This window comes from Thalassiella azotivora, assembly GCF_054781695.1.
Genome location: NZ_BAAGTX010000023.1, coordinates 1 through 57074, shown reverse-complemented (window position 1 = coordinate 57074; position 57074 = coordinate 1). Strand labels below are relative to the sequence as shown.

Here is a 57074-nt window from a genome sequence, read left to right as displayed (position 1 = left end):
GCCGCCGCACCCCCGCGTCAGTCCACGGCGTCGACCCAGGCCATGACGTCGACGAGCAGCCCGATGTCGCCGTTCTCGTTGTAGACGCGCACCGCCCCGCCGTCGCCCAGCGGGGTGGCGACCAGGTTCGCGACCGTGCCGGGACCGGCGTTGACGGCCGAGGCGTCCGGACGCGGCGACCCGGCGGGGTACACCGTGAGCCACGTCCGCACGTAGGTGTCGACGGCGGTGACGCTCAGCAGCGCCGCCGAGGCACCCACCGGCACGCCACCCTCGCCGGCGACGGCGACGTCGGCGGTCCCGAGCTCCTCGTCGACCCAGCCGGGCCACAGGTACCAACCCTCCTCGCGGCTGTCCACGAGCCGTCGCGGTTCCTGGGCCACGACCCGGCCGGCACCGGCCGGGTCGTCGCCGTACCAGCCCTGGACGTCGACCACGACGTGCGCGCCGACCGGGCTGAGGAGCCCGATGGTGCCGTCCTCGGCCAGCGGGACGACGACGTGGTTGGACCGGATCTCCCACTGGGGGTGGTTGAGCACCGACGCGTTCGGTGCCGGTCCGTCGCCCCACGCGGTCAGGTGCCCCGGCAGCGAGCGCCCGCCACCCGTCCTGGGGTCGACGGTGAGGTTGAGCGCCACGGCCGTGGCGCCCTCGGCCGGTACGCCGCCGAGTCCGGCGACCTGCACGCGCCGCGGCTCCCAGGCAGCCAACGCGCCACCGGAGCCGGGGCGTCGGGTGTCCAGCACGCGCGGCGTCACCGTGTCGGACGGCGTGACGGCGTGCAGGAACGCGCCGGGTGCGGTGCCGTCCGTGCCGTCGGTGTACCAGCCGCTGACGTCGGCCACGAGGTGCAGGGGACGCAGCGTGCCGTTGAACAGCCGGACCGTGCCGTCGTCGCCGACCTTCACGGTGACCGCGACGGCCCGCGTCTCGCCGGCGCCGACGTTGAGGTTCGACGTGGTGGGCCAACCGGTCGCGTCGCCGGGGCGCACGGCCACCCAGCCGTCGGTGGCCGCGACGACGGCGGTGACGTTGAGGACGACCGAGTCGACGCCGCTCGCCGGGACGCCCCCGCGGCCGGTCACCTGGAGCACGACGTCGCTGGTCGCCGGGACGGCCCCGGCCGCGGCGGCCCCCGTGCCGTCCCGGGTGTCGAGCAGACGCTCCGGCGCCAGCGGGTGCAGCTCGCCGAGCGCGCCGGTGGGGGCGGATGCCTGCTCCTGCGTCGTCGCGCCCGTCGGTGCGTGCTGGTCCGCCTGGACCGGTGCCGCGGACAGCGCGGCCAGCGCGACCGCGAGCGCGCCAGCGCTCGCCGTGGTGCGCCCGGCCGTGCGGCCCCTCCTCGTGCGGCCCCTTCTCGTGCCGCCCCTACTCATGCGGTGGTCCTGCTGCACGGTGTTCCCCCGTTCTCGTCCGGGACCGCCGGCGGCGATCCGTCGCGAGCACGCTAACGACGCGCGCGCCAGGGGGTCGACGGAGAATCACCCGTTCGCCGTGCGACCTTTCGCGACGTCAGCCGGTGACCCAGCCGAGGACGTCGACGAGCAGGTGGGTGGACCCCGCCTGGTTGTCGACCGTCACGGTCCCGTCGGCGCCCAGCGGTGCCACCACGAGGTTGGCCACGTCCCCACCGGGGTCGACGTTGACGGCCGAGGCCTCGGGCCGGGGACCGCCGCCCGGCCACACGGTGAGGTACGTGGGCTGGGTGGCGCCGACCGCCGCCACGGACAGCACCACCGCTGTGGCGCCCCGGGTCGGGACGCCACCGCGACCGGCCACGGGGACCGTCACCGCGGACGTGCCCGCCTGCAGCACCCGCGCGCCGAGCGGGTCGCCGACCCGGGTGTCCAGGACGCGCCGCGGCGTCTGGGTCACGACCCGGCCGCTGCGGGCGACCTCCGCGGCGTCCGGCGCGTACCAGCCCTGGACGTCGACGAGCACGTGCATCCCGACGGGGCTCAGGAGCCCGATGGTGCCGTCGGCGGCGACCGGGACGACGACGTGGTTGGCGACCGTCCGGCCGCGGTCGACGTTCAGCGCCGAGGTCGGCGGCGCGGCCCCGCCTCCCCAGACGGTGAGGTGGCCGGACGCCTCGGGCGAGACGGCGGTGACGTTGACCGAGACGGCGGTGACGCCGTCGGCGGGCACGCCGGCGCGGCCGGTGACCTGGACGCGGCGCGGGGACCACGGGTGCAGCGCCCCTCCGGAGCCACGGCGGCGGGTGTCGAGCACACGCGGGTCCTCGCCGTCGAGCGCCGCGACCGGGTGCAGCAGCGCGCCGCGCTGGAGGTCGTCGGTGCCGTCGGCGAACCAGCCGCTGACGTCGGCGACGAGGTGCAGGGGCGCGGCGGTGCCGTTCGTCAGCCGCACGCGGCCGTCGGCGTCGACGCGGGAGGTCACGGTGACGGACCGCGTCCGGCCCGCCGCGACGTTGAGGTTGGACGTCGTCGGGTGGCCGGTGGCGTCCCCGGGGCGCACGGACACGTACCCGTTCGTGCCGGCGCCGGTCGCGGTCACGACGAGGGCCACGGCGTCGACCCCCTGCGGGGGCAGGCCCGCGCGGCCGGCGAGGTCCAGGACGACGTCCGCACCGGCCGGCACGGCGCCGCGCGGTGCGCCGGTGCCGTCCCGGGTGTCCAGGGCACGGGCCGGGGGGACGGCGTGCAGCTCGCCCAGCGAGCAGCCGGACGCGCGGGTCACGGGCGCCGGCGAGACGGCGGCGCGGTGCACCGCGACCGCCCGGGCCGAGGGGTCGACGCGGGCGACGTCGCCCGCGGCGTTGACCGACAGGCCGAGCAGGAAGGAGGTCGCGACCCCGGACGGGGCGTCGCCCGGGACACCGTCGAGCCCGACCCGCGTGGCCGTCCCGTCGGCGCGCGCCAGGAGCAGGCCACCGTCCGGCAGCGGCCAGGCACCGACGACCGGCGGGCCGTCGAGCGCGGTGACGGTCCGGTCGAGGCCGCACGAGGTCAGGCGGACGACGGCGCGGCCGTCGCGGTCGGTGCCGACCAGCCACGCCTCGCCCGCGTCCGCGGGCACCGCGAAGGCCACAGTGCCCGCCTGCGCCGTCGGGGGCCGCTCGACGCCACTGTCGGTGACGGGCTCCCACGGCCACGTGCCGTCCGGCGGCGCGGCGGCGCTCTGCTGCGCGCCGCTGGCGGGGTCCACCCAGGTGACGCGTGAGGTGGTGGGGTCGTGGGGGCGCACGTGGTGCAGGAGCAGCCTGCCGTGGGCGACGGAGACCGACAGGACCAGCTCCGACGGCTCGGCCCAGACCCGGGTCAGTCGCTCGCCGGCCGGGTCGAGCCGCCACACCTGCGAGCCGGTGAGCTCGTGCAGGTCGACCAGTGCGAGGTAGAGGGCCCCGTCGGCGGCGGCCTCGACGGCGGTGACGACGGGCAGCACCGTCTCCGCGGCCGTGGCGCCGTCGGTGGGCGTGCGACCGGTCAGGGCCTGGCTGCGGACGAGCGTGCTGACCGTCCCGTCCGCCGCGACGCGCCGGACGCCGTTCCAGGTCAGGGCGACCAGGCTGCCGTCGGGCGCCCAGGCCACGTCGCGCGCGCCGGGCAGCGGGACGACCTCGGTGGCCCCGGCGAGCTCCACCGGTCCGCGGCCCGCACGGGTGCCATCACCTCGTGCTGCGGCCGGAGGTGCGGCCGCGGCCGGGCGCAGGGCGTCGTCGAGGCCCAGCCGCGCCCGCAGCTCGGCCGGGAGCGCCGCGACGTCCGGGTCGACGGCACGCGCGGCCAGGGCGTCGTCCGGGGGCGGCGCGTGGGAGGCGCCCAAGGCGGGGACCAGACCGCCGGTCACCAGGGACAGGGCCCCGAGGACGACGAGGGTCGGGCGCAGCGCGGCCCGGCGCGGGGGGCGAGCTCCTGCGGACACCGTGTTCCTCCAGCCGACGGGGCGCTCGACGCAGGCGCCGTCACCGCCCCATCGGCCGGACCACCGGCGGGTCGCAGGCTCGCCGACGCGGTTACCCCGGTCGGCGGCACCCGGTCGAGGGTGTCGTGATCAGCCGCCCAGGACGTGTGCGCAGTCCGCGGCGGCCCGGCGGGCCGCCTGACGCAGCGCGTCCACGTCGGGGCCCGCGGCGAGCACCTGCCGGCTGCTGGTCGGCAGGACGTCGCGCAGGGCGGAGCCGAAGACGGTGCGCAGGTCCTGCGCGGTGGCGCCCTGGGCACCGAACCCGGGTGCCAGCAACGGTCCGTGCACGGCGCCGAGGTCGATGCCGAGCCGGTGCACGGCGTCCCCGACGGTCGCGCCGACCACCAGGCCGACGGAGCCCGGCTCCGGCGGAGAGTCGGCGGGGCGGGCCGCGCGGTTCTCCGCGGCGACCGCTGCGACCACGTCGGCCGCGACGGAGCGTCCCGTGGCCGAGACCGCGTGCTGCACCGACGGCCCGTCCGGGTTGGAGGTGAGCGCGAGGACGAACACGCCGCGGCCGTGCTGCGCGGCGACGTCGAGCAGCGGGCGCAGCGACCCGAACCCGAGGTAGGGCGAGACGGTGACCGCGTCCCCGGCCAGCGGCGAGTCCGCTCCGCAGTACGCGTCGGCGTACGCGGCCATCGTGGAGCCGATGTCGCCTCGCTTGGCGTCGACGAGGCTGAGCGTGCCCGCGTCGTGGAGGTCGTCGAGGACGCGCTCGAGGACGGCGAGCCCGCGGGAGCCGTGACGCTCGAAGAAGGCCGCCTGCGGCTTGACGACGGCGACGTGGCCCGCGAACGCCTCGCACGCGGTCATCGCGAACCGGGTCAGGCCGGGGAGGTCGTCGTCCAGGCCCCAGTCCCGCAGCAGGGCGGGGTGGGGGTCGATCCCGACGCACAGCGGCCCGTGCTGCGCCGTCGCCGTCCGCAGCCGGGCGCCGAACGGTTCGCGAGGCGCCGGTGGACGGCCCTCGCCGGCCGTCACCGCGCTCCCCCGGTGACCTGGCGCAGCGACGTGGCCGCGCTGGCGCGCAGCCGCCGCGCCAGGCCGCGGTGCACGCGCCACGGCCACAGCGGCCCGCCGTACACGAACGCGGTGTACCCCTGCACGAGGGTGGCACCGGCCTCCAGCCGCTCCCACACGTCGTCCGCCGTCCAGACCCCACCGACGGACACCAGGACCGGCGCGGCGCCCAGCCGACCGCGCAGCAGCCGCAGCACCTCCAGCGACCGCTCGCGCAGCACCGGACCCGAGACGCCGCCCGCACCGACCGCGGCCACCTCGGCGGGGTCGCTGACCAGGCCGTCCCGGGACACCGTCGTGTTGGTGGCCACCACCCCGTCCAGCGCCTCCGCGGCGACGAGGTCGGCGACGGCGAGGACGTCGTCGTCCGCGAGGTCCGGCGCGATCTTGACGAGCAGCGGGACGTGCCGGCCCGCGGCCTCGTCGGCCTCGCGCCGCACCGCGCGCAGCAGCGGGCGCAGGCGGTCGACGGCCTGCAGGTCCCGCAGGCCCGGGGTGTTGGGTGAGCTGACGTTGACGACGAGGTAGTCCGCGAGCGGGGCGAGCAGGCGTGCGCTGCGGACGTAGTCGCGCACCGCCTCGTCCTCGGGCACCACCTTCGTCTTGCCGATGTTCACCCCGAGCAGCACGGGCAGGTGGCGGCGACGGCGCCGGGCGGCGAGCCGGTCGGCGACGGCCTGGGCACCGTCGTTGTTGAACCCCATCCGGTTGACCACGACCCGGTCCCGGACCAGCCGGAACAGGCGTGGCCGGGGGTTGCCCGGCTGCCCGTGCCCGGTGACGGTCCCGACCTCGACGAAGGCGAACCCCAGACCCGCCAGGGCGTCGACCCCCCGGGCGTCCTTGTCGAAGCCCGCCGCCAGCCCGAGCGGCCCGGGCAGGGTGCGCCCGAACACCTCGACCGCCAGTGCCGGGTCGCGCGGGCCCAGCAGCCGCGCGCCGAGGCGCGCCAGGCCGGGGACGGCGGCCGCGAACCGCATCAGCCCGAAGCCGGCGCGGTGCGCGGTCTCGGCGTCGACCCGCCGCAGGACGTGGTCGAACAGCAGCCGGTAGGTCACCGGCCCCACACCTCGTGCAGCGCGGCGGCGTGCTCCTGCAGCGACCGCACCCGCACCTCACCCGTGCGGCGCGACTCCACGGCCTGGACCGCCGCGGCGAGCTCCTGCACGGTCGTGACGATCGGCCGGTCGACCGAGGTCGTGGCGGCGCGGATCTCGTACCCGTCGGCCCGGGCGGCCGGGCCGGACGGCGTGTTCACCACGAGGTCGACCTCCCCGTCGCCGATCCGCTGGACGATCGTCGGCTCGCCGTCCGGCCCGGGGCCGCTGCTGTGCTTGCGCACGACGGTGCTCGCGATCCCGTTGCGCCGCAGGCACTCCGCGGTCCCCTCGGTGGCGAGCACCTCGAACCCGAGGTCCACCAGCCGCTTGACGGGCAGGACCATGGCCCGCTTGTCCCGGTCGGCGACGGAGACGAAGACCCGACCGGACGACGGCAGTCCGCCGTAGGCGGCCTCCTGCGCCTTGGCGAAGGCGGCCGGGAAGTCGGTGTCGATCCCCATCACCTCGCCGGTGGAGCGCATCTCGGGCCCGAGCAGGGTGTCGACGACCTTGCCCTCGGGGGTGCGGAAGCGCTTGAACGGCAGGACGGCCTCCTTGACGGAGACCGGTGCCTCCGCCGGCAGCGTGCCGCCGTCCCCGACCGCCGGCAGGAGGCCCTCCGCGCGCAGCTCGGCGATGCTGGCGCCGAGCATGACCCGCGCGCACGCCTTGGCGAGCGGGACCCCGGTGGCCTTGGAGACGAACGGGGCGGTGCGGCTGGCCCGGGGGTTGGCCTCCAGGACGTACAGGACGTCGGCGGCCAGGGCGAACTGCACGTTGAGCAGGCCGCGGACGCCGACGCCGCGCGCGATCGCCTCGGTGCACCGGCGGACCCGCTCGATGTCGGCGCGCCCGATCGTCACCGGCGGCAGCACGCACGCCGAGTCGCCGGAGTGGATGCCGGCCTCCTCGATGTGCTCCATCACGCCGCCGAGGTAGAGCTCCTCGCCGTCGAACAGCGCGTCGACGTCGATCTCGATGGCGTCGTCGAGGAACCGGTCGACGAGCACGGGGTGGTCCGGGCTGATGACGACGTGGGTGTCCGCCGCCCGGTCGAGGTAGTCGGCGAGCTGGTCGTGGTCGTAGACGATCTCCATGCCGCGCCCACCGAGGACGAACGACGGCCGCACCAGCACGGGGTAGCCGATCTCGTCGGCGACCGCCCGTGCACCGGCGAGGCTGTACGCCGTCCCGTGCTTGGGAGCGGCCAGCCCGGCCTCGGCGAGCACGCGGCCGAACGCGCCGCGGTCCTCGGCGAGGTGGATCGCCTGCGGGCTGGTGCCGACGACCGGCACCCCGGCGGCCTCGAGGCCGGAGGCCAGGCCGAGCGGGGTCTGGCCGCCGAGCTGGACGACGACGCCGACGACCTCGCCGCTGCGCTGCTCGGCGTGCACGACCTCCAGGACGTCCTCGAGGGTGAGCGGCTCGAAGTACAGCCGGTCGGAGGTGTCGTAGTCGGTGGAGACCGTCTCCGGGTTGCAGTTGACCATCACGGTCTCGTAGCCGGCGTCGCGCAGCGCGAAGGCCGCGTGCACGCAGGAGTAGTCGAACTCGACGCCCTGGCCGATCCGGTTCGGCCCGGACCCGAGGATGACGACCTTGCGCCGGTCGCTGGGCGCGACCTCGTCCTCCTCGTCGTAGCTGGAGTAGTGGTACGGCGTGGTGGCGGCGAACTCGGCGGCGCACGTGTCGACGGTCTTGTAGACCGGGCGGATGCCCAGCGCGTGCCGGACGCCGCGGACGACGGCCTCGGGCATGGACCTCAGCGCACCGACCTGGGCGTCGGAGAAGCCGTGCCGCTTGGCCTCGCGCAGGAGGTCCGCGGTGAGCTCGGGCGCCTGCCGCAGCCGGGCGGCGACCTCGTCGAGCAGCAGCACCTGGTCGACGAACCACGGGTCGATGCCGGTCGCCTCGTGCACCTGCTCGACGCTCGCGCCGGCGCGCAGGGCCTGCTGCACGGTGACGAGGCGGCCGTCGGTCGGCACCCGGGACTGCTCGAGCAGCGTCTCGACGTCGCCCGGCTCGCCGTCCCAGTGGAACTGCGCACCGGTGCGCTCCAGCGAGCGCAGCGCCTTCTGCAGGGCCTCGGTGAAGCAGCGCCCGATCGCCATCGCCTCGCCGACGCTCTTCATCGTCGTGGTCAGGGAGGCGTCGGCGGCGGGGAACTTCTCGAACGCGAACCGCGGGACCTTGACGACCACGTAGTCGAGCGTCGGCTCGAACGACGCGGGGGTCTTCGCCGTGATGTCGTTGGGGATCTCGTCGAGGGTGTACCCGACGGCGAGGCGAGCGGCGATCTTCGCGATCGGGAAGCCGGTGGCCTTGGACGCCAGGGCCGAGGAGCGCGACACCCTCGGGTTCATCTCGATGACGACGACCCGGCCGTCCCGCGGGTCGACGGCGAACTGGATGTTGCAGCCGCCGGTGTCGACGCCGACCTCGCGGATGACGGCGATGCCGACGTCCCGCAGCCGCTGGTACTCGCGGTCGGTCAGGGTCATCGCGGGGGCGACGGTGATCGAGTCACCGGTGTGCACGCCCATCGGGTCGAGGTTCTCGATGGAGCAGACGACCACGACGTTGTCGTTGCGGTCGCGCATCAGCTCGAGCTCGTACTCCTTCCAGCCGAGGATCGACTCCTCGAGGAGCACCTCGGTGGTGGGGCTGGCGTGCAGCCCCGCTGCGGCCATCCGGCGCAGCTCGGCCTCGTCGTGGGCGAAGCCGGAGCCGAGGCCGCCCATGGTGAACGAGGGGCGCAGCACGACCGGGTAGCCGAGCTCCTCGGCGGCCGCCACGCACTCCTCGACGGTGTGCGCGGTGGTGCTGCGGGCCGACTCGGCGCCGCAGCGCTCGACCACGCCCTTGAACGCCTCGCGGTCCTCGCCGAGCTGGATCGCCTCGACGTTCGCCCCGATGAGCTCGACGCCGTACCGGTCGAGGACCCCCGACTCGTGCAGGGCGATCGCGGTGTTCAGCGCGGTCTGCCCGCCGAGGGTGGGCAGCAGGGCGTCCGGGCGCTCCGTGGCGATGATGGCCTCGACGACGTCCGGGGTGATCGGCTCGACGTAGGTGGCGTCGGCGAACTCCGGGTCGGTCATGATCGTCGCCGGGTTGGAGTTGACCAGGACGACGCGCAGGCCCTCCTCGCGCAGCACGCGGCAGGCCTGGGTGCCGGAGTAGTCGAACTCGCAGGCCTGGCCGATGACGATCGGGCCGGACCCGATGACCAGGACGCTGCTGATGTCGGTGCGGCGCGGCATCAGGCGCCCCCCTCCTGGGTCCGGGACCGTTGCATGAGGTCGGCGAATCGGTCGAACAGGTAGCCGGCGTCGTGCGGACCGGCCGCCGCCTCCGGGTGGTACTGGACGGAGAACGCCGGGACGTCGAGGCACCGCAGGCCCTCGACCACGCCGTCGTTGAGGCACACGTGGCTGACCTCGGCGGCGCCGAAGTCGGTGTCGAAGGGCCCGACGGGCGGCGCCTGGCCCGGGTCCTGGCCCGGGGAGCGGACGGCGAACCCGTGGTTGTGCGCGGTCACCTCGACCTTGCCGGTGGTGCGGTCCAGCACCGGCTGGTTGATGCCGCGGTGCCCGTAGCCGAGCTTGTAGGTGCCCAGGCCGAGCGCGCGCCCGAGCAGCTGGTTGCCGAAGCAGATGCCGAAGAACGGCACCCGGCGCGCGAGCACCTCGCGCAGCAGGGTGATCGGGCCGTCGGTGGCGCCCGGGTCGCCCGGGCCGTTGGAGAAGAACACCCCGTCCGCCCCGGTGGCCAGGACGTCCTCGACGGTGGCCGTGGCGGGCAGCACGTGCACCTCGATGCCCCGCTGGGCCATCAGGGCCGGCGTCATGCCCTTGATGCCGAGGTCGACCGCGGCCACGGTCAGCCGCTTCTCCCCCCGGGCGGGGACGACGTACGCCTCGGCGGTGGTGACCTCGGCGGCGAGGTCGGCGCCCGCCATGCTCGGGGCCCGGCGGACCTCCTCGAGGAGCTCGACGGCGGGGCGCTCGGCGCCGGGGCCGGAGAACACCCCGACGCGCATGGCGCCGCGCTCGCGCAGGTGCCGGGTCAGCGCCCGGGTGTCGACACCGCTGATGCCGACGACGCCCTGCGCGGCGAGGTCGTCCTCCAGCGGGCGCCGGGCCCGCCAGGACGACGTGCGGCGGGCGGGGTCGCGCACCACGTACCCGGCGACCCAGATCCGTCCGGACTCGGGGTCCTCGTCGTTGACGCCGGTGTTGCCGATGTGCGGTGCGGTCATGACGACCACCTGCCGGTGGTAGGAGGGGTCGGTCAGGGTCTCCTGGTACCCGGTCATGGCGGTGCAGAACACGGCCTCGCCGACCGTGCTGCCGCGCGCCCCGTAGGCCCGGCCGGTGAAGGTCCGGCCGTCCTCGAGCACGAGGACCGCGCCGTCGGGTCGGCCGGCGGGGCCGACGGGTGCCGCGCCCCCGGTCGGCGCGGGGCCGGTGGTGCTCGTCGTAGTGCTCGTGGTCGTCACCGCGTTCCCTCCAGCAGGTCGCGCACCGCGTCGTGCAGCGCGTCGCGGTCGGCGGACCGGCGCGGCCGCAGACCCGTGTCGTACTCGGCGTCCGCGAGCCGCCAGGTCAGGACGACGACGCCCTCGGCGTCGACGACCTTGCCGGCGATCCCGCGCTGGCGGCGCACGCCGGTCAGCGCACCGACCGGCAGCCACAGGTCCGGCGCGCCCGTGCGGGCCACCAGGACCCCTTCGGGGTGGACCCCGACGAGCGCCTCCGAGCGCACCCCCAGCCCGCCCGCGGCGACGCGGTCGAGCCAGTCGCCCGCGGTGGTGGTGGACACGTAGACCGCGTCGACCGGGGCCAGCAGCGGCTCGCCGAGGACGTCGGGGGCGGCCGGCAGGGCGGCGGGCGGCGCCGTGCGCCGGACGCGGCCGCGCCACCCCCACCAGACGAGACCCCAGAGCACCGGGACGAGCAGCAGGACGAGCAGGCCGGCCTGCACGCGGGTCACGCGGTGGCTCCGACCTGCTCGGCGAGGACCCCGTCGAGGACGGTGGGCGTGCCGCGCAGGAAGGTGGCGACCACCGCCCCGGGCAGCTGGCGACCGGCGTACGGGCTGTTGCGGCCCATCGTCGCCATGGCGGCGGGGTCGACGGTCCGCCGGGCGGCGGGGTCGACGAGGGTGAGGTTCGCGGGTTCGCCTGCGGCCACGGGCCGGCCGTGGCCGGCGACCCGCCCGATCCGCGCGGGGGTCGCGGACAGGACCCTGGCCACGTCGGCCCAGTCGATCAGGCCGGTGGACACCATCGCCTCCTGGACCACCGACAGGGCCGTCTCGAGCCCCGTCATCCCCATCGCGGCCGCCGCCCACTCGCAGTCCTTGTCCTCCGTGGGGTGCGGGGCGTGGTCGGTGGCGACGACGTCGATGGTGCCGTCCGCCAGGGCACCGCGCAGCGCCTGCACGTCCTCGGCCGTGCGCAGCGGCGGGTTCACCTTGAACACCGGGTCGTAGCCGCGGACCTGCTCGTCGGTGAGCAGCAGGTGGTGCGGGGTCACCTCGGCGGTGACGTCGATCCCCCGGCCCTTGGCCCACCGGATGATCTCGACCGAGCCGGCCGTCGACACGTGGCAGACGTGCAGCCGCGAGCCGACGTGGCCGGCGAGCAGCACGTCGCGCGCCACGATCGCCTCCTCGGCGACCGCCGGCCAGCCCGGGAGCCCGAGGACGCCCGACAGCTCGCCCTCGTGCATCTGCGCGCCCTCGGTCAGGCGCGGTTCCTGGGCGTGCTGGGCGACGACGCCGTCGAACGCCTTGACGTACTCCAGGGCGCGGCGCATGAGCACCGCGTCGTGCACGCAGTGGCCGTCGTCGGAGAACACCCGGACGCCGGCGGCCGAGTCGGCCATCGCGCCGAGCTCCGCCAGCCGCTCGCCGGCCAGGCCGACGGTCACGGCGCCCACGGGGCGCACGTCGACCCACCCGGCCTCGCGGCCGAGCCGCCACACCTGCTCCACGACGCCCGCGGTGTCCGCGACCGGGTCGGTGTTGGCCATCGCGTGGACGGCGGTGAAGCCGCCGAGAGCGGCTGCCCGCGAACCGGTCTCGACGGTCTCGGCGTCCTCGCGGCCGGGCTCGCGCAGGTGGGTGTGCAGGTCGACCAGGCCGGGCAGGAGCACCAGGCCGTCGGCGTCCACGACGTGGGCGCCGGCGGCGTCGAGCCGCTGCCCCACCTCGGTGACGACGCCGTCGCGGACCAGCACGTCGGTGGGGGCGCCGCCGAGCAGCGCGGCTCCGCGGATCAGGTGGGTGCTCACGCGTTGACCTCCTCGTCGGTGACGACGAGCGGGTCCGTCGTCGTGCTGAGGCCGCCGTCGCGGTCGGTGCCGCCGTGGCTCGCGTCGGCCGGGCTCGCCGCCCGTGGGGTGCCCTCGCGCTCGGAGTCGCCGTGCGCGAGCAGCAGGTACAGGGCCGCCATCCGGACGGCGACGCCGTTGGACACCTGCTCGACCACGGTCGAACGGGCCCCGTCCGCGGCCTCGGCGGAGATCTCCAGGCCCCGGTTCATCGGCCCGGGGTGCATGACGATGGCGTGGTCCGGCAGCAGCCGCAGGCGACGGGCGTCCAGGCCGTACCGGCGCGAGTACTCCCGCGCGGAGGGGAAGAAGCCGCCGCCGCCCGTCGTCATCCGCTCGCGCTGGACGCGCAGCATCATCACGGCGTCGACCTCACCGTCGTCGCCGCGCAGCACCGCGTCCAGGTCGTAGGCCGTGCGGCACGGCCACGTGGCCACGCCCACCGGCAGCAGGGTGGGCGGTGCGACGAGCGTGACCTGCGCGCCCAGCGTGTGCAGCAGCAGGACGTTCGAGCGGGCGACCCGGCTGTGCAGGACGTCGCCGACGACGACCACGTGCCGGCCGGCCAGGTCCGCGCCCGGGGCCGGGCCGGCGCCGCCGACGAGGTGGCGGCGCATCGTGAACGCGTCGAGCAGCGCCTGGGTGGGGTGCTCGTGGGTGCCGTCGCCGGCGTTCAGGACGCTGCCCCGCACCCAGCCAGAGTGGGCGAGCCGGTGCGGGGCGCCGGAGGCCCCGTGACGGACGACGACGGCGTCGGCGCCCATCGCCTCGAGCGTCAGCGCGGTGTCCTTGAGGCTCTCGCCCTTGGAGACGCTGGACCCCTTGGCGGAGAAGTTGATGACGTCCGCGGACAGGCGCTTGGCCGCCGCCTCGAACGAGATCCGGGTGCGCGTCGAGTCCTCGAAGAAGAGGTTGACGACGGTCCGGCCGCGCAGCGTGGGCAGCTTCTTGATGGCCCGCTGCTGGGTGGCCGCCATCTGCTCGGCGACGTCGAGCAGCTCGACGGCGGCGGGACGGTCCAGGTCGGCGGCCGAGAGCAGGTGCCTCATCAGCGCACCTCCCCCGTCGGCTCAGCGGTGCTGGCGACCGAGGGGCCGATGAGGACGGCGTCCTGGCCGTCGACCTCCTGCAGCAGGACGCTCACCCGCTCTTCGGAGGCGGTGGGGAGGTTCTTGCCGACGTGGTCGGCGCGGATGGGCAGCTCGCGGTGGCCCCGGTCCACCAGGACGGCGAGCCGCACGACGCGTGGCCGTCCGAGGTCGGACAGGGCGTCCAGGGCGGCGCGCACCGTGCGTCCGGAGTACAGGACGTCGTCGACCAGGACGACGACCTTGTCGTCGACCCCGCCGGGGGGCAGCTCGGTCGGGCCGATCCCCCGGGTGGGGTGCTGGACCAGGTCGTCGCGGTGCATGGTGACGTCCAGGGACCCCCACAGCCCGCGGCCGTCGGGTCCGCCGCGCTCGGCGGCCGAGGGCTCGACGGCGGCGACGCGGGCGGCCAGCCTGGCGGCGAGGGGGACGCCGCGCGTCGGGATGCCGAGCAGGACGAGGTCGTCGGCGCCCTTGTTGCGCTCGAGGATCTCGTGGGCGATGCGGGTCAGGACCCTGCTGATCTCCGGTGCCTCGAGCACCGGGCGTGCGGACGCCATGACGGCGACCCCCTTCCCCGCCTCACGGGACGGTGGTTAAAGGACGGTCGTTCGAGGCGGAACCTACCAGCGTCCGGGTGGTCCGTTCGGGGGTGGTCCGTCAACCGGATGGGTCCAGACGCTTGACCGCAGGACTAACTCTCCGTAACCATCACTCTGTGTGATGGGCGCCGGGTCCGACCCGGCGCCTCGTCCGACCCACCCACCTGACGAAGGACGATGATGGCGAGCGAGTACGCGAAGGCGCTGGGCAGCCGGCTGAGGGCCATCCGCACCCAGCAGGGGCTCTCCCTGCAGGGCGTGGAGGCGAAGTCCAACGGCCACTGGAAGGCCGTCGTGGTCGGCTCCTACGAGCGCGGGGACCGTGCGGTGACGGTGCAGCGTCTCGCCGAGCTGGCCGAGTTCTACGGGGTGCCGGTGCAGGCGCTGCTGCCGGACGCCAGCGCCGCGCAGTCCGACGCCCCGCCGCCGCCGAAGCTGGTGCTGGACCTGGAGCAGCTGCAGGCGGTGCCCGAGGAGAAGGCCGGCCCGCTGGCCCGCTACGCGCGCACCATCCAGCACCAGCGCAACGACTACAACGGCAAGGTCCTGTCGATCCGGGCCGAGGACCTGCGAACGCTGGGTGTGATCTACGACATGCCGCCAGCCGCCCTCGCCGAGATGCTCATCGACTGGGGCGTCCTGGACGCGGAGGCCCGTCGGGCCGTCGCCCTGGAGGTCTGACGCCCGCGGCGGGCCGGGACGTCACGGTGGGGTGCGACCGACACGGCCGCACCCCACCGTCGTGTCCGGCCCGTCACGCCCCGTGGTCGCCGACCGGGCTCGGCGCGTCGTCGGGTGCCACGGTCAGGCCAGCAGCGTGGGCTTCAGGCTCAGCAGCCGGCCGAGGAGCCCGTTGACGAAGGACGGCGAGTCGTCCGTCGACAGCGTCTTGGCCATCTCGACCGCCTCGTCGATGACCACCGCGTCCGGGACGTCGTCCTCCCAGAGCAGCTCGTAGGTGCCCACCCGCAGGACCTGCCGGTCCACGGCGGGCATCCGGTCCACCGTCCAGCCCTGGGAGTACGTGGCCAGCAGCTCGTCGATCCGGGCCCGGTGCGCCTGCACGCCCTCGACCAGGCTCACGGCGTACTCCGGGACGGGTCGCTCGGCGGCACCGGCCCGCTCGGCGACCAGGGCGAGCGGGTCGAGCGAGCGCTGCTCGGCCTCGAAGAGGATGTCGACGGCGCGGCGACGCGCCTTGCTCCGGGCGGCCACTAGTCGTTGACGCGGCCCAGGTAGTCACCGCTGCGCGTGTCGACCTTCACCTTGGTGCCGGTCTCGAGGAACAGCGGCACCTGGATCTGGTAGCCGGTCTCGACCGTCGCCGGCTTGGTGCCCCCGGAGGAGCGGTCACCCTGCAGACCGGGCTCGGTGTAGGTGATCTCCAGGACGACGCTCGCGGGCAGCTCGATGTACAGCGGGGTCCCCTCGTGCAGGGCGACGACCGCCTCCTGGTTCTCCAGCAGGAAGCTGGCCGCGCCGCCGACGGTGGCCTCCGGCACGTGGACCTGGTCGTAGGTCGTCGTGTCCATGAACACGAAGTCCGTGCCGTCCTTGTACAGGTACTGCATGTCGCGCTTGTCGACGTTCGCGGTCTCGACCTTGGTGCCGGCGTTGAACGTCTTGTCGACGACCTTGCCGGACAGGACGTTCTTGAGCTTGGTCCGCACGAACGCGCCACCCTTGCCGGGCTTGACGTGCTGGAACTCGACGACGGCCCACAGCTGCCCGTCGAGGTTGAGCACGATGCCGTTCTTCAGGTCGTTCGTGGTCGCCACAGGAGGTCTCTCTCGTCGTCGGTCGGGGGGACCCGGCCGTGGGAGCCGCCGGGGGCGTCCACCGTCACGGGGGTCGAGTCGGCGCACATCGTAGCCGCGGCGCGCCGGCCGGCCCGAATCGGAGCACCGGTCCGACGGCCGCCGCCTCTTCCCCCACCCACAACTAACATGTTAGATGTCTGCCATGGCCCTGGAGACCGTGCGACGGACGCTGCTGCGCGACGAGGCCCACGCGCGCCTGCGTGCCGCGATCGTCCGGGGCGACCTCCCGCCCGGCGCCCCGCTGCGCGACGGCGACCTGGCCGACCACCTCGGCCTGTCCCGCGCACCGGTGCGCGACGCGCTGCGCCGGCTCGAGAGCGAGGGGCTGGTCCGCTCGCGCCCCCAGGGGTGGACCCGGGTGGCCCCCCTCGACGACGACGAGGCCGCCGGTGCCGCGCAGGTGCTGGCCGCCGTGCACGCCCTCGCCGCACGCACCGCCGCCGGACGCCTCGACGGACAGCAGCTCGAGCGCCTCGAGCGCTCCCAGCGGGACTTCGAGGACGCCGTGCGCGACGGCGACGTGGACGGTGCCCTGGACGCCGACGACCGACTCCACGGGGTGCTCGTCGACGCCAGCGGGAACAGCGCCCTGGCCGCCACCGTGGACCGGTGGACACCCCTGGTCCGGCGGATGGAACGCCGGCGCTTCGCGGGTCCAGCGGCGTCGTCGTCCGTGCTCGCGCACGCCGAGCTCGTCGGCGCCTGCCGGGCCGGCGCGGCGGAGACGGCCGCGCGGCTGAGCGAGCACCTGTTCCGCACCCTCGACGCCCACCTCGGCGTGGGCCCCGCACCGCAGGAGGACCAGTGACCGGCACCGCACCCGACCCGCTCGACGCCCTGGACGGGCTCCCCCGCCACCCGCTCCTGCTCGGCCCCTCCCCCGTGCACCCCCTCCCGCGGCTCACCGAGCACCTCGGTGGCGCGGCCCTGTGGGCCAAGCGTGAGGACCTGAACAGCGGCATCGGCTACGGCGGCAACAAGACCCGCAAGCTCGAGTACCTCGTCGCGGACGCCCTCGCGACGGGCTGCGACACCCTCGTCTCGATCGGCGGCGTCCAGTCCAACCACACCCGCCAGGTCGCGGCCGTCGCCGCCCACGTCGGGCTGCGGTGCGTCCTGGTGCAGGAGAGCTGGGTCGACTGGCCCGACCCGGTCTACGACAAGGTCGGCAACATCCTCGTCTCCCGGCTGGCCGGCGCCGAGGTGCACCTCGTGCGGGCCGGCTTCGACATCGGCCTGCGCGACAGCTGGCAGCAGGCGCTGCAGCAGGTGGAGGCGGACGGCGGACGGCCGTACGCGATCCCGGCCGGCGCCTCCGACCACCCGCTCGGGGGTCTGGGGTTCGCGGCCTGGGCCCGTGAGCTCGCCCGGCAGGAGGCCGAGCTCGGCGTCTTCTTCGACACCGTCGTCGTCTGCTCGGTGACCGGCAGCACGCAAGCCGGGATGGTGGCCGGGTTCGCGCGCCTCGAGGAGGAGGGCGCCCGTCCGCGCCGCGTCCTGGGCGTCGACGCCTCCGCGAAGCCGGCGCAGACGCGCGAGCAGGTGCTGCGGATCGCCCGGCGCACCGGTGAGCTCATCGGGCTGCGGCGCGAGCTCACCGCGGACGACGTCGAGCTGGACGAGCGGTACCACGCCGGCACCTACGGGATCCCCGACGAGGCGACCCTCGACGCGATGCGCCTGGCGGCGCGCACCGAGGGCGTGGTGACCGACCCGGTGTACGAGGGCAAGTCGATGGCCGCGCTGGTGGACCTCGTCGGCCGCGGGGAGATCGACCGCGGGGCCACGGTGCTGTACGCCCACCTCGGTGGGCAGCCGGCGCTGAACGGCTACAGCGCCCTCTTCTCCTGACGGCCCCGGCGCCGCGCTCAGTCGCGGGAGACCTCGGCGTACGCCGCCTGCAGCAGCGCGGGGTCGGGGCCCTCGAGCCGGGTGGGCCGCGCGACGTCGTCCAGCACGACGAACCGCAGCAGGTCACCGCGGGTCTTCTTGTCGCGGCGCATCGCGTCGAGCAGCTGCGGCCAGCGGTCCCCCCGGTACGTCAGCGGCAGTCCCAGCGAACCGAGCACCGTGCGGTGCCGGTCCACGACGGCCTCGTCGAGCCTCCCGGCGAGCCGGGCGAGCTCGGCGGCGAACACCATCCCGACGCTCACGGCCGCGCCGTGCCGCCACTGGTAGCGCTCGACGAGCTCGACCGCGTGCCCCAGCGTGTGCCCGTAGTTCAGCACCTCGCGCAGCCCTGACTCTCGCAGGTCCTGCCCGACGACGTCGGCCTTGACCCGGACCGCGCGCTCGACGAGCTCGCGGACGAGCCGCGAGTCGGGGTCGCCCGCAGCGTCCGGCTCCTGCTCGAGCCGGTCGAGGATGACCGGGTCGGCGATGAAGCCGCACTTGACGACCTCCGCCATGCCGGCGAGCAGGTCGTGCCGGGGCAGGGTGCTCAGCGTGGCCAGGTCGCACAGCACCCCGGCGGGTGGGTGGAACGCCCCGACGAGGTTCTTGCCCTCCGCCGTGTTGATGCCCGTCTTGCCGCCGACGGCGGCGTCCACCATCGCCAGCAGGGTGGTGGGGACCTGGACGACCTTCACCCCGCGCAGCCACGTCGCGGCGACGAAGCCGGCGAGGTCGGTCACCGCTCCCCCGCCGACGGCGACCACGGCGTCCGAGCGGGTGAACGACGCCTGGCCCAGGACCCCCCAGAGGAAGGCGGCGACCTGGGCGGTCTTGGCGCCCTCGTCGTCCGGCACCTCCGCGACGTAGGCCTCGAACCCCTGCGCCGCCAGGTCGTCGCGGACGGCCTCACCGGTGGTGCGCAGCGCCCGAGGGTGCACGACGAGGACGCGCTGGGACCCCTCCAGCAGGTCCGGCAGCTCGCCGAGCAGGCCCCGGCCCACCACCACGTCGTACGGGTGCTCGCCGTGCACCCGCACGCGCGTCGGGGCGTCCGGGACGTCGCCTGGCGCGGCGGCGTGGTCGGGGACGGGCTGCGTCGAGTCGGTCACCTGCGGGAGTCTAGGCAGCGGCACCGCGCCGCCCACGCCGCCGTGCCCTCACCGGGACGCAGGTCCGACCGGGCGATTCTGGTGACCAGGAGTGATGTCTTGCTGCGTGGAGTCACTGGGATCGCCGATGGTGTGGGGACCGGGCACGGTGCCCGGGCGGAAGGAGCACCATGCGCAAGACGATGTGCGCCCTGGGCCTGGCCGTGGCGGTCTCCGTCACCGGCGTCGCACCGGCGCTGGCCGCCAACGGCGTCCCCCAGCGGCCGGACGGGCCGGTCGTCCCGATCGAGCCGTCCGTGAACGGTGGCGACAACGGCTGGGGCAACTGCGGGCACAACTCCAGCGGCGGCAACCCCCCGGTGAAGACCGAGGAGCGGCGCGGCAACGGCGGGTACAAGAAGGGCGAGGCGTGCGGCACGGTCTCCACCGACCCGACCGACCCGACGGACCCGACCTACCCGACGGACCCGACCGAGCCCACCGACCCGACCGAGCCCACCGACCCGACCGGTCCCGGCGACCCGCTGGACCCGACCGACCCGGGCGACGCGGTCTGATCACGGCACCACGGGGCGGGGCAGGTCAGGAGGCGTCGGCGAGTCCGGTGAGGACGTCGTCGGCGACCTGCTCGGGGGACCTGCCGTCCGTGGCCACCGTGAGCGTCGCCACCGCCTCGTAGAGCGGGCGACGCGCCTCCATCAGGCGCAGCCACTGGGCCCTGGGGTTGCCGACGAGCAGCGGCCGGCTGGCGTTGAACCCGATGCGCCGGGAGGCGTCCGGCAGGCCCACGTCCAGGAAGACGACGCGCTGACCGGTGAGGACCTCCCGGGTGCGTTCGTCCAGAACAGCCCCGCCGCCCAGCGCCACGACCCCGTCGCACTCGACGAGGGCCCGGGCCACCGCCTGGCGCTCGAGCTCGCGGAACCGCGGCTCCCCGTCGTCGACGAACACGTCGGCGACCGTCTTTCCGGCGACCGCCTCGACGTCGGCGTCGGTGTCGCGCAGCGCCACCCCCCACCGCTCGGCGAGCAGCCGCCCGACGGTGCTCTTGCCCGCGCCGGGCGGGCCGACGAGCACCGCGCGCGGGCTCACGGCGCGGCCGGTCGGCCGGTCACTCACTGCGCCACCGTCCGCATGAGCTCTGGGACCTGGGCCAGGTAGCCCTCCACGTTGCGGCGGGTCTCCCGCACCGAGTCGCCCCCGAACTTCTCCAGCACCGCGTCGGCCAGGACGAGGGCCACCATCGCCTCGGCGACGACCCCCGCGGCCGGGACGGCGCACACGTCGGACCGCTGGTTGATGGCCTTGGCCGGCTCGCCGGTGCTCACGTCGACGGTCGACAGCGCCCGCGGGACGGTCGAGATGGGCTTCATCGCGGCGCGCACGCGGAGCACGTCGCCCGTGGACATGCCGCCCTCGGTCCCACCCGCCCGGCCGCTCAGCCGCCGGATCAGACCGTCGTCACCGCGCTCGATCTCGTCGTGCGCCTGGGACCCGCGCCGGCGCGCGGTGCGGAAGCCGTCCCCGACCTCCACGCCCTTGATCGCCTGGATGCCCATCAGCGCCCCGGCCAGACGCGCGTCGAGCCGCCGGTCCCAGTGCACGTGGCTCCCCAGCCCGGGGGGCAGCCCGTAGGCCAGCACCTCGACGACCCCACCCAGGGTGTCGCCGTCACGACGGGCGGCGTCGATCTCCTCGACCATCGCCGCCGACGTCTCGGGGTCGTGGCAGCGGCACGGGTCGTCGTCGAGCGGGGCGACGTCGTCCGGGCCCGGCAGCCGGGCGCCCTCGGGTGTCTCCACCGCCCCCACGGCGACGGTGTGGCTGACGAGCCGCACGCCGACGGCCTGCTCGAGGAACGCGGCGGCGACCGTGCCCAGGGCCACGCGCGCGGCCGTCTCGCGGGCGCTCGCGCGCTCCAGGATCGGGCGGGCGTCGTCGTGGTCGTACTTCTGCATCCCCACCAGGTCGGCGTGCCCGGGGCGCGGGCGACTGAGCGGCGCGTTGCGGGCCTGGCCGGCCAGGACGTCGGCGTCGACCGGGTCCGCGGCCATCACCGTCTCCCACTTGGGCCACTCGGTGTTCGCGACCTGCACCGCGACCGGACCGCCCTGGGAGACGCCGTGCCGGACACCACCGAGGAAGGTCACCTCGTCGGCCTCGAACTTCATCCGCGCACCACGGCCGTACCCCAGCCGGCGCCGGGCGAGCGCCCCGGCGACGTCGGAGGTGGTGACCCGCACACCCGCCGGGAGCCCCTCCAGGACGCCGACCAGCGCGGGGCCGTGGGACTCACCCGCGGTCAGCCAACGCAGCATGCGCCGATCCTCCCACGGTGGCCGGGGACGCCGGCGGGGGCGCCCAGTGCCTGGACGCCCCCGGTCGGGTCGTGCGGTGGATCGTGCGGAGCGTCAGAGCAGCGGGACGGCGGTCATCCACGCGAGCACGTGCCGCGTGTCGCCGAACTGGAGCTGGACGGTGTCCTCCCAGTTCGCCTGCTCCGCGGGCGTGTCGACGGTGTCGCCGTCCGCGGCCCCCAGCACCCGCGCCCAGGTGCCCGGCACGTCGGTGGCGTGCAGGGTCGGGGGCAGGGTGGCGGCCGGGTCCACGGTGACCGTGTAGAGCCGGAAGTCGTTGCCGACCCCCATCGCCACCGTGACGTCGAGGGTGTTCGGCGCCGCGCCCGGCGAGACCTCGGTCAGCACCGCGTACAGGGCCGAGGCGGCCTCGCCCTGCGGGCCCTGCCGGCCGTCGGCGCCCGCGGGGCCGCGCTCGCCGGCCGGACCGGCCGGCCCGGCGGGCCCGGGCTGACCGGAGCCCCCGGACCCCCCGGGCAGGCTGACGATGTTGCCGTCGTCGTCGGTGACGACCCCGCCTGAGGGCGTGCCGGCGTCCGGGACGGCGCCGGCAGGTGCACCCGCGCCACCCCCTGCCGCGGCCCCGCTGTCGCTGATCCGGGCGCGGAAGGGGTTGCGCCCGTTGAACTCCGCCAGGGTGGGCAGCGGGACCGGCTCCGCGGTGGGCTCGGCGGCCTGTGCGGTGGCCTGGGGCCGGGGGGCGGCCACGACGGGCTCGACCTCGTCCTCCCCGCCGGTCATCACCAGCGCGGCACCACCGAGCAGCACGGCCGCGGTGAGGCCACCGACGAGGCCGATGACGAGCTTGCGGTGGCCGCCGGGGCCTGCCGGCTCCACGTCCGCCGGGGCGGTCTCCGTCGGCGCCTGGGGGGCCGACTGACCGAACAGGTTCTGGCTCACGTGAGTGTCCTCCGTCTCGGGTCCGGCGCCGTCAGCTGTCAGCCGAGGCGGTGGACGGGGCTGGGGCGGCGGGAGCGTCCGTCGCGCCCTGGGCGGGCAGGGCGGGCGCCTCGACGGCGGCCTGCCGCAGGGCGAACACGCTGCCGCTGAGGGTCATGGTGACGTCACCGTTCGCGGTGGCAGGCCGGCCACCGGCGGCGTCAGCCGGCTCCATGGCGACCACGTTGAGGTTCTCGACCAGGAACGCCCGCGGCATGTCCGCCTGGACGCTCTTGAGGAAGACCTCCACCTCGAAGAAGCTGCCGAGCACCTCGATGCTCAGCGGGAAGCTGACCAGCAGGTCCGTCGGCGCCGCGGGTGCGACGGGAGCCGGCTCGACAGCCTCGCCGTCCGCAGCGTCGGCAGGAGCCGCTTCGGCCGCGGCCGGCGCCACTGCGGTAGGCACTGCCACGCCCTCCCCGGGCGCGACGGTCAGGAGCGTGACGCCCGCGGAGCTCGCCAGCCGGTCGAGGTCGCGCACCAAGGTCGGGAGCGCCGCATCCTCCGGCATCGCCTGCTGGATCGCCGCCAGCTCGGCCTGCCGGAGCGGAAGGTCCGCGAAGTCCGCACGCAGCTGCGCGACACGAGCCTGCAGGAGGTCGTTGGAGAACTGGGTGTCCTCCGTCTGCTGGCGCAGGTCGGCGGCCTCCGCGCGCTTGGGGGCGAGGACGAGGAAGTAGGCGGCGACGACGAGCAGCACGGAGAGCACCGCGGTGCCGATCACCCACAGGCGGGCCTTGGTCATGGCCATGGTCAGTTCGCCTTCTGGTCGAAGCGGTGGGACAGGGCGTCGCCGGTGACGACCGCATCCGAGGAGAACTCGACGATCGACTGGCCGCCGACCTCGGACAGAGTCGAGTTGGAGAACCCGGCGTCCGCGAAGCCGGGCGTTCCGGCGAGGACGTCCAGCCACGACGCGACGTCGGAGTGGGCCAGGGCCTTGCCGCTCACCGTGAGGCTGCCGACCCCGGGCGTGGCCAAGGGGTCGGCGCCGGCGACCGGTGCGACAGCCGTGGTCGGGCCTGCAACGGTCGCCGTGAGGTTGGTCAGCCAGACCTCCGCGGGGTAGGTCAGGGCCAGGTCGTTGAGGTAGCGGTACCAGAGCACGTCGTTGGCCATCGCCGTGGCCTGGGCGCTCTTGGCGGAGTCGACCTGCGCCATGATCCGCGGCACCTCGGCGTACTCGGACTCCTCGGCGCGCAGGACGTCCGTGCGGGCCTGCTCGGCGGCGAGCTCGTCCGCGGCGGCGTCCGTCTGCCCGGCGAGGACGACGTAGCCGGCGCCCAGCGCCGCGAGGACGGCGACGACGCAGCCGCCCATGGCGAGCTGGGTGCGCCGCAGCCGGCGGGCCTCGTGCACCTCGTCGGGCAGCAGGTTGACCCGCGGCACGGTGTAGGTGACGACACCGTGCTCGAGGCCGGTGTCACGGTCGGTGTGGATGCTCATCAGGCGGCTCCGAGCGCGAGGCCCACCGGGACGGCGGACAGGGGCTGGACGAGGGAGAGCTGGCGGTCGTCGAGGCCGGTCCTGCCGATGCGCAGCGAGGCCATCGGGTCGCCGCTCGAGACCGGCAGGCGGGTGGCCTGACCCAGGCGGTCGGACAGGCCCTTGAGCAGGGATCCGCCGCCGGACAGGACGATCCGCTCGACGGGGTGCGAGGGGTTGGACGCGGCGTAGTAGTCGAGCGAGCCGCGGATCTCGTCGACGAACGACTGCGCGGTCACCTCGACGGCGCGCGACGCCGCGCTGGTCTCCGGCGGGCCGCCGAGCACCCCGAGCTGCTGCTTGAGGCCCTCGGCCTCGGCGAGCGGGACCCCCAGGCGCTCGGACACGGCGTCGGTCACGTCCTGACCGCCCATGAGCAGGATCCGGACGAACCGGGGGACTCCGCCGGAGTGCACGACGATGTTGGTGACCCGCGCGCCCACGTCGACGAGAGCCTCCGTCTCGGCCTCCGTGGCGGCGCGGCGGCCGACCGAGCGCAGCACCGCGAACGACGTCAGGTCCACCATGGTGGGGTCCAGGCCGGCCCGCTGCGCGCAGCGCACGTTGGCGAGCACCGTCTCCCGTGAGGCGGCCACGAGCAGGCCCCGGACGACCGGGGAACCGTTGCTCGTCACGGTCTCCAGGGGGTGGAAGTCGAGGACGGCCTGCTCGACCGGCATCGGGAGCAGGTCCTGCACCTGGAACGGCAGCGCCTTCTTCAGGTCAGCCGTGGGCATCTGGGGCAGCTCGACCTGGCGCACGATGACGCGCTGGTTGGCGATGCCCATCACGACCTTCTTGCTGGTGAACCGCGTCGCGGCCCACAGGTCCTTCAGCGCGGCGGTGACGACGTCGGCGTCGATCACCTCGCCGTCGCGGACGGCGCCGTCGGGCACCGCGACCTGGCCGAACTTCTCGAGCGTCACCCCGTCCTTGCCGAACCTCAGCTCCGCGGCGCGCACGCCGGAGGTCCCGATGTCGAGACCGATGGCGGTTCGTCCAGCCACGTCGACTCCCCTTCCGCGACGGTGCCGGGTGGCACCTCGACCACGGCAGCCGGTGCTGCCGTCCTCAGGGTCGATCGGAGCGGTGCGGTCCGCCCTTGAGTGCCGCAGGCGCTGTGCCGGTCGGCGGGAGCGGCGCTTCCCCCGTTCGGCCTACGGCCGCGGCGCGCTCACAGTCCGACGAGGCCCAGGTACCCGTCGGCGACCCGCTCGCCGGCCAGGAGGCCGACCCAGGCCCCGGCGAGCATGAACGGCCCGAACGGCACCTTGGTCTTGCGGCCCGCGCGGCCCAGCACGACCAGGACGGCGCTGAAGAGCCCGCCGAGCAGGAACGCGGCGAAGCCCCCGACGGCCAGCGCTGGCCAGCCGACCCAGGCCAGGTACCCGCCGAGGACGCCGGCGAGCTTGACGTCGCCGAAGCCCATGCCCGAGGGGTACGCGAGGGCCAGCGCGAAGTAGGCGGCGTAGAGCACCACCCCGCCCAGCGCGGTGCGCACCAGCTGGCCCGGCTCTCCGCCGAGCAGGGACGGTACGCCCAGCAGCACGGCCCCGACGACGTAGGACGGCAGGACGATCGCGTTCGGCAGCCGGTGCACGTCGAGGTCGATCAGCGCCAGCGCGACGCTGACCGCCGCGAGGTAGAGGAACGCCGGCAGGTGCCAGGACGGCCCCGCCCACCAGGCGACGCCGGCGAAGGCGGCCGCCGTACCGAGCTCGACGAGGGGGTAGCGGACGCTGATGGGCGCGTGGCAGTCGCGGCACCGGCCCCTCAGGAGCAGCCACGACAGCACGGGGACGTTGTCCCGCGGCCGGATCGGGTGACCGCACCGCGGGCACCCGCTGGCGGGCGAGACGACGGACTCGCCGCGGGGGACCCGCCACACGACGACGTTGAGGAAGGACCCGACCGCCAGCCCCAGCACGGCGCACAGCGCGACGACGAGGGCGGTCACGGCTGAACCCTAGACCGCCCCCGCCGCCGCGGGTGCCACGTCACTCGCTGAACCCGACGATCCCCCACGCCGCACCTGCCGGCTCGAGGAAGTAGGGCGGCGGAAGGCTGATGAGCCGGGTGTCGTAGACGTAGTCCTTGAGGTAACCGGCGTCGCCCTGGCCCACAGCACCACGGTGCTTCTGGTAGATGCCTCCGCGGACCTGGAGGTCGCCGAGGTGGCCACCGCGCTGGTAGTTCTGGACGGTGAAGGAGTTGTCTACCGAGAGAATCGCGGCGTCGATGCGAATGTCGCGGGGGGTACCGGGCAGGTCGACGTACCCGTCGGGCGCGCAGCCGACCGTGCTCGGCAGCGACTGACCGCACCTGACGGGGTGGTAGACCTTGACCGAGCCCTGTGCGACGAGGCCGAGCACGTCCGTCACCGCGGAGTTGATGACGGAGCCGTTCCAGACCTCCTGGCTGTACTTCACGTCGTCGGTGACGACGATGTCGCGCTGGCTGGCGATCGTCAGCTGCCCCTTGAGGGTGCCTTCGAGGAACACGTCCCCGGCACGGCAGTCGTACGGCGTGATGTCGTCGCTGCGCAGCGGGTAGGCCGTGGGTTTGCCGGTGCAGCTGGCGGTCGACGACTTGACGAACACCACGCCGTTCTCCGGGAGGGCTCGGCCCCCTCCGACCCCGCACGTCCCCCCGCCCGGCGTCAGCGGGCTCGTGACGTCCATCGTCCCGTTGCTCTTCAGGACGATCCGCGTCGGGCCGACGTACACGCATCCCCCGGCTTCCGCCGCCGACTGGATCGCCTGGTTGCTCGGTGGCATGTCCACCTTGCGTGTCGCGGACGTCGGCACGTAGCCATCAGGGTGCGGCGCGGCGGTCGAACCGTTCTTGCGGTAGGCGCCGTTCACCGGTGCGGCTGGGGAGTACGACGGCTGCCAGTAGGTCTCGGTCTTGCCGTAGAAGCGCGGTCCGATGCCGTTGCGGTTCAGCAAGAGCATGGCGTCGTTGGTGTACATCGGGCCCTTGATGTCGTCCCCACCGACGAAGTTGATGTCGCAGGACCGCGCCTGGCTGTACCAACCCGTGTGACTCTGGCGATCGGTGCCGTTGCTCCGCGTGGAGACGAGGCGGTACCGCTCGGAGTACTCGCTGCGAGCGCCTGTCGCGGGCGGCACGGAATAGTAGTAGCGCTTGCATGCATCGGCTGCGGCAGCAGACACGCCCTCCCACTCGTAGGCGTACACGCGACCGTTCCGGTACACGTTGGTGTAGTACTCGGAGTACTCGGTTCGGGGCGGGTAGTTCTCGACAACCACTGACGGTGAGCTGGATTCCTTGTCGGTGTAGTAGATGAACTCCAGGAAGCTCTTCTTGCGGAGATCGACTGTGATGCTCCGGCGCACCTCGTTGACCTCGCCGTCGACCTGGACCCGGATCAACCCGGGCGTGGTGGCGGGCGTGCTCACCAACGCGTACCGGTAACGAGCGGGGAAGGTGCCGCCCGAGCCCGGAACCGTCGCCCAGCGATTGCTCTGCGGACCGCCCTCGGCGCCGTCCCAGCAACCCAGCTCCGCGGCGGGGTCGGCACAGAACTTGGCGCTCGTCCAGTACGCGTCGTCGTTGTTGAGCCGACTCAGCACGTCGTCGGCACCCGCCTGAGCGGCGGCGAGCGCTGCAGCGTAGTCCTGCGCGTGGCGGCTGCTGGGGATCGCGTTGACGGCGAACGCGGTGACCGTGAGGACGAACAGCGCCAGCACGAACATCGTTCCGATGACGGTGACCATGGCGAAGCCCTCGTCGGTCCGGGCCTCCGGCCGCCGGGCGCGCATCAGGCGCATCTCAGATCTCCTTGTTGAGCAGGGTCACCCTCGAGACGACCGTGGTCTCGTTGGTGCGCTTGGACGAGCTCTGGGCGGCCACCCAGACCTCCACCGCCTCGATGCTCTCGCGAGCCGTCCCCGTGACAGCCCCCCCGGCGGTGGGCAGGCTGGTGATCGCCCTGCCGGTGCTGTCGGTGTACGTGTCACCGGCAGCGAGGTAGGTGAAGAGAGGCACCACGCCTGCTCCCGACCTGAGGTTGGTGCCGATGATCCGGGTGCTGCCGGTCCCCGGCCACGTCGTACCGGTGGGGCCGGCCGCCGGCATCGTCGTCCGCAGTCGGAGCGTCCCGTCCTGCAACCAGATCTCGACCTTGCGGGGCGGCTGGTCCACCGAGGGGTAGCTGCCTCGGTTGTCCAGCGCGGCGTAGAACACCACACGGTTCTGCTGGGCGACCTCGAAAGCCACCAAGGGCCCGTCACCGTCCGGGTCCACCGCGGTCCGCAACGCCTTCGTGGTGTTCTCCAGCGCCACCTTGGCCTGCAGGCTGTCCCGTTGTCGCGACTCCGAGGCGAACACGGCACCGGTCCCCTGGACGAAGGTCATGACGAGCATGGCACCGATCACCATGAGGAGCGTCATCACGACCATGAGCTCGACGAGGGTGAAGCCCGCGTCCCGCTCGTCCACCGCAGAGGTCCCGCTCATGACGTCGTCACCACCACAGGGCTCCCGTTGTCCCAGTACTGCCCGCCGACCAGGGTCACCGGCGCACTGACCTTCCTCGTGCTGCCCTTCACGGCCTCGAACTCCCAGGTACCCGCCGGCAGCGAGATCTTGACGGCGCCGGCGTTGCTGGTGCCTGTGGTCCCGGGCAGGACGAAGCGCTCCGTCGAGCACCCGCGGTTCACGGCGGTGACGGTCCACCCGCTGTCGAACGACCCGGTGCTGCGCTTGGTGACGACGTCGACCGCCGCCAGAGGCGGCAGGCTCGCTACCGCACTGCCGCCAGGTGCCGGCGTGATCGACGCCGGCGTCGGGGGACGGGATCCGGCGCACGTCCCGGCCCAGGCCCGATAGCCGTCCTCGAAAGGGAAGACGGAGGTGCGGGCTCGCTGGTCACCGGACGCCGTCACGCAGGGCGTGCTGCCGCAGACGGGGTTGGGCTGATCCCCAACCAGGGTCGAGGTGCTGGAGAGGGTGACTCCCAGACCGGCGGGCACGACGTGCGCCGAGGTCACTCCTGGGGCGCTCGCCCGGCGCACCGTGAGCGTCACCGTCGCGGCACGGTCGTAGACGAAGCCCGGATCCTTGGTGACTTCCCCGGCAGTGACCTGGATCGGGCTGCGAGCGCTCTGCTGCAGACCGGTCCGGTCGACGTAGCCGGGGACGTTGATCGTCGCCGCGTACGCGGCACCGGGTGCGAGGCCGGAGAAGATGGCGCATCCGTCGGCCTGCGTCTCGACGGTTCGGCCGGCGAGCGTGACCGGCACGCCGCGAAGCGGCTCACCGAGCCGGTCGCTGACCGGCACCGTGACGATGCCGAGGCCGCTCTCGAGCCCCAGGATGGGCAGCGCCTTCGTCGTCTCGCTCAGCACCGGCGCGACGGCGCCCATCCCGTCCCAGGAGGCGGAGACGCGGATGCGCTTGAACGCTGCCTTGCCACTCGACCCGGAACAGGCGCTCCCCGTCCCGCCGACGGTGTCGTAGCTGGTCGTGACGTCGAGGTAGTAGCGCATGCCATCGACGTCGACCGTCTCGCGCGGGAGCCTTCCGTCCGGGATCTCTGTCGCCAGCAGACCCCGCAGGGTCTCGACCTTGCGCGCCACGAGGTTCGCCGCGACGACGCGACCCTCGTTCGCGCGAGTCGTCTTCACGGCACTGATGAGCGCCAGGCCCGTGGAGGCCGCGAGGATCATGAACAGCACGAACGCGACGAGCACCTCAGCGAGGCTGAACCCGTCGTCCTCCTGGGCTCGTCGAGCGAGCCGGTTCCGCAGGTTGCGCATGAGTGTCTCCGTGGGCGAAGGGGCGATCAGCAGCTCAGCGATCCGAGGGCACCCACCTCGACCCGGCCCTCGTCGCTGTCGTACCGGAGCTCGGTGTCGGGGAGTTGCTGGTGGCGGCCGATGACGCAGTACGCGGAGGGGGTCGCGGTGATCCTCAGGCGCGTCCACTCCCCCAGGCGGAGCCCCTCGGCGTCCAGGTGCGTACTGCTCTCCGTCGCGCCGTCGAGGTCCGTCAGGTCGTGGTTCGTTCCCGACGCCCACCCCTCGATCGCCACGGCCGTATTGCGCATGTCCTGGATGACGTTCGCCTCGTTCGCCTTGTCCCGCTGGGACAGGTACGTGGGGAGGGCGACCGCCGCGAGGATCCCGACGATGACGACGACGACCAGGATCTCGACGAGCGTGAAACCGCTCTCGCGGGTGTCGGTCATCGGTCCTCCTTCGGTAGGACGCGGGAGCGGCGCCGGCGCAGTTCGCACCGGCGCCGCTCCTGTGGCGTGCGACTGGATCAGGCGCAGGCCGAGACGGAGCCCTCGATCTTCTGCGGCTTGCCGACCGTGGAGTCGAGCTTGAAGTCGACCGCGTTGGTGGTGAGCTTGTCGTGGTTGGCGTTGATGCAGTAGCCCGTCGTGCTGGTGCCCAGGACAGCGAGGGTGACGCCGTCGGAGGTCTTGAAGGCGTAGTCGCCGGCGCCCGGGGTGGCAGCGCCGGTGCCCGTGACGGCCGCGTACGTGCCCTTGTCGGAGAAGTACGTCTCCATGACGGTGGCGGCGTTGCGCAGGTCGGACTGGGCAGCGCGCTCCCAGGCCTTCTCACGCTGGTTCAGGAAGGTCGGGATCGCGATCGCGGCGAGGATGCCGATGATGATCACGACGACCAGGAGCTCGATGAGGGTGAAGCCACCCTCGTTCTCCTCCTTGGCCTTACGGATGCGAGCGAGCATCTGCATGGTCCTTTCGAGACTGTGGTGAGCCGGCGCCGGTGGCCCCGGCTGAGGTGTGGCTCGTTGACACTGTGGTTATCGGGCCGTGGGCGCCCGGGTTGAGCCCTCGCCCGCCCGGAGTTGGAGCCGTCACCCGATCGGGTGCACGCCGTCCGCGACCGGTGTCACAGCACGACGCAGGGGGCCTGGCCGAGTGGCCGGACCCCCTGTGGCGCAACGCGTCGAGCGACTACTGGATCAGCTCGAAGATCTTGAAGATCGGCATGTAGAGGGCGACGATCATGCCACCGACCAGGCCTCCGAGGACGGCGATCATCAACGGCTCCATGAGGGCCGTCAGGGACTCCGTGGTCGCCTCCACCTCGTCGTCGTAGAAGTCGCTGAGCTTCATCAGCATCGTGTCCAGCGCGCCCGTGTCCTCACCGACGGCGAGCATCTGCACGACCATCGAGGGGAAGACCTTGTGGTTCTCCAGCGGACCGGCGAGCGACTCGCCGTTGCGCACGCTGACCTGGACATCCCGTACGGCCTTGGCCAGCACCTCGTTGCCCGTCGTGTCGGCCACGATGTCGAGGGCCTGCAGGATGGGCACGCCGGCCCGGACCATGGCGCCGAGGTTGCGCGCGAAGCGGCTGAGGGCGACCTTGCGGAACAGCTCGCCGAACACCGGTGTCTTGAGCTTGAGGGGGTCGACGGCGTTCCTGACCCCCTGCCTGTTCTTGATCCTCGACCACACCACGGCCAGGACGACCAGGGTGACCACGGTGGTCGGCGCGAACCAGGCCATCTGCTCGCTGAGGAAGACGAGCACCTTCGTCGGCGCGGGCAGCTCCCCTCCGAAGTCGTCGAACATCTTCGCGAAGACCGGGACGATGAAGATGAGCATCCCGCCGACCGCGAGCACGGCCATGATCAGCACCACGACGGGGTACGTCATCGCCGACTTGATCTTGCCGCGCAGCTTGACCTCGGCCTCGAAGTTGTCGGCGAGCTGGAGCAGCACCGTGTCGAGGAAGCCCCCGACCTCGCCGGCCCGGCACATGTTCACCATGAGCGGTGGGAAGACGTTGGGGTGCTTGGCGAGGGCGACGGAGAGGGCGGCGCCGGTCTCGACGTCCTGACGCACCTCCCCCAGCACCTTGGCCAGCCCGGTGCTCTCGGTCTGCTCGGCCAGGATGGTCAGCGCCCGCATCAGCGACAGGCCGGAGCTGATCATCGTCGCGAACTGGCGCGACATGATCGCCAGGTCCTTGAGCTTGACCCGGTTGCCGCCGGGCAGCGTCAGCTCCCGGTTCATCCCCTGCCCGGTCTCCTTGACCGACAGGGGGGCGTAGCCCATGCCCTTGAGCCGGGTCACGAGCGCCGCCTCGTTGGCGGCCTCGAGCTTGCCCGTGACCGTCTGACCGCGACGGTCGCGGACGGCGTACTCGTAGGTCTTCGTCGCAGTAGCCATTGACCCGCTCCTCAGCCTCGGCCGGTCAGCCGGTTGAAGTCCTCGACGTGGTGGCACTTCTCGAGGCCGTGCTCGTAGGTGATCTTGCCGATGCGCACGAGCTCGGCCAGGTGCTGGTCGAGGGTGTGCATCCCGTGCTGCGCCCCGGCCTGCATGGCCGAGTAGATCTGGTGCGTCTTGCCCTCGCGGATGAGGTTGCGGATCGCCGGGGTGGCGACGAGCACCTCCGTGGCGACCACTCGGCCGCGACCGTCCGCCGTCTTGCACAGGGTCTGGCAGACGATGCCCTGGATGGCGCCCGCGAGCATGACCCGCACCTGCTGCTGCTGGTCGGCCGGGAACACGTCGATGACGCGGTCGATCGTCTGCGCGGCGTCCTGGGTGTGCAGGGTCGCGTAGACCAGGTGGCCGGTCTCGGCGGCGGTCAGCGCGACGGAGATCGTCTCCAGGTCCCGCATCTCGCCGACGAGGATGATGTCGGGGTCCTGTCGCAGCACGTGCTTGAGCGCGCTGGCGAAGGACCGCGTGTCCTCCCCCACCTCGCGCTGGTTCACCAGGCAGCTCTTGTGCCGGTGCAGGAACTCGATCGGGTCCTCGACGGTCATGATGTGGTCGTGCCGGGTCCGGTTGGCCAGGTCGACCAGGGACGCGAGCGTCGTGGACTTGCCGGACCCCGTGGGCCCGGTGACGAGCACCATCCCCCGCGGCAGGCCGGCGAAGTTGCTGACCGCCGGCGGGACACCGAGGTCCTCCAGCGGCTTGATCTCGTAGGGGATCATGCGCATCGCCGCACCGAGCGACTCGCGCTGCTGGTACAGGTTGACGCGGAACCGCGCCCGGCCCGGCAGCGCGTAGGCGAAGTCCAGCTCGAGCTCCTCCTCGAACCGCTCCCGCTGCTTCTGCGTGAGGATCGCGTAGAGCACCCGCTGCAGGACGCCCGGCGTCAGCTTCGGGTACTGCTCGAGCGCCTGCAGGCCACCGCGCACGCGCACCATCGGGTGCGCGCCGTTGGTCAGGTGCAGGTCGGAGGCGCCCATGTCGAGCATCACCCCGAGCACCTCGGCGAGGTTCATGTCCCCCTCGCCGACCTGGGTCTCGGTCGTGGACCGCGCGTAGCTGCCGGCCGGCGCGGCGCTCTCCTCCAGGCCCACGTGGGTCGGCGCCGGCGGCGCGGGCCGCTGCGCGGCCCGGGTGGCCGGGGCAGGGGCGACGGGGGCGGTGTGGGCAGGGGCGGAGGGGCCCGCAGCCTGCGCCGCGTACGACGCCGTCGGCGCCTGCGCGGGCGTGCCCGCGGTCACCGGCGGCATCCCGGTCGGCGCACCGCCGGGGGTGCCGAGCGACGGGTAGGAGGACGGCGTCGGGCCGGGCGACGGCGCCGCGTGGTGACCGCCGCCGTGGGTGGCGCTGAAGAACTCGCTCGCGGCGCTGGAGGGCACGCCCGTGCCGTCCTCGCGGAAGGCGAAGTGCTCGGGGGTGTACCCCTGGCCGCCCGCCCTGCCCTGGTTGGCCGTGTCCACGGCGCTCCCCTCGTTCTGCCTGCCCTCGTGCGTGGCTCGGTCGTGACCTGCTGCTGCGCGGTCGGCGCACGGTCCGCCTGCGGACCGGACGCGCTGCCCGTGCCTGACCATCGGGACGGCCGCGTCCCGTCTTGAGGCGCGGGGACCGGACCGGCCCCCGGCTCCGGGGCCGTCACCCGTCCGGCGCAGTGGCGCGGCAGGGACCACCCGGCGTCGTCGTCGGGCGCCGTCAGCGTTCGGCGAGGCCCTCGAGCACCCGGCCCAGCGAGTCGGGCTCCAGGACCTTGCGCTCGGCCGCGTCGACGACCGCACCGGCCTCCGCGGACGCCGCCGGGCGGCGGCGCACCGTCAGCCCCGGTCCCTTCGCCGGCCTGCGACGACCGTGCACCAGGGCGCTGGCCTGGGGGGACAGCTCCGTCATCACCACGTCGGGTCGTCCGAGCAGGTAGCCCTGGGCCATCGCGGCGCGGGAGCCGGAGACCGTCCACAGGTCCTCGGCGCCCTCGACGACGGTCACGACGACGTCCGCCCCGAGCTCCTGGCCGTACCGGGCGATCGAGTGCGCGAGCTCGGCGCGGGCCACGTCCGTGGCACCACCCTCGAGGCCCGACCGCACCTTCACGACGTCCGGTCGCACCTGCTGCAGCGACGTCAGCGCCTGCTCCCAGGGGCCGACGTGCACGGCCACCAGCACGCCCAGCCGGCGCAGCGGGGCGAGCACGTCGACCAGCCCCGTGACGTCGCCCAGCGGCAGCGGGTCGGTGATCTCCAGCAGCAGCCGGCGGGCGTCGTCCCCGGTGCCGGACAGCATCTCGGTGGTGCGCGGGTCGGCCACGGCAGCCAGCGACAGGTTGACGGCGAGGAAGCGCGAGCGGGGCACCGAGGGCAGCCGCTCGACCGCGTGCCGGACGACGACCAGCTCCAGCTCGACGCCGAGACCGCGGTCCCGGGCGTGCTCGAACCACACCCGCGGGTCCTGCGACCCGGGCAGGCGGGTGAGCGCCTCGTACCCGACCAGCTCGCCCCGCTCGAGGTCGACGATCGGCTGGTACACCAGGCTGAGCAGGTGGGGGTGGGCGAGGACCTCGTCCACCAGGTCCACGGGGTGCTCGGCCCTCGGCTGCGTCGTCACGTGCTCCTCACCACCCTGCTCGTCGGTCCTGACGACCGGTCCTGGTGGCCGGTCCGTGGTGGGCGGCCCCGGTGGCCGGCCCTGCTGGTGCGTGCCCGTCGTCACGCGACGACGCGCAGGATCTCCTCGATCGAGGTCACGCCGTCGATGACCTTGTGCCAGCCGTCGTTGCGCAGGGACACCATCCCCTGGCGCTGCGCGACGGAGGCGATCTCGGCGGCCGACGCGCGTGCCACGGCCAGCCGTTCGAGGTCCTCGGTCACCGTCATCACCTCGTGCAGCGCCAGCCGGCCCTTGTAGCCGGTCTTCGCGCACGCCGGGCAGCCGACGGGACGGAACAGCTCGGGCACCGGCTCCCCCGGCAGCCACGGGAACTGCGCCGCGGCGAGCTCCTGCTCGGTCGGCTGGTACGGCTCCTTGCACTTGCCGCACAGGCGGCGCGCGAGGCGCTGCGCCAGCACGGCGTCCAGCGCCGACCCGACGAGGAAGGGCTCGATGCCCATCTCGGTGAGCCGGGTGACCGCGGACGGCGCGTCGTTGGTGTGCAGGGTCGAGAGCACGAGGTGCCCGGTGAGGGCCGCCTCGACGGCGATCTGCGCGGTCTCGTGGTCGCGGATCTCGCCGATGAGGACGACGTCGGGGTCCGATCGCAGGATGGAGCGCAGTGCGCTGGCGAACGTCAGGCCGGCCTTGGCGTTGACCTGCACCTGGTTGATGCCGGGCAGCCGGTACTCGACGGGGTCCTCGACGGTGATGACGTTGATCTCCGGCCTGCTGACCAGGTTGAGCGTCGCGTACAGCGTCGTGGACTTGCCGGAGCCGGTCGGCCCGGTCACCAGGATCATCCCGTAGGGCTTGGTGAACGAGGTCTCGAAGCGGCGGAAGTTGTCGTCGGTGAACCCCAGGTCCGCGAGGTCGAGCCTCGCCGTGGAGTTGTCCAGGATCCGCATGACGACCTTCTCGCCCCACACCGTCGGCAGGCTGGCCACCCGCAGGTCGACCTTCTTGCCGTGCGCGTTGACGGACAGCCGGCCGTCCTGCGGCTTGCGCCGCTCGGCGATGTCCATCTCCGCCATGATCTTCAGCCGGCTGATCACGCCGGACTGGATCTGCTTGGGCGAGCGCATCACCTCGTGCAGCACGCCGTCGATGCGGTACCGGACCCGCAGCTCGTGCTCGCCCGGCTCGATGTGGATGTCCGATGCGCGGTCCTGGACGGCCTGGGTGATGAGCAGGTTGACGTACTTGACGATCGGGGCGTCCTCGACGATCTCCCGCACGTGGGAGAGCTCGTCCTCGTCGTGCTCGGACTCCAGGGCGTTGGTGATGTCGTCCAGGTCGGCGTCGGCGCGGCAGTACCGGTTGATCGCGTTGAGGAGGTCGTCGCGGGTGGCGACGACGGGGCGCACGTCCATCCCGGTGAAGGACCGGATGTCGTCCAGCGCGAACACGTTGCCCGGGTCGGCCATCGCCAGCACGAGCCGGCCGTCGTCGTAGCCGACGGGCAGGACGGTGTGCCGCCGGCAGACGGCCGCGGTCACGCGCGCGACGGCGGAGCCGTCCACGGGGTGGTCGGTGAGGTCGACGAACTCCAGGCCGATCTGCTGGGCCAGCGACGCCACGAGCTGGGCCTCGGTGAGCACCCCGTGCTCGACGAGGATCCGGCCGAGCGGGCGGCCGACCCGGTGGTGCTCGTCGAAGGCGGCCGTCAGCTGGCTCTCGGTGACGAGCCCCTCCTCCAGCAGGATGTCGCTGAGCTGCTTCACACCCGCGCTCACGAGTCCCCCGTCCCGCGGCCGGGGCGGGCTGTGCTCCTCACCATGGACCTCTCATCGGCTCGTGGTGGTCCGGACTTGACCACCGTCTGCCGGGCGCGAGGTGCCGGTGCGCGCCCCCGACCGGCGCCCCACTCCGGGCGACCTCCCATCGGCGGGCGCGGCCGGTTCGTGAGCGGTTCCGCGGTCCCGCGTGCCGGGACGCCGGGTGCCGGGACGCCGGGTGCCGGGACGCCGGGTGCCAAGACGCCGGGTGACCGCCGTCAGCCGGCGGAGCGGGCGGCGGCCGCCTCGTGCAGCGCCTCGCGCATGGCGCCGACGGGTGCCGGGCGGCCGGTCATCAGGGTGACCTGGGCCGCCGCCTGGTGGAGCAGCATCTCCGCGCCGTCCACGACCTCCCCGCGACGGGCGACCCAGGCCGTGGCCAGGCGCGTGGGCCACGGGTCGTAGACGACGTCCAGGAGCAGCGGACCGGAGGTCGGGGCCGTCCCCCGGGCCAGGTCGTCGGCGAGGGCGTCCGCGGCACCGGCGGGCACGGTGGAGACCACCACGTCGGCCGACAGCGCCTCCCAGGCGTCCTCCCACGGCGAGACGGTGGCCTGGACGCCGAGCCGCTCCGCGGCCTCCCGCAGCTTGCGCGAGCGCCCGCGGGAGCGGACGTAGACCGTCGGGGTGCGGCACCCCAGCTCGGCCAGCGCGGCGACGGCGGAGACGGCGGTGGCCCCGCCGCCGAGCACGCAGCCCCAGGACACCCGGTCCGCGCCGGCGTCCCGCAGCGCGGCCGCGACGCCGTGCACGTCGGTGTTGTCGCCGCGGCGGCGCCCCCCGTGCAGGAGGACGGTGTTGACGACCCCAGTGGCCTCGGCGACGGGCGACAGCTCGTCGCACAGCGGCAGGACCCGGCGCTTGAGCGGCATCGTGACGGACAGCCCCGCCCACGTGTCGTCCAGCCCGTCGAGGTGGGCGGCGAGGTCGTCCTCGGTGACGTCGACCGCCTCGTACGTCCAGTCCGCGAGCCCGAGCGCGCGGTAGGCCGCCGTGTGCAGCGCCGGGGACAGCGAGTGCGACACGGGGTGGCCCAGCACCGCGGCGCGGTGCCGTGGGTTCCCGGTCGCCTCCTCGTCGGCGGGGGGCCCGTCGGCCCGGCCCGCCGTGGCTGCGTCGCTCACCCGTTCTCCCGCAGCCACTGGCGGAACAGCTCGACGTTCTCGGCGTGCCCTGCCTCGGTCTCGGCGAAGCGGGTCTCCCCCGTGCCGGGGTCGACGGTGACGAAGAACAGCCAGGGACCGGGCTCGGGGTTCAGCGCGGCCGTCAGGGCCGCCTCGCCGGGTGAGTTGATGGGTCCGGGTGGCATCCCCGCGTACAGGTACGTGTTGTACGGCGAGTCGGTCGCGCGGTCCTCGGCGGTGGTGGTGATCCCGCCCTTGCCGGTCGCGAAGTTCACCGTGGAGTCCATCTGCAGCTTCATGCCGCGGGCGAGCCGGTTGTCGATGACGGTGGAGATGCGCGCCATGTCCTCGGGCGTGCGGCCCTCCGCCTCGATGATGCTGGCCTTGACGAGGACCTCCCGCTGGCGGTCGGCGGGCACCCCGACGGTGCGCATCGCCTCGCCGTGGCGCGCCACCATCGCGGCCAGGACCTCGACGGGGGTGACGTCGGGGTCGAACTCGTAGGTCGCCGGGAAGAGGTACCCCTCGGGGTCGCCACCGGCCTCGGCGGGCAGGCCCACCGCCGGGTCGGCGGCCGCCTGCCGCAGCTGGTCGGCGCTGAACCCCGTGGCGGCCGTGATCTGCTCGAACGTCTCGTCCACGTCCAGGCCCTCGGGCACCTGCACCCGCACGGAGACCTTGGACGCAGGGTCCAGGAGGAGCTGGAGCGCGTCGGCGGCGGCCATCTCCTGGCGCAGCAGGTACGTCCCGGGCTGGATGCTGCCGGCACGGGGCTCGTCGCGGGCGGCGTCGACGAAGGCGTCCGCGGTGAGCACCACGCCCGCCTCGGCGAGCGTGCGGCCGATCGCTCGACCGGAGTCACCCGCCTGGACCTGGACCTGCGCCTCGCCCGTGCCCGGTCCGGGGTAGTCCTTGGGTGCGGTCCACTCCTCCACCAGCGGCCGCACGAACCCCACGACCACCCACGCGGCCGCGGCGAACAGGACGGCGCACACGGCCAGGACGGTGACCGTGCGCCGGCGACGCGTGCGCCGGCGACGCCGGCGCTGGCGCTCCTCCTCGCGACGGCTGCCCCGGCTCCCGGGCAGCTCGGACAGCGACAGCTCCGTCATCCGTGCCGGTCCTCCTGTGCTGGGTCCTCGACCGGAGGTCCCGGCCGCGGGCCGGGGTCGACGGGCGACCCCGGTGGCCGCCCCGACGCCTTCTCGGCGTCGACGGCGGTCTGCAGCACCAGCACGGCGGCGACCTGGTCGACCACCGGACGGTGCCTGCGTCCCCCGACCCCCGCGTCGTGCAGCACCCGGTGGGCGCCGACCGTGCTGAGGCGCTCGTCGACGAGGCGCACCGGCACCGGTGCGACACGCCGCGCGAGCCGCACAGCGTAGTCACGGGCGGCCTGCGCCGCTGCCCCCTCCTGCCCGCTGAGGGAGCGGGGCAGGCCCACGACCACCTCGACGGCGTCCCGCTCGGCCACCACGTCGGCCAGCTCGGCCAGGTCGCGGCCGCGCCGGGCGTCGCGGCGCAACGTCGCCACCGGGGAGCACAGCAGCCCGTCGGGGTCGCAGGCGGCGACGCCGACCCGCACGGAGCCGACGTCCACGGCCACGCGTGCGCCCCGGCGCCAACCGGCCGGGGTCCCGGCCGCGGGGCTCCCCTGGTCGCCGTCCACGCTGCGCGTCATGAGCCCGCCCTCACCGGGAGGTGACGGCCTGCCCCACCGCGTGCTCGACCTGCGCCAGCGCGTCGGCGACCTTCGCGGGGTCGCTGCCCCCGCCCTGCGCGACGTCGTCCTTGCCCCCGCCACCGCCTCCGAGGACGCCGGCGGCGACCTTGACGAGCGCGCCCGCCTTGACACCCCAGCGACGGGCCTCCTCGTTGGTCGCGACGACGACGGCGGGGCGCTCCTTGGCCACCCCGGCGACCGCGACCACGACCGGCCGGTCACCGCCGAGGCGCCCCCGCACGTCCAGGGCGAGCGTGCGCAGGTCGTCGCCGCCGGACACGGCGCCGGCGTCGTGGCCGACGAAGGAGACGCCGAAGACGTCCCGGGCACCGGAGGCCAGGCCCCCCGCGGCAGCCAGCAGCCGCTCGGTGCGCGCCCGGGCGATCTCGCGGTCGGCGTCCTTGAGCTGGGCGACCAGGCCCGCCACCCGGTCGGTGAGCTCCTCGGGCCGGACCTTGAGCATCGTCGTGAGCTGCCCGACGAGGGCGTGCTCGCGGGCGAGGAAGTCGTAGGCGTCGGTGCCGACGAGGGCCTCGACGCGCCGCACGCCGGACCCGATGGAGGACTCCCCGAGCAGCTTGACCAGGCCGAGCTGGCCGGAGCGCTGGGCGTGGGTGCCTCCGCACAGCTCCCTGGCCCAGTCCCCGACGGACACGACCCGCACCTCGTCGCCGTACTTCTCGCCGAACAGCGCCATCGCGCCGACGTCGAGCGCCTGCTGCTGGGTCATCACCTCGGCGTGGACCTCGAGGTCGTCGGCGAGCAGCGCGTTCACCCGGTGCTCGACCTCGTCCAGCACGGACGGCGGCACGGCCGCGTTGGCGCTGAAGTCGAACCGGAACCGGCCGGGCGCGTTCTCCGACCCGGCCTGGGTGGCGGTGTCGCCGAGGGCCTCGCGGATCGCCTTGTGCACCATGTGCGTGGCGGTGTGGGCCCGGCTGATCGCCTTGCGCCGGTCCGTGTCGACGAGGGACTGCACGGGGGCGCCGACGGTGACCTCGCCGCTGACGACGCGGGCGCGGTGCACGATGAGACCGGTGATGGGCGACTGGACGTCCTCGACCTCGACGAGGGCCTCGGTGCCGTTCGCCCGCACGAGGACGCGGCCGGCGTCGGCGAGCTGCCCGCCACCCTCGGCGTAGAAGGGGGTGCGGTCCAGGACGAGCTCGACGTCGTCACCCGCGCGGGCCGCGGGCACCGCCACGCCGTCGACGAGCAGCCCCGCCACGGAGCCCTCGGAGGCGAACTCCCGGTACCCGGTGAACTCGACGGGCCGCCCGAGGCCGTCGGCGACACCGCGGTAGGCGCTGGTGTCGGCGCGACCGGTCCTCTTGGCGCGGGCGTCGGCCTTGGCGCGCTCGCGCTGCTGGGTCATCAGCCGGCGGAAGCCCTCGGCGTCGACCTGCACGCCCTGCTCGGCCGCCATCTCCAGGGTCAGGTCGATGGGGAAGCCGTAGGTGTCGTGCAGCTGGAAGGCCTGCTCGCCGGTGAGCGCGGTCGCCCCCGACTGCTTGGCGCGGGTCACCGCGGTGTCGAGGATGGTCGTGCCGGCCGACAGGGTGCGGCGGAACGCCTCCTCCTCCGCGTACGCGATCTGGGAGATGCGGCCGAAGTCGGTCTCCAGCTCGGGGTAGGAGGCCTTCATCCGGTCCCGGGACACGGGCAGCAGCTCGGGCAGGGTCGGCGCGTCGACGCCGAGCAGCCGCATCGAGCGGACGGCGCGTCGCAGCAGCCGTCGCAGCACGTACCCGCGGGCGTCGTTGGACGGGGTCACCCCGTCGCCGATGAGCATCAGCGCGCTGCGGACGTGGTCGGCGACGACCCGCAGCCGGACGTCGTCCTCGTGCCCGCCGGGTGCGCCGTAGCGCCGGCCGGACAGCTCCGAGGCCCGCTCGATGACCGGGTAGACCTCGTCGATCTCGTAGAGGTTGTCGACGCCCTGGAGCAGGTAGGCGACGCGCTCGAGGCCCATCCCGGTGTCGATGTTCTGCTTCGGCAGGGGCTGGACGACCCGGAAGTCCTCCTTGGACCGGACGTCCGCCAGCTCGTACTGCATGAAGACGAGGTTCCAGATCTCCAGGAACCGGTCCTCGTCGACGACGGGCCCGCCGTCCCGGCCGTGCTCGGGGCCCCGGTCGACGTAGATCTCGCTGCACGGACCGCCCGGGCCGGGCTGGCCGGTGTGCCAGTAGTTGTCCTTCTTGCCCCGCCGCTGGATGCGCTGGTCGGGCAGCCCCGCGATCCGGCGCCACAGCGCGGCGGCCTCGTCGTCGTCCTCGTAGACGGTGACCCAGATCCTGTCGGGGTCGAAGCCGTACCCGCCGTGGTGCTGCTCGGTGGTGACGAGCTCCCAGGCGTACTCGATCGCCCCGGCCTTGAAGTAGTCGCCGAACGAGAAGTTGCCGTTCATCTGGAAGAACGTGCCGTGCCGCGTGGTCTTGCCGACCTCCTCGATGTCGAGGGTGCGCACGCACTTCTGCACGCTGGTGGCCCGCGCCCACGGCGGGGTCTCCTGCCCGGTGAGGTACGGGATGAACGGCACCATGCCGGCGACGGTGAACAGCAGCGTCGGGTCGGGCGAGATGAGGGACGCGCTCGGGACGACGGTGTGCCCCTTGCCCTCGAAGTACGTCAGCCAGCGGCGGCGGATCTCCGCGGTCTCCATGGCGTGATTCTCCCTGGTGGGGACGGGGCGGACCGCACGGGGCCCGGTGGGCGCGGCTCCGACCGCCCACCCGGACCCGGCGGGCCGGGTGGACGGTCGGGGCGGTTCGGTCAGTCGCGGGTGGGGTTCTCGATCAGGCGCCGGGCCTCCTCGGGGTCGACGACCCCGGCGTCCACCCCGAGCGCCACGCGGAGCTCCTCCTCGCGCTGCTCCATGCCCTCGCGGACGGCGTCGGCGAACTCGCGCAGGCCGTCGCCGAGCGAGGCGAGCCCCGAGGCCACGCCCTCCGGCGTGTAGGCCTGGGCGGTCTGCGTCACCTTGCGGACGACGAGGACGCCGGCGGCTGCGCCCAGGGCGATCCAGAAGAGGCGGCCCACGTCATCGCCTCCCGCGGACGCGGCCGGCACCGGCGCGACGGCCCTGCATGGCCTGGCGGACACCGAAGGTGAAGGCGGCGACCTTGACCACCGGCGACCCGAGGGTGGCGGCGAACAGCGCGGTCAGCGCGCTGACGTTCGTGGCGACCTGGGCGGCGTTCGTCGTGATGGTGTCGACCTTGACCAGCTGCTCGTTGGTGTGGCTGACCGTCGTGGTGACCTCGGTGAGGAGGGGGTGGGTGTCGTCGGCGATCCGCCGGATCGTCTCCGTCGTCGTGTCGACCGTCCGGCCCAGCTTCCACAGCGGTCGTGCCAGGAACCCGACGAGCGCGACGAACGCGATCGCGGCGATGAGGCCGGCGACGTCTCCGAGATCCATCAGCCCTCACTTCGGTACCGGGTGCAGTGCTCGGTGACCCTACCGCGCGCAGGACCCCACCACCGTGGCGACGTCGCCGACGACCGGCACCTCCTGGCGCCCGGGCGCCCGCAGCACCTCGACGTGCCGTCCGTCCGGGAGCACGAGGCGGTGGACGACGGCCTGCCGCGCCAGGGCGCGCCCGGTACGGCAGCCGCTGGCGGTCATGGCGTCTCCCGCCGTGGGCGGTGACGGCACCGAGAGTTAGGTTAGCCTTACTTCACATGGGACCCGATGCGGCCGAGACGGTCGCCACGCTGCTGGCCGGGCAGGCCACCGCGACCGTGACCTCCCGCCCGACCGGTGCGCAGGTCGCGGCCGAGCCGGCCCTGGCACCGGACGGCACCCCCCTGCTCGTCGTCCGCGGCGGCGACCTCACCCGGCTGGGCCTGCACGTCGGCGAGGACGACGTCGCCGTGCGCGTCGACCTGACCTCCTGCGCGCCGCTCCCGGACCTCACGCTGCCGCGCGCCCACGCCGTCCTCGCCGGCTGGGCCACGCCGCGCCCGGTCAGCGAGATCGCCCGCTGGCTCGGGGCGCGCGCCGTCACCGGGGACCTCGCCGGGCTGCACCGCACCTGGCCCGACGCGCGGCTCCTCGCGCTCGACCCGGCGGAGGTGACCCTGCACTGGGCGCACGGGTGCACGGACGTCGACCCCGGCGACCTGGCGACGGCCGAACCCGACCCGCTGGCTCCGCGCGAGGGCGAGGCGCTGCAGCGCGTCCAGGCGGAGCACGGCGACGGGCTGCTCGGCCTCGTCCGCTCCACCGGCTCCGCGCGGCCCGCGACGGGCGACCGTCCCCTCGACGTCTCGGTCGCGGTCGCCGTCCGCGCCGTCGGCCTGGACCGGTGGGGGGTGACGCTGCGCTGCCTGCTCGCCCCCGGGCGCGAGCGCTCGCTGCGGATGCCGTTCCCCGCGCCGGTGCGCTCGGTCGACGAGGCCGTCGCCACCCTCGGCCTGCTGCTGGCCCGGCACGAGTGCTGCCCCGTCGCCCGGGCGCGCGGCTGACCTCGACCGACCTGACCGGTCGCCCCTCAGCCGTCGAGGATCTGGCGCAACCGCTCCAGCCTCGCCGCGACGTCCCGCTCGAACCCCCGGTCCGTCGGCACGTAGTACCGGCGCCCGACCACCTCGTCCGGCGCGTACTGCTGGGCGGCGACCCCGTGCGGCTCGTCGTGCGCGTACCGGTAGCCCGCGCCGTGCCCGAGCTGGCGGGCCCCCGGGTAGTGCGCGTCGCGCAGGTGCGCCGGCACCTGCCCCACCCGGCCGGCCCGCACGTCCGCGAGGGCCGCGTCGACCGCGGTGTACGCGGCGTTGGACTTCGGCGCGGTCGCGACGTGCACGACGGCCTGAGCCAGGACGATCCGGGCCTCGGGCATCCCGATGAGCTGCACGGCCTGCGCCGCGGCCACCGCGGTCTGCAGGGCACTCGGGTCGGCCATCCCGACCTCCTCCGAGGCGGCGATGACCAGCCGGCGCGCGATGAACCGGGGGTCCTCGCCCGCCTCCACCATCCGGGCCAGGTAGTGCAGGGCCGCGTCGACGTCGGAGCCGCGCAGGGACTTGATGAACGCGCTGGCCACGTCGTAGTGCTGGTCGCCGTCCCGGTCGTAGCGGACGGCGGCGACGTCCAGAGCCCGCTCGGCGTGGGCGAGGGTGACCCGCACGGGCAGCTCACCACCGGCGTCCACCGCCGCGGCACCGGCGGCCGCCTCCAGGGCGGTCAACGCCCGGCGGGCGTCACCTCCCGCGAGGCGCACCAGGTGGTCCAGCGCCTCGTCGTCCGCGACCACCTCCCCCGCCAGCCCCCGCTCGTGCGCCATCGCCCGCTCGAGCACGGCGCGGACGTCGTCGGCCCCCAGCGCCCGCAGCGTCAGCACCAGGGAGCGCGACAGCAGCGGTGAGACCACGGAGAACGACGGGTTCTCCGTGGTGGCGGCCACGAGGACCACCAGGCCGTTCTCCACCCCGGGGAGCAGCGCGTCCTGCTGCGCCTTGGTGAAGCGGTGGATCTCGTCGAGGAACAGCACGGTCCGGCGCCGGTACAGGTCCCGGGTGTCACGCGCGCGCTCCATCACCTGGCGGACGTCCTTGACCCCCGCGGTGATCGCGCTCAGCTCGACGAACTCCGCGCCGGTCGCGCGGGAGACCACGTGCGCCAGCGTCGTCTTGCCCGTGCCGGGAGGGCCCCAGAGGACCACCGACGACGGGCCCGCCCGCCGGACCCGTCCCTGCGCCGGCCCGCCGGACAGCCCCTCGACCAGCCGGCGCAGCGGCGAGCCCGCCACCAGCAGGTGCTGCTGGCCGGCGACCTCGTCCAGGGTCCGGGGCCGCATCCGCACCGCCAGCGGCGCGGCGGAGGGTGCGAGCGCGTCCCCGGCGGCGCCCGGGTCCAGGTCCGCGTCGGCGTCGGCGGAGAAGTCGGCGGAGAACAGGTCCGGCACCGCCTCAGGCTAACGGCGCCCGCCGACGGACCCGCGCCGCGCGTCCGGACCGCGGGTGGGACGCTGGACGCCGTGCTCGCCTCGCTCGGTCGCCGGATCGCCGACCACCCGCTGCTCGTCCTGCTGACCTGGGCGGCCCTCGTCACCGGCGGGGCGCTGGCGTCCACCGGCGTCGTCGGTGACGGCCTGTTCGACCGGCTGGAGCAGGGGGAGCCCAGCGTCCCCGGGGAGGCCTCGCAGGGCCGGGCGCTGCTCGAGGCGGCCGAGCAGGACGGGCCCTCGCTCACCCTGCTGCTCGACGGCGTCGCCCCGGACGACCCGGCGCTCGCCGCCCCGCTGCAGCGCGCCCGCGCCGACCTGACCGCCCGGGACGACGTCGCCTCCGTCGTCGACCCCACGGCGCTGCCGGCGGCCGACCCGCGGGCCGCCGCGCTCGTCGCCGAGGACGGCCGCGGCGTCCTCGTCACCGCCACGGTGGCGGGTGACCTCACCGCCGCCGAGCAGGACGCCGCGCTCGCGGCCGTCGAGGAGCGGCTCGACGAGCTGGGGGCGCAGGTGGAGGCGGCCGTCCCGGGAGCCGACGGCCAGGTCGGCGGGTTCACGATCGTGTTCGAGACGGTGACCCACCAGGTCGAGGCCGACCTGCGCACCGGTGAGGCCGTCGCGCTGCCGGTCAGCCTGCTCGTGATGGTCGTCGTCTTCGGCGGCTTCCTCGCCGCCGGGATGCCGGTGGTGGGCGCCCTGGCCTCGATCGTGGGGGCGCTGACGGCGCTGCTGGGGGCCTCGTACGTGCTCGACCTGGACGCCACCGTGGTGTCGGTGGTGTCGGTGCTCGGGCTCGGCCTGTGCATCGACTACGGGCTGCTCATGGCCAGCCGGTTCCGCGAGGAGCTGCGCGACCACCACGGCGCGAGCGTGCGGCACGCGCTGGCCGCGACCCTCGACACCGCAGGGCGGACGGTCCTGTACTCCGGCGTCACCGTCGCGATCAGCCTGTGCGGGCTGCTCGTCTTCACCGCGCCCATCCTGCGCGCCGTCGGCGCCGCAGGCGTCAGCGTCGTGGTGGTCGCCCTGCTCGTGGCACTCACGCTGGTGCCCGCGCTGATGGCCCTCGCCGGCCAGCGGATGGTGCGGCCCGGGGTGGCCGCCCGCGTCCCCGGCCTGCGCTCCCTCGTGCGACGGCTCGGGGACGTCCCACCGGCCGAGGGCGTCTTCTCCCGGCTCGCCCGCGGGGTGCAGCGCCACCCGTGGCTGGTCGCCGTCGGCGTCGTCGCGGTGCTCGCCGGCGCCGCCAGCCCCGTCGCGTCGATGCAGCTGCGCAGCTCGGGGGTCGAGCTGCTGCCCGTGGACGCGCCGGACCGGCAGTTCTTCGACCGACTCGACGAGCGCTTCCCCCTGACCTCCTCCCCCGACCTGCAGGTCGTCGGCCGCGCTGGCCCGGACGCGATGGGCGAGGTGGCCGAGCTGGCCGCCGGCCTCGACGGCGTCGAGCGGGTCGACCCGCCCCGTCCCGTGGACGCCGAGCACTCCGTGGTCGGCGTCCACGTCCTCGGGGACCCGGCCGGCGAGTCGGCGCGCGACGTCGTCGACCGGCTGCGGGACGCCGACCCCGGGTACCGGACCTGGGTGACCGGCTCGACGGCCGGGCTGGTCGACTTCACGCGGGCCACCGCGGAGCGCGCGCCGGCCGCCGTCGGCCTCGTCGTCCTGGCCACGTTCGTCCTGCTGTTCCTCATGACCGGCTCCGTGCTCGTCCCCCTCAAGGCGCTCGTGATGAACGTCGCGTCGCTCGGCGCCTCGCTCGGGGTGCTCGTCTGGGTCTTCCAGCAGGGGCACCTCGAGGGCGTCCTGGGCTTCACCTCCGAGGGCGGCATCGAGACCGTCATCCCGCCGCTGGTGCTGGCCTTCGGCTTCGGCCTGGCGATGGACTACGAGGTGTTCCTGCTCGCGCGGATCAAGGAGTACCGCGACGCCGGCCTGCCCAGTGAGGAGGCCGTGGTGGCGGGGCTGCAACGGTCAGGTCGGATCATCACGTCCGCCGCCCTGATCATCGTGGTGGTCTTCACCGGCTTCGTGGCCGGTGAGCTGCTCGTCATCAAGCAGACCGGCGTCGCGTTGGCCGTGGCGGTGGCCGTGGACGCCACCCTCGTGCGCATGCTCCTCGTGCCCGCCACGATGACGCTGCTCGGTGAGTGGAACTGGTGGGCGCCGGGGCCGCTGCGCCGCCTGCACGACCGGATCGGCGTCCGGCACTAGGTGCCGTTGCCGTCGAACCACCCGCGCCGCTGCGCCAGGACGCCGGCCTCGAACCTGCTGTCCGCGCCCAGCACCCGCATCCCCTCGGCGACCAGGCGCCGGACCGTGCGCACGGACGTGTCCAGCCGCCGGGCGACGCTGTCGTCCTTGAGCCCCTGGGCGAGGAGACGGAAGACCTCGCGCACCCGCGCCCCGTCCGCGGCGTCCTCGCCACCGGCGGCCGGCTCGTCCGTCGGCAGCTCCACCGGGACCCCGGCGGCCCACAGGTCGGCGAGCAGGAGCCGGACGGGGTGCAGCAGCCCGTTGTCCCGGACCACCCAGGCGCCCACCCGCACGGACGCCGGGTCGCACGGCAGGACCGCGCAGGCGTCGTCGACCAGGACGCACTGCAGCGGCGGCCGCGGGTGGACCCGCACTCGCGCCCCGTGCCGCACGCGCTCGGTCAGCAACCCGAGGACCTCGGCGTCCGACCCGACGGCGGCGGGGACCACGGTGCGGATCTCCACACCGCGCCGCATCGCCAGGCGGTCGGCGTCCAGGCTGTCGCGGACGCCGGCAGCGGCAGGGACCCGCGGCAGCACGGTCAGGACGCTGCTCACCGCCGTCTCGGCCATCCGGCGGACCAGCGCCTGGACGGCCTCCACGCCCTCGAGCAGCTCGACGCCCGACGTCACCTCGCGCCGGAACCGCTCCAGGTAGGCGTCGAGGACCTCCCCGACGTTCTCCCGGGACTCCTCCAGGAGCCGGGCGGCCTGCGCCAGCTCGTCCTGGCGACGGGAGATGAGGGCGTCGATGGCGCTGTGGGGCGGTGCGACGACGAACCCCGACGGCTCCACGGCACCCAGGCCGAGCCGCTCGAGCTCGTCGACGGCCCTGCCGACGTCCTCGGCCTGCAACCCGGTCGCCGCCGACAGCTGCTCCGGCGGGGTGTCCGGCCGCGAGAGGGCGGCGGCGTAGACAACCGCGGCCTCGGCGCCCAGGCCGAGCCGCTCGAGCACCGAGGCGTCCGCGTCGCCCGTCCGGTCCGGCGCTCCGACCACCGCCCACTCCCCCTCGCTGCAGCAACCTGCCAGGCACGATCCTGCCACTGCGACGCGTACCCGTGCGTGTCCCGTGCGGTCACCCTAGGTCACGACGCGGTCCCGGAGGCGGGACCACCGGTGAACAGAGGAGTCCCATGCGCGCTCTCGTGGCAGCCACCGTCCTGGTCGTGGCCGCTCTCGTCCCGGCCCAGGCCGCGGCCGCCCAGCCGGTCAACGACCTGCAGTGCGGCTTCTGCTGGGACACCGGGATCGGGCCGCGGGTGGTGCCGGGCTGACCCGACCGCAGCAGACCCACGGGCCCGAGGGGCACCCCCGCACGGGGGTGCCCCTCGTCGCGTCGTCGGCCGTCCCGGACCGCCGGCAGCACCGGCGGCACCGGCCGCTGACAGGTCCGTGCCGTGCACCGACCTGCCGACCACGGCACCTGGGCAGGCGGCCGGGTCCCCGGCTCAATGGTCACCGGGCCCGAAGGGGCCTCGAGTCACAGACCTCACGCACGTCAGGAGACAACGCATGAGCACGAGGAGAGTTCTCGCCACCGTCGCCACGGCGGTCCTCGTCGGCGCCGGGGGAACCGTCGCCGCCGCCCCCGCCCAGGCCGCCGACAAGCCCGGGTTCCAGGTCCCGTTCATCTGCGGGCAGACGTGGCGCGGGGAGACCCGCCCGGACCACAGCCCGCGCTGGTCGATCGACTTCAACCACTACTCCGCCTCCGGGGCGCGCGACGACCTGGGTCGCCGTGTCGTCGCCAGCGCCGGCGGGACGGTCGTGAAGGTCGTCACCGGCCTCGAGCGGTCCTACGGCAACCACATCGTGATCCGGCACTCCGGCGGCTACCGGACCCTCTACGCGCACCTCAAGGACGGCAGCATCCAGGTCCGCGAGGGGCAGTCTGTGCGCAAGGGGCAGGTCATCGGCCGGGTCGGCGCATCCGGTCTCGGCAGCGTGAGCTCCGCGCACCTGCACTACGAGCAGCAGGACTCGGGCGGCAACGACATCCCGATCGTCTTCTACCGCAACCGGCCGGCGTCCTACGACCCGTACCGGGACGTCGTCCGCGACTACCGGTCCCCGGCGTGCTGACCGGGCGCGAGGGCCGCGAGCCCGACGAGGTCCCCGACGGCCTGACCCGACGCCGGACCCTCGGGCTCGGCGTGGCCGCCGCCCTGGCCGGCGCCGGCGTCCTGGCCACCGGGACGGCGCACGCCGCGCCCGCCACCACGGCCCCCCGCACCACCGAGGGCACGCGCCCCGGTGAGCCGGAGTGCCTGGCCGACCTGATGGAGGGCTGACGTGGCCGAGATCGAGTGGCTCGCACGCCGACTGCGCAACGCCGGGCTGGACGTGCGCACCGTCGACGGTTGGAAGGACCGCGGACGACCGCCGTCCACCGGCACCTTCAACCCCCGCGGTGTCCTCCTGCACCACACCGCCGCGGGCCTGGCCACCACGTCGAACCCCCACCCGGCGCGGTGGACGGTCATCAACGGCCGCAGCGACCTGCCCGGCCCGCTGTGCCACGTCCTGGTCGACTTCAACGGCGTCTGCCACGTCATCGCGGCGGGCCGCGCCAACCACGCCGGCTGGGCGCGGGCCAGCGGCCCGCTGCCCGAGGGCGACGGCAACAGCCTGTACGTGGGCATCGAGATCGACTACGACCCCCGCGTGCAGGCCGCGAGCCCGGCGCAGAAGCAGGCGTCGCTCAAGGCCGCTGCGGCGATCGTGACCAGGCTCGGGCACGGCCGCCGGTACGTGCGCGCCCACAAGGAGACGAGCGTCACCGGCAAGATCGACCCCGACCGGTACATGCCGATGTCCGAGGCGCGTGAGCGGATCGGCAACATCATCCAGCGCAACGGCTGGTGAGCCCGTCGGCCCGGGCCGCCCCTGTCCGGGGCGGCCCGGGCCGACGTAGCGTGACCGGGTGAGCGAGCCGACCCGCCCCAGCACCCTCGGCGGCCTGCGGGCCGCCGGCCACGTCCACCGCAGCGTCCGCACCGAGCTGCGGCAGAACGTCGTCCGGCGGATGCGCGAGGGCCGGCCGCGGTTCCCCGGCGTCGTCGGCTTCGACGACACGGTCCTGCCCCGGCTCGAGCGGTCGCTGCTCGCCGGGCACGACGTCGTCCTGCTCGGGGAACGCGGCCAGGGCAAGACCCGGCTGGCCCGCACCCTCGTCGGCCTGCTGGACGAGTGGGTCCCGGTCGTGACCGGGTGCGAGGTCAACGACCACCCGTACGCGCCCGTCTGCACCCGCTGCCGCCGGCTGGCGGCGCAGGCCGGCGACGACCTGCCGGTGGGCTGGCTGCACCGCGACCAGCGCTACGGGGAGAAGCTCGCCACGCCCGACACCGGGGTCGGCGACCTCATCGGGGACGTCGACCCCGTGCGGGTCGCCGAGGGGCGCACGCTCGGCGACCCGGAGACCATCCACTTCGGGCTGGTCCCCCGCACCAACCGCGGCGTGTTCGTCGTCAACGAGCTGCCCGACCTCGCCGAGCGGATCCAGGTCGCCCTGCTCAACGTGCTCGAGGAGCGGGACATCCAGGTCCGCGGGTACCAGTTGCGGCTGCCGCTGGACCTGCTGCTCGTGGCCACCGCCAACCCGGAGGACTACACCAACCGGGGGCGCATCATCACCCCGCTGAAGGACCGGTTCGGGGCGGAGATCCGCACCCACTACCCCCTCGACGTCGACCACGAGGTGGCGCTCGTACGGCAGGAGGCCCGCCTCGTCGCGGACGTCCCCGACGTCCTGCTCGAGGTGGTGGCGCGGTTCACCCGGGCCGTGCGCGAGTCACCCGCGGTCGACCAGAGGTCCGGGGTCTCCGCCCGCTTCGCGGTCGCCGCCGCGGAGTCGCTGGCAGCCGCGGCGCTGCGGCGCTCCGCGCTGTCCGGGGACGGCGAGGCGGTGGCGCGGGTCGGTGACCTGGAGACCGTCGCGCCGACCCTGCGGGGGAAGGTCGAGTTCGAGCACGGTGAGGAGGGCCGCGAGGACGAGGTCCTCGTCCACCTGGCGCGGCTCGCCGTCGCCGAGACGTTCCGCCGCCGCACCGCCGGTCTGGACCTGTCCGGGTTCACCACGCTCGTCGCGGACGGGGGCACCGTCGAGACCGGCGACCTGGTCCCGGCCGCCGACGTGCTCGCCCAGGTGGGCACGGTGCCGGGCCTGGCGAAGGCGCTCGACCGGCTGGGCCTGGGCGACGCCCCGTCGGCCGGTGACGCCGCCAGCGGCGTGGAGCTCGTCCTGGAGGGGCTGCACCTGACCCGCCGCCTGGGCAAGGAGGTGGTCGACGGTGGCCGCACCCTCTACGGCTGACGCCCCGCCGCGCCGGGCGGGGACGCGGTCGCCGCGGTGGACGCGGTGAGCCGCTGGGCGTACGGCGCCTGGCACGGCGGCGCCGACCCGCTCGCCGGCCCGCCCGACGTCCGGGCCGCCGTGGACGCGCTCGGCCGGGACGTGCTGGCGGGCCGCGGCGTCGCAGAGGCCCTGCGCGACCTGCTGCGCGACGGCGTCCCCGGCACCCGGGGACGCGGCACCCGCGACCTGGCCGCGGCGGTCGAGCGGCGCCGCCGCGACCTGCGCCGCTCCGGGGACCTCGCAGGGGTCCTGCGCGAGGTCCGGGAGCGCCTCGACCGTGCCCTGGACGCCGAACACGTCGCCCTGGCCGGCGACGACGACCCGTCGGCACGTCTCGAGGAAGCGGTGCTGGACTCGCTGCCCGACGACACCGCCGGCGCGGTGCGGGAGCTGGAGGACCGCGACTGGCGCAGCCCGCTGGCGCGCGAGGAGTACGAGGGCATCCGGCGGGTGCTGCGCGAGCAGGTCCTCGACCAGCAGCTCGCCGGGCTGCGACGGGCCCTCCAGGGAGGCGGCCAGCAGGGAGACGGCGGGCACGGAGGTGGCGAGCAGGGTGGCGCCGGCGGCGGTGGCGACCAGCAGGCGCTCAAGGACCTGCTGGCCGACCTCAACGCGCTGCTCGCGGCCCACGCCCGCGGCGAGGACACCACCGACGCGTTCCGCTCCCTCATGGACCGCTGGGGCCAGGCGTTCGGCGACCCGCCGCCCCGCGACGTCGACGAGCTGGTCGACGAGCTCGCGCGGCGGGCCGCCGCGGCGGAGCGGTTCCTGCGCTCGCTCACACCCCAGCAGCGGGACGAGCTCGCCCGGCTCGTCAGCGACGCCCTGGCCGACGTCGACCTCGCCGCGGAAACGACCGCGCTGCAGGAGAACCTGCGCGCCCTGCGGCCGGGGATCGACCGGGGCGCCCGCGAGCGCTTCACCGGCTCCCGGCCCCTGTCGTACGGCGAGGCGACCGCGGCCCTCGGGGAGCTCGCAGACCTCGACGACCTGGCCCGGTCGCTGGCGCAGGCCCACCCGGGTGCGTCCCTGGACGACGTGGACGTGGAGTCCGTCGAGCGCCAGCTCGGACCGGCGGCCGCCCGCGACGTCCGCGACCTGGCCGCCCTGGAGCGGGAGCTGCGGCGGCAGGGCTGGCTGACCGGACCCGCGGACGCGCTGACCCTGTCCCCCAAGGCGCTGCGACGCCTCGGCCGGTCGGCGCTCGCCGCCGTCTTCGCCCGCCTGCACGCGGTGGGTCGCGGCGGTCACGAGGACCGGACCGCCGGGGCGGCCGGGGAGCCGACCGGCGCCTGGCGCGCCTGGCGGTTCGGTGACGAGCAGCCGCTGGACGCCGTCCGGACCGTCTCGAACGCCGTGCTGCGCTCGGCGGCGTCGCGCCCCGTGGGCGACCCGTCCGGCGCCGTGCGGTTGGAGGTGGACGACTTCGCGGTCGTCGACACCGAGAGCCGCGCCGGGGCGGCCGTGGCCCTGTGCGTGGACCTGTCCTGGTCCATGTACGCCGAGGGCCGCTGGGCGGCGATGAAGCAGACCGCCCTGGCGCTGGACCACCTGATCACGACGCGGTACCCGCAGGACGCCCTGCAGGTCATCGGGTTCGGCCTGGACGCCGCCCCGCTGACCCGGCTGGAGCTGGCGACCGTGGAGCCCGCCGGGGTGCAGGGCACGAACCTGCAGCAGGCGCTGGCCCTGGCCCGCCGGCACCTCGCCCGGCACCCGGCGATGGCGCCGGTGGTCCTCGTCGTCACCGACGGCGAGCCCACCGCGCACCGCGAGGACGGCGAGCCGTCCTTCCACTGGCCGACGACCCCCGCGACGCTGCGCGCCACGCTGCGGGAGGTCGACGCGCTCACCCGCAGCCGGGTCCCGGTGAACACGTTCGTCCTCGGCGACGACCCGGGCCTGCGCCGGTTCGTCGACGCCGTCGCCCGGCGCAACGGGGGCCGGGTCCTCGCCCCGGACCCCGACCGGCTCGGCGAGTACGTGGTCGCCGACTACCTGTCCGCCCGCGCCGCCGCCGTCCGCCGCACCGGCTGAGGCCCCGGCCCTCCGCCCCGACCGCACTGATCGTCAGACCGTCCTGGGGGCTATCACCTCCAGGACGGTCTGACGATCAGTCAGCCGAGAGGAGCAGGGCTGCTGGGGAGGACGTCGCCGTCGGGCGGGGCTCAGGCGAGGGCGCGGACGTCGGCGACGTCGCCGTCCCAGGTGCGCCGGAACCACCGGTCGTGGCTGACCACGACGGTCGCCGCCGACCGCTGGCGCAGCGCCTCCTCGACCTCCTCGACCAGCGCGAGGGACAGGTGCTCCGTCGGCTCGTCGAGCAGCAGCACGTCGACGGGCTCCGCCAGCACCCGGGCGAGGGCGACGCGACGCTGCTGCCCCGCGGACAGGGCACCGACCGGCGTGCGCAGGTCGGCCGCCGCGAGCACCCCGACCGAGAGCAGCGCCTGCGCGTGCTCGTCCGGGTAGCCCGCCCGGCCGTCGGCGAACGCCTGCACGGCGGTCGCGGACGCGTCAGCCCACCGGAGCACCTGCGGCAGCAGGGCGACACGTGCACCGTCCACCCTGGTCACCCGCCCCCGCGCCGGGTCGAGGTGGCCGGCGAGCACGCTGAGCAGGGTCGACTTGCCGCTGCCGTTGGGGCCGGTGACGAGCAGGCGGGTGGCCGCCGTGACGTCCAGCTCCGCCACGGCGAGCCGCCCGTCGACGACGACGTCCCGCACCGCGACCAGCGGCCCCGCCGTCGCCGCCACCCCGTCCGGGGCCACCAGGGACCCGCCCCGGAACCTCAGCGGCTCAGGCGGCGCGGCGACCTCCTCCAGCCGGGCCAGCCGCTGGCGGGCGTCGTGGACCCGCCGGGCCACCCCCGCCTGCACCCGCTGCGCGAAGAACGCGGGGGCGAACGTGTCGTTGTCCCGCGGCGGACGGTCCTCGTGGCCGACGCGGTGCCCGGACGAACGGGCCAGGGCAGTGAGGCGCTCGCGCTCCTCGACGTTCTCCGCGTGGGCCCGCTCCCACCGAGCCCGCTCCGCGGCCTTCGCCGCGAGGTGGTCGCTGTACCGGCCCGTGTGCCGTGCGGGGACGCCGTCACGGGTGTCGTCCAGGTCCACGACGCAGGTCGCCACGTGCTCCAGCAGCACGCGGTCGTGGCTGGCCACGACGACGGCCCCCCGCCACCGGCCCAGCTGCCGCTCGAGGTGCGCGACGCCGTCGTCGTCCAGGTGCGTGGTGGGCTCGTCGAGGAGCAGGACGTCGGGACGGCGGACCAGCAGCGCCGCGAGCTGCAACCGCGCGACCTGCCCACCGGACAGCCGCGCCAACGGCGTCGACGCGTCGAGGCCGGCCACGCCGAGGGCCTGCAGCGACGCGCCCAGCCGGGCGGGGACCGTCCAGGCGTCCAGCCGGTCGAGGTCGTCGAGGACGCGCTGGTACGCGTCCAGGAGGGCCGCCTCACCGGCCTGCGCCGCGGCCCCCGCGGCGAGGGCCTCCGCCAGCTCCTCCATCCGGGCCGTCGCCGCGTCGACGTCCGCCGTCGCCTCGGCCAGGACGTCGGCGACGCACCGCCCCGGACCGGGCGCGACGTGCTGGGGCAGCAGCCCCACCCGGCCGTGGACGGCGACCCGGCCGGCGTCCGGGAGGTCGGCGCCCGCGGCGACGCGCAGCAGCGTCGACTTGCCGGCGCCGTTGCCACCGACGAGGCCGAGTCGCTCGCCGCCGTCCACGGTGAGGTCCACCGCGTCGAGGACGACCCGCGTCCCGTAGCGGCGGGTGACGCCGTCCAGCCTCAGCTGGACGCCGGGACGGCCGCGGGCGCTCCCGCGGGCTGGGGTCGTGGTGCGGGACGGGGCGTACGTCACGGTGCCTCCCGGGTGGTGGCTGGTCACCCGCCGGGCGGCTCCACGACGGTGGGCGCCTCGGGCGCGGGTGCGGTCACGCGGTCAGCCGAGCACGCCACCACGGTGCCCTGCGGTGGCGCTCAGTCGCAACGGGTTTGCGCGGCCGCCAGGACCGCCTCGACCAGCGTGGCGTCGTCCGAGGGATCCACGGCGAGGAGGTCCAGCAGGAGCCGGCCGCGCTCCACCCTGCCGACGACGGGCCGGCGGCCTGCGCGCAACGGCACCGCCAGCGCCGCGGGGAGGGCGACGGCGGTGCTCGGCAGCTCGACCTCGGGGGCGCCCCCGCCGCCGACGGCGGCGACGGACCCGACCACGTCCGCGGGCACCACGTCCCGGACCGCCGCGCACACGGCCCGCGCCCTGCGCCGCAGCCCCTCGACGTCCGCCGAGAGCGCCTGCGCGACCGGCGGTTCGGGGCCGGTGAGGGTCGCCTCGAGCGCGGCGAGCGTCAGCTTGTCGACGCGCAGGGCGCGCGCGAGCGGGTGCCGGCGCAGTCTCTCGACGAGGTCGGCGGCGCCGAGCAGCAGGCCGCACTGGGGACCGCCGAGCAGCTTGTCGCCGGAGGCGGTGACGAGGTCCGCCCCGGCCCGCAGCGCGCTGGCGGCGTCCGGCTCGTCGGGCAGCCGCGGGTGCGGCCGCAGCAGCCCGGACCCGATGTCGGCGACCACCGGGACGGGCAGCCCGCTCAGCTCCTCCACGCCGACGCTGGAGGTGAACCCTCGGACCACGAAGTTCGACGGGTGCACCTTGAGCACGAACGCGGTCGACTCGCCCAGGGCCGCCTCGTAGTCGGAGACGCGCACCCGGTTGGTCGTCCCCACCTCGCGCAGCCGGGCGCCGACCGACTCGACGAGCTCGGGGATCCGGAAGCCGTCCCCGATCTCCACCATCTCACCGCGGGCGACGAGGACCTCCCTGCCTTGCGCCAGCCCGCAGGCCACCAGCGCCAGGGCGGCGGCACCGTTGTTCACCACGTGTACGCCACCGGCGTCGGGGACGGCCGCCGCCAGGGCGTCCAGGGCGCCGCGCCCCCGGCGCCCGCGCTCGCCCGTGGCCAGGTCCAGCTCGACGTCCGTGGTGCCGGCGGCGACCGCCAGCGCCTCGACGGCGGCCGCCGACAGCGGCGCGCGCCCGAGGTTCGTGTGCACGACGACGCCGGTCGCGTTGACCACGCGTCGCAGTCCCGTCGCGGCCTCCGGCAGGCTCGCCAGGACGGTGGGGACGACGTCCGCGGGCGCGAGGTCACCGGTGCGGCAGCGTTCGAGGACGGTGAGGACGTGTCGCTTGACCAGGTCGTGCCCCAACCGGTCCACGGCTGCGGCGACGCGCTCGTCGCCCAGGACCCGGCCCGTCGCGGGTGTCGCGCGCCGGGGGTCCACGCTCCCAATCTAGGCGCCTGCCCGGGCCCGGCCGTGCCGCCGGTCGTAGCGTGCGGGCAT

Annotated in this window: 52 protein-coding genes; 12 read left to right on the top strand and 40 right to left on the bottom strand. The window is 74.7% G+C overall.

The window, feature by feature from the left end:
* Nucleotides 1-17 precede the first annotated feature (17 nt).
* The 10 genes from ACYVQV_RS15630 to pyrR all read right to left on the bottom strand — a co-directional run bounded on the left by ACYVQV_RS15630 (nt 18) and on the right by pyrR (nt 14033).
* Nucleotides 18-1376 carry a hypothetical protein gene (locus ACYVQV_RS15630; protein WP_461024238.1) on the bottom strand — a complete coding sequence of 453 codons (1359 nt, stop codon included), beginning with the start codon at nt 1374-1376 and terminating at the stop codon, nt 18-20.
* A 136-nt stretch (nt 1377-1512) separates the two neighbouring features.
* Nucleotides 1513-3885, bottom strand: coding sequence for a hypothetical protein (locus ACYVQV_RS15625; RefSeq protein ID WP_461024237.1), 2373 nt, complete (start codon nt 3883-3885; stop codon nt 1513-1515).
* 129 nt (nt 3886-4014) lie between these two features.
* Nucleotides 4015-4911, bottom strand: coding sequence for an orotidine-5'-phosphate decarboxylase (gene pyrF, locus ACYVQV_RS15620; protein WP_461024236.1), 897 nt, complete (start codon nt 4909-4911; stop codon nt 4015-4017).
* Nucleotides 4908-6008 carry a quinone-dependent dihydroorotate dehydrogenase gene (locus ACYVQV_RS15615; protein WP_461024235.1) on the bottom strand — a complete coding sequence of 367 codons (1101 nt, stop codon included), beginning with the start codon at nt 6006-6008 and terminating at the stop codon, nt 4908-4910. Before ACYVQV_RS15615 ends, pyrF begins: the two co-directional genes overlap by 4 nt.
* The gene (gene carB, locus ACYVQV_RS15610; protein WP_461024234.1) at nt 6005-9310 is read right to left on the bottom strand and encodes a carbamoyl-phosphate synthase large subunit; all 3306 of its coding nucleotides are present in this window, start codon (nt 9308-9310) and stop codon (nt 6005-6007) included. The genes ACYVQV_RS15615 and carB overlap by 4 nt, the downstream gene beginning before the upstream one ends.
* The gene (gene carA / locus ACYVQV_RS15605) at nt 9310-10449 is read right to left on the bottom strand and encodes a glutamine-hydrolyzing carbamoyl-phosphate synthase small subunit (protein WP_461024247.1); all 1140 of its coding nucleotides are present in this window, start codon (nt 10447-10449) and stop codon (nt 9310-9312) included. The genes carB and carA overlap by 1 nt, the downstream gene beginning before the upstream one ends.
* 95 nt (nt 10450-10544) lie before the next feature.
* On the bottom strand, nt 10545-11042 hold the full coding sequence (locus ACYVQV_RS15600) for a PH-like domain-containing protein (RefSeq protein WP_461024233.1): 498 nt from the start codon (nt 11040-11042) through the stop codon (nt 10545-10547).
* Entirely contained in the window at nt 11039-12346 is a 1308-nt protein-coding gene (locus tag ACYVQV_RS15595; RefSeq protein WP_461024232.1) for a dihydroorotase, read from the bottom strand. The genes ACYVQV_RS15600 and ACYVQV_RS15595 overlap by 4 nt, the downstream gene beginning before the upstream one ends.
* Complete coding sequence (locus ACYVQV_RS15590; protein WP_461024231.1) at nt 12343-13434, bottom strand: aspartate carbamoyltransferase catalytic subunit; 1092 nt, start codon at nt 13432-13434, stop codon at nt 12343-12345. Before ACYVQV_RS15590 ends, ACYVQV_RS15595 begins: the two co-directional genes overlap by 4 nt.
* Nucleotides 13434-14033 carry a bifunctional pyr operon transcriptional regulator/uracil phosphoribosyltransferase PyrR gene (pyrR, locus tag ACYVQV_RS15585; protein ID WP_461024230.1) on the bottom strand — a complete coding sequence of 200 codons (600 nt, stop codon included), beginning with the start codon at nt 14031-14033 and terminating at the stop codon, nt 13434-13436. Before pyrR ends, ACYVQV_RS15590 begins: the two co-directional genes overlap by 1 nt.
* 222 nt (nt 14034-14255) lie before the next feature.
* Here pyrR and bldD point away from each other — a divergent pair, with 222 nt between their 5' ends.
* A complete protein-coding gene (gene bldD / locus ACYVQV_RS15580; RefSeq protein ID WP_461024229.1) occupies nt 14256-14756 on the top strand; it encodes a transcriptional regulator BldD in 501 nt (166 codons plus the stop codon).
* Nucleotides 14757-14879: 123 nt separating this feature from the next.
* On the opposite strand, the gene nusB is transcribed toward bldD, so the two are convergent.
* Nucleotides 14880-15290, bottom strand: a complete 411-nt coding sequence (gene nusB, locus ACYVQV_RS15575) for a transcription antitermination factor NusB (protein ID WP_461024228.1) — start codon at nt 15288-15290, stop codon at nt 14880-14882.
* A complete protein-coding gene (gene efp / locus ACYVQV_RS15570) occupies nt 15290-15853 on the bottom strand; it encodes an elongation factor P (protein WP_461024227.1) in 564 nt (187 codons plus the stop codon). Before efp ends, nusB begins: the two co-directional genes overlap by 1 nt.
* A 184-nt stretch (nt 15854-16037) precedes the next feature.
* On the opposite strand from efp, the gene ACYVQV_RS15565 reads away from it, so the two are divergent.
* Nucleotides 16038-16703 carry a GntR family transcriptional regulator gene (locus ACYVQV_RS15565; RefSeq protein WP_461024226.1) on the top strand — a complete coding sequence of 222 codons (666 nt, stop codon included), beginning with the start codon at nt 16038-16040 and terminating at the stop codon, nt 16701-16703.
* Between the two features lie 29 nt (nt 16704-16732).
* Nucleotides 16733-17746: a 1-aminocyclopropane-1-carboxylate deaminase gene (locus tag ACYVQV_RS15560; RefSeq protein ID WP_461024246.1), complete on the top strand. Its 1014-nt coding sequence runs from the start codon at nt 16733-16735 to the stop codon at nt 17744-17746.
* Between the two features lie 17 nt (nt 17747-17763).
* Here ACYVQV_RS15560 and aroB read toward each other — a convergent pair whose 3' ends face one another.
* The gene (aroB, locus tag ACYVQV_RS15555; protein ID WP_461024245.1) at nt 17764-18825 is read right to left on the bottom strand and encodes a 3-dehydroquinate synthase; all 1062 of its coding nucleotides are present in this window, start codon (nt 18823-18825) and stop codon (nt 17764-17766) included.
* A gap of 242 nt (nt 18826-19067) precedes the next feature.
* Between aroB and ACYVQV_RS15550 the strand changes: the two genes are divergently transcribed.
* Nucleotides 19068-19454 carry a hypothetical protein gene (locus ACYVQV_RS15550; protein ID WP_461024225.1) on the top strand — a complete coding sequence of 129 codons (387 nt, stop codon included), beginning with the start codon at nt 19068-19070 and terminating at the stop codon, nt 19452-19454.
* A 25-nt stretch (nt 19455-19479) separates the two neighbouring features.
* Here ACYVQV_RS15550 and ACYVQV_RS15545 read toward each other — a convergent pair whose 3' ends face one another.
* The 23 genes from ACYVQV_RS15545 to ACYVQV_RS15435 all read right to left on the bottom strand — a co-directional run bounded on the left by ACYVQV_RS15545 (nt 19480) and on the right by ACYVQV_RS15435 (nt 42801).
* Nucleotides 19480-19989, bottom strand: a complete 510-nt coding sequence (locus ACYVQV_RS15545) for a shikimate kinase (protein WP_461024224.1) — start codon at nt 19987-19989, stop codon at nt 19480-19482.
* A gap of 23 nt (nt 19990-20012) precedes the next feature.
* The gene (gene aroC, locus ACYVQV_RS15540; protein WP_461024223.1) at nt 20013-21215 is read right to left on the bottom strand and encodes a chorismate synthase; all 1203 of its coding nucleotides are present in this window, start codon (nt 21213-21215) and stop codon (nt 20013-20015) included.
* Nucleotides 21216-21308: 93 nt separating this feature from the next.
* Nucleotides 21309-22154: a flagellar basal body-associated FliL family protein gene (locus ACYVQV_RS15535; RefSeq protein WP_461024222.1), complete on the bottom strand. Its 846-nt coding sequence runs from the start codon at nt 22152-22154 to the stop codon at nt 21309-21311.
* 31 nt (nt 22155-22185) lie between these two features.
* Complete coding sequence (locus ACYVQV_RS15530) at nt 22186-22944, bottom strand: hypothetical protein (RefSeq protein WP_461024221.1); 759 nt, start codon at nt 22942-22944, stop codon at nt 22186-22188.
* 2 nt (nt 22945-22946) lie between these two features.
* Entirely contained in the window at nt 22947-23639 is a 693-nt protein-coding gene (locus ACYVQV_RS15525; RefSeq protein WP_461024220.1) for a PilN domain-containing protein, read from the bottom strand.
* Nucleotides 23639-24685, bottom strand: a complete 1047-nt coding sequence (pilM, locus tag ACYVQV_RS15520) for a type IV pilus assembly protein PilM (protein WP_461024219.1) — start codon at nt 24683-24685, stop codon at nt 23639-23641. The genes ACYVQV_RS15525 and pilM overlap by 1 nt, the downstream gene beginning before the upstream one ends.
* Before the next feature lie 167 nt (nt 24686-24852).
* The gene (locus ACYVQV_RS15515) at nt 24853-25635 is read right to left on the bottom strand and encodes a prepilin peptidase (protein WP_461024218.1); all 783 of its coding nucleotides are present in this window, start codon (nt 25633-25635) and stop codon (nt 24853-24855) included.
* Nucleotides 25636-25675: 40 nt separating this feature from the next.
* Complete coding sequence (locus ACYVQV_RS15510; protein ID WP_461024217.1) at nt 25676-27472, bottom strand: hypothetical protein; 1797 nt, start codon at nt 27470-27472, stop codon at nt 25676-25678.
* 1 nt (nt 27473) lies between these two features.
* Nucleotides 27474-28160: a PulJ/GspJ family protein gene (locus ACYVQV_RS15505; RefSeq protein ID WP_461024216.1), complete on the bottom strand. Its 687-nt coding sequence runs from the start codon at nt 28158-28160 to the stop codon at nt 27474-27476.
* The gene (locus ACYVQV_RS15500) at nt 28157-29461 is read right to left on the bottom strand and encodes a prepilin-type N-terminal cleavage/methylation domain-containing protein (protein WP_461024215.1); all 1305 of its coding nucleotides are present in this window, start codon (nt 29459-29461) and stop codon (nt 28157-28159) included. The genes ACYVQV_RS15505 and ACYVQV_RS15500 overlap by 4 nt, the downstream gene beginning before the upstream one ends.
* A gap of 26 nt (nt 29462-29487) precedes the next feature.
* Nucleotides 29488-29892, bottom strand: coding sequence for a prepilin-type N-terminal cleavage/methylation domain-containing protein (locus tag ACYVQV_RS15495; protein WP_461024214.1), 405 nt, complete (start codon nt 29890-29892; stop codon nt 29488-29490).
* A 77-nt stretch (nt 29893-29969) separates the two neighbouring features.
* On the bottom strand, nt 29970-30404 hold the full coding sequence (locus tag ACYVQV_RS15490; protein ID WP_461024213.1) for a type IV pilin protein: 435 nt from the start codon (nt 30402-30404) through the stop codon (nt 29970-29972).
* Between the two features lie 229 nt (nt 30405-30633).
* On the bottom strand, nt 30634-31857 hold the full coding sequence (locus tag ACYVQV_RS15485; RefSeq protein WP_461024212.1) for a type II secretion system F family protein: 1224 nt from the start codon (nt 31855-31857) through the stop codon (nt 30634-30636).
* An 11-nt stretch (nt 31858-31868) separates the two neighbouring features.
* Nucleotides 31869-33374 carry a type IV pilus twitching motility protein PilT gene (locus ACYVQV_RS15480; RefSeq protein WP_461024211.1) on the bottom strand — a complete coding sequence of 502 codons (1506 nt, stop codon included), beginning with the start codon at nt 33372-33374 and terminating at the stop codon, nt 31869-31871.
* 229 nt (nt 33375-33603) lie between these two features.
* Entirely contained in the window at nt 33604-34506 is a 903-nt protein-coding gene (locus tag ACYVQV_RS15475; protein ID WP_461024210.1) for an EAL domain-containing protein, read from the bottom strand.
* Between the two features lie 101 nt (nt 34507-34607).
* On the bottom strand, nt 34608-36272 hold the full coding sequence (locus ACYVQV_RS15470; protein ID WP_461024244.1) for a GspE/PulE family protein: 1665 nt from the start codon (nt 36270-36272) through the stop codon (nt 34608-34610).
* A gap of 272 nt (nt 36273-36544) precedes the next feature.
* The gene (locus tag ACYVQV_RS15465) at nt 36545-37450 is read right to left on the bottom strand and encodes a shikimate dehydrogenase (RefSeq protein ID WP_461024209.1); all 906 of its coding nucleotides are present in this window, start codon (nt 37448-37450) and stop codon (nt 36545-36547) included.
* Nucleotides 37447-38562, bottom strand: coding sequence for an endolytic transglycosylase MltG (gene mltG / locus ACYVQV_RS15460; RefSeq protein ID WP_461024208.1), 1116 nt, complete (start codon nt 38560-38562; stop codon nt 37447-37449). The genes ACYVQV_RS15465 and mltG overlap by 4 nt, the downstream gene beginning before the upstream one ends.
* Complete coding sequence (ruvX, locus tag ACYVQV_RS15455; protein WP_461024207.1) at nt 38559-39131, bottom strand: Holliday junction resolvase RuvX; 573 nt, start codon at nt 39129-39131, stop codon at nt 38559-38561. Before ruvX ends, mltG begins: the two co-directional genes overlap by 4 nt.
* Nucleotides 39132-39141: 10 nt before the next feature.
* On the bottom strand, nt 39142-41838 hold the full coding sequence (gene alaS, locus ACYVQV_RS15450; RefSeq protein ID WP_461024206.1) for an alanine--tRNA ligase: 2697 nt from the start codon (nt 41836-41838) through the stop codon (nt 39142-39144).
* A 110-nt stretch (nt 41839-41948) separates the two neighbouring features.
* Entirely contained in the window at nt 41949-42215 is a 267-nt protein-coding gene (locus ACYVQV_RS15445; RefSeq protein ID WP_461024205.1) for a DUF6167 family protein, read from the bottom strand.
* A gap of 1 nt (nt 42216) precedes the next feature.
* Complete coding sequence (locus ACYVQV_RS15440) at nt 42217-42594, bottom strand: DUF948 domain-containing protein (RefSeq protein ID WP_461024204.1); 378 nt, start codon at nt 42592-42594, stop codon at nt 42217-42219.
* Between the two features lie 39 nt (nt 42595-42633).
* The gene (locus ACYVQV_RS15435; protein WP_461024203.1) at nt 42634-42801 is read right to left on the bottom strand and encodes a hypothetical protein; all 168 of its coding nucleotides are present in this window, start codon (nt 42799-42801) and stop codon (nt 42634-42636) included.
* 56 nt (nt 42802-42857) lie between these two features.
* Between ACYVQV_RS15435 and ACYVQV_RS15430 the strand changes: the two genes are divergently transcribed.
* Nucleotides 42858-43643, top strand: coding sequence for a DUF2470 domain-containing protein (locus ACYVQV_RS15430; protein ID WP_461024202.1), 786 nt, complete (start codon nt 42858-42860; stop codon nt 43641-43643).
* 26 nt (nt 43644-43669) lie between these two features.
* On the opposite strand, the gene ACYVQV_RS15425 is transcribed toward ACYVQV_RS15430, so the two are convergent.
* Nucleotides 43670-45079 (bottom strand): replication-associated recombination protein A, encoded by a 1410-nt coding sequence (locus ACYVQV_RS15425; RefSeq protein ID WP_461024201.1) that lies wholly within the window; start codon nt 45077-45079, stop codon nt 43670-43672.
* Nucleotides 45080-45151: 72 nt separating this feature from the next.
* On the opposite strand from ACYVQV_RS15425, the gene ACYVQV_RS15420 reads away from it, so the two are divergent.
* Nucleotides 45152-47335: an MMPL family transporter gene (locus ACYVQV_RS15420; protein ID WP_461024200.1), complete on the top strand. Its 2184-nt coding sequence runs from the start codon at nt 45152-45154 to the stop codon at nt 47333-47335.
* Here the strand turns inward: ACYVQV_RS15420 and ACYVQV_RS15415 are convergent.
* The gene (locus ACYVQV_RS15415; RefSeq protein WP_461024199.1) at nt 47332-48375 is read right to left on the bottom strand and encodes a helix-turn-helix transcriptional regulator; all 1044 of its coding nucleotides are present in this window, start codon (nt 48373-48375) and stop codon (nt 47332-47334) included. The two genes, ACYVQV_RS15420 and ACYVQV_RS15415, sit on opposite strands and share 4 nt — an antisense overlap.
* Before the next feature lie 137 nt (nt 48376-48512).
* Here ACYVQV_RS15415 and ACYVQV_RS15410 point away from each other — a divergent pair, with 137 nt between their 5' ends.
* From ACYVQV_RS15410 to ACYVQV_RS15385, 6 genes are all read left to right on the top strand, one after another.
* Nucleotides 48513-48653, top strand: coding sequence for a hypothetical protein (locus tag ACYVQV_RS15410; protein ID WP_461024198.1), 141 nt, complete (start codon nt 48513-48515; stop codon nt 48651-48653).
* Between the two features lie 238 nt (nt 48654-48891).
* Nucleotides 48892-49461 carry a M23 family metallopeptidase gene (locus tag ACYVQV_RS15405; protein WP_461024197.1) on the top strand — a complete coding sequence of 190 codons (570 nt, stop codon included), beginning with the start codon at nt 48892-48894 and terminating at the stop codon, nt 49459-49461.
* On the top strand, nt 49455-49670 hold the full coding sequence (locus ACYVQV_RS15400) for a hypothetical protein (protein ID WP_461024196.1): 216 nt from the start codon (nt 49455-49457) through the stop codon (nt 49668-49670). The genes ACYVQV_RS15405 and ACYVQV_RS15400 overlap by 7 nt, the downstream gene beginning before the upstream one ends.
* A gap of 1 nt (nt 49671) precedes the next feature.
* Nucleotides 49672-50244 carry a peptidoglycan recognition protein family protein gene (locus tag ACYVQV_RS15395; protein WP_461024195.1) on the top strand — a complete coding sequence of 191 codons (573 nt, stop codon included), beginning with the start codon at nt 49672-49674 and terminating at the stop codon, nt 50242-50244.
* A gap of 58 nt (nt 50245-50302) precedes the next feature.
* Nucleotides 50303-51694, top strand: a complete 1392-nt coding sequence (locus ACYVQV_RS15390) for a sigma 54-interacting transcriptional regulator (protein ID WP_461024194.1) — start codon at nt 50303-50305, stop codon at nt 51692-51694.
* 45 nt (nt 51695-51739) lie between these two features.
* Nucleotides 51740-53773, top strand: a complete 2034-nt coding sequence (locus ACYVQV_RS15385) for a hypothetical protein (RefSeq protein WP_461024193.1) — start codon at nt 51740-51742, stop codon at nt 53771-53773.
* A gap of 131 nt (nt 53774-53904) precedes the next feature.
* Here ACYVQV_RS15385 and ACYVQV_RS15380 read toward each other — a convergent pair whose 3' ends face one another.
* Together ACYVQV_RS15380 and selA are read right to left on the bottom strand one after the other, a co-directional pair.
* Nucleotides 53905-55596: an ABC-F family ATP-binding cassette domain-containing protein gene (locus tag ACYVQV_RS15380; protein ID WP_461024192.1), complete on the bottom strand. Its 1692-nt coding sequence runs from the start codon at nt 55594-55596 to the stop codon at nt 53905-53907.
* A 119-nt stretch (nt 55597-55715) separates the two neighbouring features.
* A complete protein-coding gene (selA, locus tag ACYVQV_RS15375) occupies nt 55716-57014 on the bottom strand; it encodes an L-seryl-tRNA(Sec) selenium transferase (protein ID WP_461024191.1) in 1299 nt (432 codons plus the stop codon).
* Between the last annotated feature and the right edge of the window lie 60 nt (nt 57015-57074).

What these genes read in the sequence shown, in the direction of transcription:
- ACYVQV_RS15630 (WP_461024238.1), bottom strand. Translation starts at nt 1,376, where the DNA reads ATGAGTAGGGGCGGCACGAGAAGGGGCCGCACGAGGAGGGGCCGCACG.
- carB (WP_461024234.1), bottom strand. Translation starts at nt 9,310, where the DNA reads ATGCCGCGCCGCACCGACATCAGCAGCGTCCTGGTCATCGGGTCCGGC.
- ACYVQV_RS15590 (WP_461024231.1), bottom strand. Translation starts at nt 13,434, where the DNA reads ATGAGGCACCTGCTCTCGGCCGCCGACCTGGACCGTCCCGCCGCCGTC.
- pyrR (WP_461024230.1), bottom strand. Translation starts at nt 14,033, where the DNA reads ATGGCGTCCGCACGCCCGGTGCTCGAGGCACCGGAGATCAGCAGGGTC.
- bldD (WP_461024229.1), top strand. Translation starts at nt 14,256, where the DNA reads ATGGCGAGCGAGTACGCGAAGGCGCTGGGCAGCCGGCTGAGGGCCATC.
- ACYVQV_RS15565 (WP_461024226.1), top strand. Translation starts at nt 16,038, where the DNA reads ATGGCCCTGGAGACCGTGCGACGGACGCTGCTGCGCGACGAGGCCCAC.
- ACYVQV_RS15550 (WP_461024225.1), top strand. Translation starts at nt 19,068, where the DNA reads ATGCGCAAGACGATGTGCGCCCTGGGCCTGGCCGTGGCGGTCTCCGTC.
- aroC (WP_461024223.1), bottom strand. Translation starts at nt 21,215, where the DNA reads ATGCTGCGTTGGCTGACCGCGGGTGAGTCCCACGGCCCCGCGCTGGTC.
- ACYVQV_RS15530 (WP_461024221.1), bottom strand. Translation starts at nt 22,944, where the DNA reads ATGGCCATGACCAAGGCCCGCCTGTGGGTGATCGGCACCGCGGTGCTC.
- ACYVQV_RS15525 (WP_461024220.1), bottom strand. Translation starts at nt 23,639, where the DNA reads ATGAGCATCCACACCGACCGTGACACCGGCCTCGAGCACGGTGTCGTC.
- ACYVQV_RS15510 (WP_461024217.1), bottom strand. Translation starts at nt 27,472, where the DNA reads ATGCGCCTGATGCGCGCCCGGCGGCCGGAGGCCCGGACCGACGAGGGC.
- ACYVQV_RS15505 (WP_461024216.1), bottom strand. Translation starts at nt 28,160, where the DNA reads ATGAGCGGGACCTCTGCGGTGGACGAGCGGGACGCGGGCTTCACCCTC.
- ACYVQV_RS15500 (WP_461024215.1), bottom strand. Translation starts at nt 29,461, where the DNA reads ATGCGCAACCTGCGGAACCGGCTCGCTCGACGAGCCCAGGAGGACGAC.
- ACYVQV_RS15495 (WP_461024214.1), bottom strand. Translation starts at nt 29,892, where the DNA reads ATGACCGACACCCGCGAGAGCGGTTTCACGCTCGTCGAGATCCTGGTC.
- ACYVQV_RS15490 (WP_461024213.1), bottom strand. Translation starts at nt 30,404, where the DNA reads ATGCTCGCTCGCATCCGTAAGGCCAAGGAGGAGAACGAGGGTGGCTTC.
- ACYVQV_RS15485 (WP_461024212.1), bottom strand. Translation starts at nt 31,857, where the DNA reads ATGGCTACTGCGACGAAGACCTACGAGTACGCCGTCCGCGACCGTCGC.
- mltG (WP_461024208.1), bottom strand. Translation starts at nt 38,562, where the DNA reads ATGACGGAGCTGTCGCTGTCCGAGCTGCCCGGGAGCCGGGGCAGCCGT.
- ruvX (WP_461024207.1), bottom strand. Translation starts at nt 39,131, where the DNA reads ATGACGCGCAGCGTGGACGGCGACCAGGGGAGCCCCGCGGCCGGGACC.
- alaS (WP_461024206.1), bottom strand. Translation starts at nt 41,838, where the DNA reads ATGGAGACCGCGGAGATCCGCCGCCGCTGGCTGACGTACTTCGAGGGC.
- ACYVQV_RS15440 (WP_461024204.1), bottom strand. Translation starts at nt 42,594, where the DNA reads ATGGATCTCGGAGACGTCGCCGGCCTCATCGCCGCGATCGCGTTCGTC.
- ACYVQV_RS15435 (WP_461024203.1), bottom strand. Translation starts at nt 42,801, where the DNA reads ATGACCGCCAGCGGCTGCCGTACCGGGCGCGCCCTGGCGCGGCAGGCC.
- ACYVQV_RS15430 (WP_461024202.1), top strand. Translation starts at nt 42,858, where the DNA reads ATGGGACCCGATGCGGCCGAGACGGTCGCCACGCTGCTGGCCGGGCAG.
- ACYVQV_RS15410 (WP_461024198.1), top strand. Translation starts at nt 48,513, where the DNA reads ATGCGCGCTCTCGTGGCAGCCACCGTCCTGGTCGTGGCCGCTCTCGTC.
- ACYVQV_RS15405 (WP_461024197.1), top strand. Translation starts at nt 48,892, where the DNA reads ATGAGCACGAGGAGAGTTCTCGCCACCGTCGCCACGGCGGTCCTCGTC.